This is a genomic window from Streptomyces sp. NPDC002817 (assembly GCF_053592055.1).
On record NZ_JBSFUY010000024.1, the window covers coordinates 106,058 to 162,028 of the forward strand.

Sequence of the window (55,971 nt, forward strand, 5' to 3'; positions counted from 1 at the left end):
GCTTCGGCACGGCCGCCGTCGTCTGCGGATGGTTCGGCTGCTGGAGCATCTTCACCGCGGAGATCTTGTCGCCCTCGAAGGTCACCTGCACCTGCACAGGGCCCTTCTCGGTGGTGACCGTCGTGCCCTTGACGACGGTGCCCGACGACGAACCCGACCCCGATGACGAGGAGGACGCCGACGGCGTCGAGGCCGCCTCCGTGGTGGACGTGGTGCCGCCGATGGACGGCTCGTAGCGCCAGATGGGGACCAGGCCCGCGATGCTGAGGACGACTACAGGTATGGCTCGCTTCACGATCTCTTCCTCATCCCGCCAGGCTGAAGCGCTCGAAGTGGGTCTGCGCCTTGGGCACGTCCAGCGCGCGGAGGCTGCCGAGCACGGCGTTCATCATCGGGGGCGGTCCGCACAGGAAGACGTCCCGGTCGGTGATGTCGGGGACCAGCCGGAGCAGCTCGGCCGGGGCCAGCTTGTCGGGCACCGGCGGGCCGGTCACCAGGTGCAGCTCGGCGCCCTTGGCGTGGGCGAGCTCGCGCAGCTCCTCGTAGAGGACGGCGTCCCGGTCGGTGGCGACGCGGTAGATGACGACCGCGTGGCCGTGCAGCTCCTCCAGGAGGGCCCGGATCGGGGTGACGCCGACGCCGCCGGCGATGAGGACGGCCTCGGGGCGGGTGCGGTGCAGCGCGGTGAAGGCGCCGTAGGGGCCCTCGGCGAAGACGCGCGTGCCGGGCTTCAGGTGGCGCAGGGCGGCGGTGCCGTCACCGGCGACCTTCGCGGTGAGCCGCAGGGTGCGGCCGTCGGGGGCCGCCGACAGGGAGAAGGGGTTCGCCTGCCACCAGCGGTCCTTGGTCAGGAAGCGCCACAGGAAGAACTGGCCGGCCTGGGCGGGCAGCTTGTCCAGGTCACGGCCGGTGACGTAGATCGAGACGACGTTGTCGGACTCGGGGACGACGGCCTGAATACGGAACTGGTGGCGCAGGTTGCGCCACAGCGGCAGCACCATCCGGCCCAGGACCACCGAGCCGAGGGCGACGGTCCACAGTCCGTACCAGTACGTCTTCGCGGCGTTCGACGAGGTGAACGTCGTACCGACCGCGACCTGGTGGGTGAAGGCCAGCAGCACCGCGATGTAGGTGTACAGGTGGATGAAGTGCCAGGTCTCGTAGGCCAGCCGGCGGCGGGCGTAGCGGGCCGAGACACAGCCCACCACGAGGATGATCGCGAAGGCGGTGATCGCGCGGAGCACGCCCTCGGTGGTCTCGGCGAGGTCGACGACCGTGCCGATCGGGCCCACCTCGGTGCCCTCGGCGTAGCCGAAGGCGATGAAGACGAGGTGCGCGAGCAGCGTCCACAGGATGCCGAAGCCGGTCCAGCGGTGCCAGGAGGTCAGCCGGTCCATGCCGATACGGCGGTCGAGCCAGGGCAGCCGGGCCACCAGGAGCAGCTGGAAGGCCATGAACAGGGCGCCGTAGAGACCGGCGAGCCGGCCGATCACGATCAGTGCGTTGGAGGCGAAGCCGGCCTGGGCGAAGAAGAGGGCGACCACGGCCACGTTCGCGGCGATCACGGCGTACAGGCCCGTGCGGGCCACCACTTTGGGCCGTATCGCCGTGGGGGGCGCGGTGGGCGGTTTGACGGTCGTCGTCACGGACGGAGCTCCTTGATCGGGGCCTGGGTAATCGAGCTTCGCTTGAGTGACCTGTCGATTTACTGTCGTACAACTTTCAAGTGGTTATCGATCTGGCCGCGAGGCGGCATCGGCTCTGGAGTCCGGGCCCGCGTGACGCACTATGAACGGGTGGAAAAAGTACGCCTCCTCGTCGTGGACGACGACCCGCCCATCGCCGACCTCGTGGCGACCGTCGCCCGTTACGAGGGCTGGGACGCGGTGACGGCGAACTCCGGAGAGGAGGCGCTGAGCCGTGCCGCGTCGTTCCGTCCGGACATCGTGGTCCTCGATCTCATGCTGCCCGACATCGACGGCTTCGGCGTCCTGGAGCGGCTTCGCAGCTCGGGCACGATGGTGCCCGTGGTGTTCCTCACCGCCCGGGACGCGGTCGCCGACCGGGTGGCGGGGCTGACCCGGGGCGGCGACGACTACCTGGTGAAGCCGTTCGCGGTGGAGGAGCTGATGGCCCGGCTGCGGACCGTGCTGCGGCGCTCCGCGGGGCCCGGCTTCCAGCGGTCGGTGCTGCGGGTGGCCGATCTGACGATGGACGAGGACACCCGCGAGGTGCGCCGCGGCGACAAACTGCTCACGCTCACCCCGACCGAGTACGAGGTGCTGCGCTATCTCATGCGCAAGTCACCGACCGTGCTCACCAAGGCGCAGATCCTCGACCATGTGTGGGAGTACGGCTTCGGCGGCCGTTCCAACGTCGTCGAGCTGGTCGTCAGCCGGCTGCGCCGCAAGCTGGACGACACGGGTGATCCGCTGATCCACACCGTCCGGGGCTTCGGCTATGTGATCCGGCAGGCGGCCGAGTGATCCGGCGGTTCCGCCAGGCGTATCGCAGGCTCCGGCTCGGCACCCGGCTGGCGCTGGGCCTGGGCGTGCTGGCGCTGCTGGTGTTCGGTGTCGTGGGCACCGCGCTGACCACGTACATGCGGGACTATCTGTCGGCCCAGCTCAACGAGCAGCTCCAGATCGCCCAGGTCGCCCAGTCCAAGAGCATCGTGGACAACGGCTCGCTGGCGGGCAAGAAGTACTACCGCTGGTACTACGCCGTGTACGACGTGAAGGACGGCACCGCCGAGCTCCGTACCCCCGAGGACGCCACCGACCTGCCGAAGGACGTCGACGACTTCACGTCCCTGGCGCAGGCGCAGACCGCCTCCGGCACCGAGGTGGTGAGCACCGAGCACCTCAGGGGCGCGGGCGACTACCGGCTGCGCGCGTGTGAGGTCGAGCCCGGTGTGGTCCTGGTCAGCGCGGCGCCCATGGACGAGATCGACGAGACCGTGGGGCAGCTGATCACGATCCAGGTCGTCACGTTCGGTCTCGCGCTGCTGGCGCTGGTGCTGTTCGGACGGAAGGTGCTGCGCAAGGGTCTGAAGCCGCTGAGCGACATGGCGCACACCGCGCACGGCATCTCCTCGCACAACCTCACCGACCCGGAGGCCCGGCTGCCGCTGCGCGCGGACCGCAAGGGCGGCGGCCCGGAGGTCGAGGAGCTGCGCACCGCGTTCAACACGATGCTGGAGCACATCGACGACTCGCTCGCGGTGCGCGCGGAGGCCGAGCAGCGGCTGCGCCGGTTCGTCGCGGACGCCTCGCACGAGCTCCGTACGCCTTTGATGTCCGTACGGGGCTATGCGGACCTCTTCCAGTACGCCGCCGCGAACGCGCCCGAGGAACGGGACCGGCATCTGGCGAGGCTGCGCGCGGAGGCGGCCCGGATGGGTGTCCTGCTGGACGACCTGCTGATGCTCGCCCGTCTCGACGCCGCCGAGGTGGACACCCCGCTGCGGCCCAGGGACACAAACCTGGTGGACCTGGTCCACGACGCGGCCGACGCCTTCCGCGCCGCGCACCCGGACCGCCCGTTGACGCTGACGGAGGGCCCGGAGTCATTGGTGCTGCGGCTGGACCCGCACCGCATCCGCCAGGTCCTGGACAACCTCCTCACCAACGCGGCCGTGCACACCCCGGCCGGCACCCCGGTGTCGGTGGCGGTCACGGTCGTCTCCGCCCGGGCCCTGGTCCGTGTGACGGACGCGGGCCCCGGCATTCCGCCCGCCGACCAGGAGAAGGTCTTCGACCGCTTCTACCGCGTCGACAAGGCCCGCAGTCGCGACCGCGGCGGCAGTGGCCTGGGTCTGGCGGTGGCCCGCGCCCTGGTGTGGGCCCACGGCGGCACGGTGGAGGTGGGCAGCGAGCCGGGCCGGACGGTGTTCACGGTGTCGCTGCCGCTGGGGCGGGGCGGCCCGGCGGACGGCTGAACGGACAGGGCCGGGCCCGCGGGCGGTGAAATGTCACCGGACGGGCAAGTCGCGTTTGCGGAAGCCAAGTTGGCAGGCCCGGCTCTCCATGAACGGCTGGACAGATCTTCCGGGCTCCCCCAGGATGGCAGTCGCCGGACTGTGGAGTCCGTGCCCTGGGAGGCAACCCCCGTGGTCACCTGCGCGGAGAGGCGATGCGGTCCGATCCCCAACGTTTGCTTGCCATGGCAGTTCGTCGCATCGCCCGCGCCGAGGACCGTGCGGAGGTCGTCCACGAACTCTGTGCGGTGGGCGTGGAGCACTTCGCGGACGCGGTTCTCGTCTACCTCGCGCCCTGCCCCGACCCCTCGTACGAGCCGGAAACGGTCCCCGACCAACTCCATCTGACCGCAAGCCGGTTCCTGGAAGGCGGACAGGACCTGGCCGGCGCGATCGGCGCTCCGGTGCCGGCTCTGGCCGCGGTGGCGCACTCCGGTGTCCTGGCCGAAGTCCTGCGTGCGGGTGAGACGTTGAGCCGGACCTCCCCCGCGATCGACCCGGCACTGCGCGAACTGCTGGGCCCGACTCCCGGTCTGCCGGAGGGGCATCGCGTCCTCCTCTCCCCCCTGTCCGACGCGCGGGGCGTGCTCGGCGCGGCCGTGTTCCTCCGCCGCCCCGAGCGCGAGGCCTTCGACACCGACGACGTCCTGACGGTCGGCCGGCTCTCGGCGCAGGTCGCACTCGGCGTGAGCGAGGCTCCGGCCGACCCACCCCCGACGGCCGCCTCACCACCCCCCGCCGCCCGGACGCACAAGCCGCTCCCCTCGTCCCCGACCTCCACGACCACCCCCACGCCCATGCGCCGCGAGGGCGACCGGCTCCGCTTCGCCGGTGCGGCGACCCGCCGGATCGCGCGCGGCATCGACCTGGACGAGATCGTGATCGGGCTGTGCCGGGCCAGCGTGCCGACCTTCTCGGACGCGATCCTGGTCTACCTGCGCGAACCGCTGCCGGTCGGCGACGAACGTCCCGTCGAACCGCTCGTCCTGCGACTGCACCGGACCGACCGGATCCCGCACGAAGAAGACGGTCTGCGGTCCGTGGACGAACCGCGGCCGAAGCCACCCGCGCTGGACGAGCTCGTCGCCGAGCGCTGCACCGTGCCGGGCGGTGGCGCGCTCGCCGAGGTGCTGCGAGGCGTACGCCCCGTCTTCACGGACTCTCCGGCGGCCCAGGCCGCCCTGCCCGAACTCCTCGGCAAGGGCAGCGAGTCGATCGCCCCCGACGGACAGCACGCCATCCTCGCTCCCCTGCGCGGCCGCCGCCGCGTCATCGGCGCCGCCCTCTTCCTGCGCAGCCCCGAACGCCCCGCCTTCGAACAGGACGACCTCCTGCTCGCCGCCCAGCTCGCCACCCACAGCGCCCTCGGCATCGACAAGGCGGCCCTGTACGGCCGTGAGGCCTACATCGCCGACGAACTCCAGCGCGCCATGCTCCCCGAGACCCTGCCCCGCCCGACCGGCGTCCGGCTGGCGTCCCGCTACCTCCCGGCCGCCGAGACCGCCCGCGTCGGCGGCGACTGGTACGACGCGATCCCCCTGCCGGGCAGCCGCGTGGCGCTGGTCGTCGGCGATGTCATGGGGCACTCCATGACGTCGGCCGCGGTCATGGGCCAGCTGCGCACGACGGCCCAGACGCTCGCCGGTCTCGACATGCCGCCGCAGGAAGTGCTGCACCACCTCGACGAACAGGCCCAGCGGCTGGGCGCCGACCGCATGGCGACCTGCCTCTACGCCGTCTACGATCCCGTCGCGCACCGCATCACCATCGCCAACGCCGGCCACCCCCCGCCCATCCTGGTGCACCTGGGCGGCCGCACCGAGGTGCTGCGGGTGCCTCCGGGCGCCCCCATCGGAGTCGGCGGCGTCGCCTTCGAAGCCGTGGAGCTGGACGCACCGGCCGACGCCACCCTGCTCCTCTACACGGACGGGCTCGTCGAGTCACGCCTGCGGGACGTGTGGACCGGTATCGAGCAGCTGCGCGAGAAGCTCGCCGCGACCGCGCGGCTGACCGGCCCCGAGCGTCCGCCGCCGCTGGAGGAGCTGTGCGACGAGGTGCTCGACATGCTCGGGCCGGGCGACCGGGACGACGACATCGCGCTGCTCGCCGCCCGCTTCGAGGGGATCGCGCCGAGCGACGTGGCGTACTGGTTCCTGGAACCGTCGGAGGCGACACCCGGCCGGGCCCGCCGGCTGGTCCGGCGCACCCTGTCCCGCTGGGGGCTGGAGGAGCTGAGCGACTCCGCGGAACTGCTGGTCAGCGAGGTCGTGACCAATGCCGTGCGGTACGCGTCCCGGCCCATCACCGTGCGGCTGCTGCGCACCCACGTCCTGCGCTGCGAGGTCACCGACGACGAGCCCCGGCTCCCGGTGCTCGGGCAGGCTCGGGCCACGGACGAGGGCGGGCGGGGCCTGTACCTGGTGAACAGGGTGGCCCGGCGCTGGGGAGCGTCCCGGCTGAGCACCGGCAAGGTCGTCTGGTTCGAGCTCGACCGGCCGTGACCGGGTCCGTCACGGCAACGGCAGCTCCGTCCAGATGATCTTCCCCTCGGGGGTGTACCGCGTCCCCCACCGCTCGGTGAGCTGGGCGACGAGGAACAGGCCGCGGCCGCCCTCGTCCTCGTTCTTCGCACGGCGCAGTCGCGGGGAGGTGCTGCTGCCGTCGGAGACCTCGCAGATCAGGGCGCGGTCGCGGAGCAGCCGGAGCTGGACCGGGCCGGTGGCGTGCCGGATGGCGTTGGTGACCAGTTCGCTGGCGACGAGTTCGACGGTGAACGACAGCTCCTCCAGGCCCCAGGCGGCGAGCTGTTCGGTGACCGCCGCGCGGAAGCGGGAGACGGCCGCCGGGTCGCTGGGCACGTCCCACTGGGCGACCCGGTCGGAGTCCAGGGCATGCGTACGGGCCACCAGCAGGGCCACGTCGTCGCTCGGCCGGGCCGGCAGCAGCGCGTCCAGGACCGCCTCGCAGGTCTCCTCCGGCGGCCGCCCGGCCTGGGCGAGGACGGCGCCCAGCCGCTTCAGGCCGGCGTCGATGTCCCGGTGCCGGTCCTCGATCAACCCGTCGGTGTAGAGCACCAGTTGGCTGCCCTCCGCCAGCTCCAGCTCGACGGTCTCGAAGGGCATCCCGCCGAGTCCGAGCGGCGGGGCGGACGGCAGGTCGACGAAGGTCACCGTGCCGTCGGGGTCGACGACCGCGGGCAGCGGGTGCCCGGCGCGAGCCAGGGTGCAGCGCCGGGACACCGGGTCGTAGACGGCGTAGAGACAGGTCGCCCCGACGATCCCGGAGTCCGGACTGTTCTCCGCCGCCCAGCCCTCGCCCCGGTCGAGGCGGCCGACGAGGTCGTCGAGGTGGGTGAGGAGGTCGTCGGGCGGCAGGTCGAGGGAGCAGAAGTTGTGGACGGCGGTGCGCAGCCGGCCCATCGTGGCGGCCGCGTGCAGTCCATGGCCCACGACGTCCCCGACCACGAGCGCGACCCGCGCGCCGGAGAGCGGGATGACGTCGAACCAGTCGCCTCCGACGCCGGCCTGGGCCGGCAGATAGCGGTAGGCGACCTCGACGGCGCTCTGCTCTGACCGGCCCCGCGGCAGCAGGCTGCGCTGTAGGGCGAGCGCGGTGTTGTGCTCGCGGGTGTAGCGGCGGGCGTTGTCGATGCAGATCGCCGCGCGGCCGGCCAGTTCCTGGGCGAGGGAGAGGTCGTCGTCCTCGAAGGGGGCGGCCTTCTCGGCGCGGTAGAAGCTGACCAGGCCGAGGGTCTCGCCGCGGGCCCGCAGCGGCACCGTGACCAGGGAGTGGATGCCGGCCGCGAGGATCCGCTCGCCCCTGGCCGGATCGTGGGCGAGCCAGCCCCCGGCGGCGGCCAGCACGGGTTCGAGCATCGACTGCCGGGCCTCCAGACCGCGGGCCTGCGGTGCGGACGGGGCGTACCGCACGAGGTCGCCGACCGGGTGCAGATGCGATTCCTCATGTACGGCGCCCAGGGCGACCCGCCGCAGCGGGGTGTCCGCGCCGAGCGGCCCCGGCTCCTCGCCGAGCAGCACCCCGTCCGGCAGGTCCACGGCGACGAAGTCGGCGAACCGGGGGACGGTCACCTCCGCGAGTTCCTCCGCGGTACGGGTGACGTCGAGGGTGGTACCGATCCGCACGCCCGCGTCGTGCAGGAACTCCAGCCGCCGGCGCGCGAGCAGGGCCAGCCGTCCGACACCGGGCTCACCGAGGAGAAGGAGCCGGGCGTCGATACCCGGAGCGTCCGTACCGGCGGCGTCGCTACCGCGCTCGGTGCCGACGGGCGTCCCGGGCCGGACAGGCGTCCGGGCAGCGACGCCCACGGCCGCGTCCGGCTCCACGCCGACAACCGAGTCCGTCGCGGCGGACGCCCTGGTCTCCACCACGGCAGGTGTCGGTACGACCGTCCGCAGCCCGGCGGATCTCACCGCGGGTCGGGCCGGTGCCGGGGAGGGGGCCGGCGCCGGCCCGGGTGGAACGATCGCCTGCGGGAGGGCCCGGGTCGGGGTGACCGGGGCGGCCGGTGCGCTGAGGCAGACCTGGCGCACGTGCGGGCTGCCCACGATGCGGGCCTCGACGACGACGCCCGTCTCGCCCGCTGCGCCTTGGACCTGACGGCGCAGCAGGGTGGCGGTGCGGCCGCCGGAGAGGGTCACCTCGTCGAGGGTGCGGTGCGGGGAGGCGAGGAGTTCCTCGGCCTTCTCGCGCAGCACGGCCCGGTCGACGGGGCCGAGTTCGTCCCCGTCCGGGCGCCCCGGCTGCTGCCACTGTGTCGACGCCCGGGCGGTGGCCCGCCGGTACGCGGCGAGGAGCGCCCGCTCGCGTTCCGTGGCCACCTCCAGCATCCGCGCCTCGATGGCGTGGGCGGCCTCACGGACCAGCCGCAGCATGGCGGGGTCGCCCTCGTCGCGCAGACAGGTGAGGTCGAGGACGGCCTCGATGCGTCCGCTGAGCGGGTTGCGGACGGGCGCGCCGGCGCAGGCGAAAGGCTGGAGACAGTCGGCGAAGTGCTCACGGCCGACGACGTAGACGGGGTTGCGTTCGGCGAGCGCGGTGCCGACGCCGTTGGTGCCCACGAACCGTTCGGACGCGTCGAAGCCGGGGGCGAAGTTCACCTCGTCGAGGCGGTCGCACAGCTGTCGTCCGCCGCCGAGCCGCTGGACCATGCGGCCTTCTCCGTCGCACAGCGCGATGGTCATGCCGGCCTCGGAGAGCGAGGTGGCGAGGTTCTTCAGGACCGGCTCGGCCGCGTGCAGGAACGGGTCGTCCAGGGTGAGGTCCGGCGCGTAGGGGACCTGGAGGCGGTCCGGTTCCAGCCCTACGGACCTGCACCGTTTCCAGGAGTCGAGCACGGAGCCCCGGACGTCCGCGTCCACTCGGGCACCGGCCAGAAATCGTTCGTGGGCATCGACGAGCCCACCGATGTCGTCCCAGGCGACGGACAACAGGATCACTTCCCTACCCGGAGACGGGCCCGGTGGCGCGCCGCCGTTCGGCTCGCCCCCCGGCGCGGAGTCCTCCCAGTCGTTTGTCACCCTAGACCCTTTGTGATACCGATCACAACAAAGTCCCGAAGTGCCCCGGAGGCACCTTTCATCCACATGTTCGACCGCGCCCCTTCGCGTTCGATCAGAGGCGGGACTCGACCCCCCATCGGGTCGTCGCCTCCACGAGATCGACGGTGAAGGGGTGCCGCGGTTCGGCCAGGACCCGCCGGGCCGAACCCTGTTCGACGAGCGCCCCCGCGTCCAGGACGGCGATGCGGTCGGCGAGGCGCGCGGTGTCCAGGTCATGGGTGATGAGGACGAGGGAGAGGTCGTCGTCGCCGCCGTCCCGGACGAGGCCCACGAGAAGGTCCAGGAGGCCACGGCGGCTGACCGTGTCGAGCCCGGAGGTGATCTCGTCGCAGATCAGCACCCGGGGCCGTGCGAGAAGGGCGCGCGCCAAGGCCGCGCGCTGGAGTTCGCCTCCGGAGAGCTCGCCGGGGCGCCGACCCGCGAGTCCTTCCGGGAGCCCGAGGTCCACGAGAGCCCGAAGAGCCTCCTCCCGCGCCTCCCGTTCGCCGCTGCCCCGCAGCCGGACGGCGGTGCGGGCTACCTGGTCCAGCACGGGCCGGTGCTCGTCGAAGGCGGCACGGGCGTCCTGGAAGACGTACTGCACGGCCGCCAACTGCCCCCGGCCACGGCGGCGCAGGCTGCGCGGCAGGGCCGAACCGTCGAGCAGTACCTCGCCCGCGAAGTCGCGGTGCAGGCCCGCCAGACAGCGGGCGAGGGTGGTCTTGCCGCTGCCGGAACGGCCCACGACGGCAAGGCACTCGCCCGCACGCAGCGTGAGCTCCGGGGCGCGCAGCACCGTGGTGGTGCCGTGTACGGCGGTGAGGTCCCGGACCTCCAGGACGGGCCGCCCGTCCACGGCGTCCCGGACGGGGACCCGTCGCTCGTCGAGGAGCCGCCGCGTCCACGCGTGCCGGGGAGCGCGCCACAGTCGCTCGACGGGCCCCGACTCCACGACCCGGCCCTCACGCATGACGAGGACCTCGTCGGCGAGGGCGCGCACGACGTCGAGGTCATGGCTGAGCAGCACGACCGCGACACCGCGCGCGGCGACCGCCGCGAGCTGCTCGACGACACGGCTCTTGGTGAGGGCGTCCTGCCCGGTGGTGGGTTCGTCGGCGACGACGACCCGGGCGCCCAGGAGCAGGGCCTGGGCGAGGACGACCCGCTGCTGCTGACCGCCGGAGAGCTGATGCGGATGCCGCCGCAAGAGGGCTTCCGGGTCCGGGAGTTGGGCGTCGGACAGCGCCCGCAGGACGCGCTCGCGGGCCGCCGGGCGGCGTTCGGCCCTGGGCAGGTGCCGGACCTGGGCGCGGGCGATGTCGTACAGCAGCGCGCCGACGCGGCGGGCGGGGTTGAGGACGGCCGCGGGATGCTGCGGAACGTATCCCACCGGGCCGTCCGCGGTCAGCCGTACGTCGCCCGAGACGCGTGCTCCGGCCGGATACTCCCCCAGCAGCGCCAGCCCGGTCGTGGTCTTGCCGCTGCCGGAGGCGCCGACGAGCGCGGTGACCTTCCCGGGCCGCACCCGCAGGTTCACCCCGTCGACGACGGCGCGGCCGTCGATCTCGACGCGCAGCTCACGGATCTCGGCGACGATGTCGCTCACGAACGCCTGCCCTTCTTCTCCAGCGCGGCGTCGAAGAGCAGGTTGACGCCCGTCGTCAGGGCCACGATCAGCAGCGCGGGCACGACCACGGCCCACGGCTGCACGAACAGGCCGGTGCGGTTGCGGTCGACCATGACCGCCCAGTCGGCGGCGTCCGGCGCGACGCCGACACCGAGGAACGCGGCCGTGGACACCAGGTAGAGCACGCCGGTCAGCCGGATCCCGGCGTCGGCGGCGAGGGTGCGCAGGGCGGAGCGGCCGACGTACCCGACGGCGATGCGCCACCACGTCTCCCCCTGCATCCGCAGCGCCTCGACCGCGGGCCGCGCCGCCGCCTCCCCCGCCGCGGCCCGCACGATCCGCGCCGCGTCGGGCACGTTGACGAGCGCGACGAGCAGCGCGAGTCCGACGGCACCGGGCGAGAACACCGAGGCCACGAGCAGGATCAGCAGCAGCGACGGTACGGCGAGCAGCACGTCCAGCGGCCGCATCAGCAGCTCCTCCAGCCGGCGGAGGTGGGTGAGCGCGCTGACGAGTCCGACCGGTACGGCGACCAGATAGGCGAGCGCGGTCGCGGCGAGGGCGGTGACGACGACCGTGCGTCCGCCGTGCAGCACCTGCTGCCACACGTCCCGTCCCACGAAGTCGGTGCCGAGCCAGTGGCCGTCGCCGAGGGTGAAGGAGGGGGCGCGGGGTCCGGGGTCGCCGACGAAGAGGGGGCCGAGCAGGGCGAGTACGAGGGGTACGGCGAGGATCGCCAGGCCCAGTGCGAAGCGACCGCGTCTCACGCCGCCACCGCCGCTCTCGGGGTGAGCCGATGGGCCACCAGATCGGCCCCCAGATTGAGTACGACCGTCAGCACCCCGAACACCACCGCCAGCCCCTGCACAACCGGCACATCGCGCTCGGCGACGGCGTTCAGCAGGACCGTCCCGAGTCCCGGGATCACGAAGAGCGCCTCGACCACGATCACCCCGCACAGCAACCAGTCGACGGTACGGGCGAGTTGCTGGACCGCCGGGGCCGACGCGTTGGGCAGGGCGTGGAGATAGCGGACGCGGGCGCCGGAGACGCCGTAGCGGCGGGCGTGGGCGGCGTAGGGGGAGGCGAGGGCGTCGACCATGCCGGCCCGCACCAGGCGGGACAGGGAACACACCGGGCGGGAGAGGAGGACGAGGACCGGGAGGACCAGCGCGGCCGGATGGGCGAGCAGGTCGGTGCCGTAGCCCAGCGCGGTCGGCGGCAGCCAGGCCAGCTTCAGCGCGAGGACCGTCACCAGGAGGACCCCGAGGGCGAACTCGGGGACGGCGTACACCGCGAGGGTCACCGAGCTGACCAGCCGGTCGACGAGCCGTCCCTCGTGGTGGGCGGCGAGGACGCCGAGGCCGAAGCCGACCGGGACGAGGAGGGCGAGCGTGAGCGCGGCCAGCAGCAGGGTCGGGCCGAAGCCGTCGCCGATGTACTGCGTGACCGGGCGGCCGGAGGCCAGGGAGACACCGAAGTCGCCGTGCAGCAGGCCCGTAGCCCAGTCCGCCAGACGTTCGTACGCCGGCCGGTCCAGGTCCATCGCCTCGCGGATGGCGGCGATGCGCGCCGGGTCGGGCTGGTCGCCCGCGAGGGCCACCGCCGCGTCGCCCGGCAGCGCCTCGGTGAGCGCGAAGACCAGCAGCACGACGGCCACGGTCTGCGCCACGCCGAGCAGCAGCCGCCGGGCGACGAAGGAACGGAGTCCCGTCACGCGAGCCACACCTTGTCGAAGCGCGCCCAGTCGAGGGTGTTGGCGGGCGCCTTGGTCTCCACTCCCTTCACCGTGCGGCCCGTTCCGATGATCCAGTCGGCGAACCCCCAGATGAGGAAGCCGCCCTCGGTGTACAGCCGGCGCTGCATCCGCTCGTAGACGGCGGCCCGTTCGGCCTTGTCGCGGGTGGACTGCGCCTGCTCGTACAGCGCGTCGAAGTCCTTGTGCCGCCACTTGGTGGCGTTGGTGGTGGAGTCCGTGAGCAGCCGCTGCGAGATGTGGGCCTCGATGGGCATCGCGCCGGAGCGGTAGCAGGACAGGGTGCCGGAGTCGAGGATGTCGCTCCAGTAGGAGTCCTTGCTGCCCATCTTCACGTCGACGGTGACGCCCGCCTTGGCGGCCTGGTCACGGAAGATGCTGGCGGCCTCGGTGAACCCGGCGGCGACGGCCGAGGTGTCGAGGCTGACCTTGAGCTTCTCGGCGCCGGCCTTCTTCAGCAGGGCGCGGGCCTTGTCGAGGTCCTGCTCGCGCTGGGGCAGATCGGCGGCGTAGTACTCGTAGCCCTTGCCGAACAGGTCGTTGCCGACCACGCCCGCTCCCGACAGTGCGCCGTCGACGAGTTCCTTGCGGTCGGCGATGAGGAAGAACGCCTCGCGCACCCGCTTGTCGTCGAAGGGCGCCCGGTCGGTCTTCATGCAGAACGCCTGCATGGCGCTGTTGCGCAGCCGCACGATCTCGATCTGGCCCTTGCCCTCGTGGGCGCGGGCGGTGGTGGGGTTGAGCTCGTGGGCGTACTCGACCTGGCCGCCGAGCAGGGCGTTGACGCGGGCGGACTCCTCGTTGGCGACGACGAACTCGAGCTCGTCGAGGTGCGGGGCGCCGTCCCAGTAGCCGTCGTGGCGGCGGAAGACGGCGGAGCGGCCCGGGGCGAAGGAGACGAAGCGGAAGGGGCCGGAGCCGACCGGCTTCGTGTCGAAGTCGGTGGCGTTCTCGGGGACGATGTACGCGCCGAACGCGGCCAGGATGTTGGGGAATTCGGCGGTGGGCCGCTTGAGCACGAACTCGACGCCGCGCTCCGACGTGGCGCGGCTCGCGTCGAGGTCGATGGGTTCCAGGGACGCCTTGGCGCGGAAGGTCTGCTTCGGGTCGGCTATGCGGCGGTAGCTGTGGAGGACGTCCTTGGCGGTGACCGGGCTGCCGTCGTGGAAGGTGGCTTCGCGGAGGGTGACCTGCCAGCGGTCCAGGGTCTTGTTGGACTCCCACTCGGTGGCGAGGCGGGGTCGGGCGGAGAGGTCGGCGCCGTAGTCGGCGAGCTTGTCGTAGAGAGCCTTGGCGCGGGCGACGTCGGCGAACAGATTGGCCAGGTGCGGGTCGAGGGTCTCGCTCGCACCCCCGCCGGCGAACGCGGCGCGCAGTCGTCCGCCGCGTCTGGGCGTGCCTCCGCTGCCGCTGTCCGTCTTGTCGTCGGCGCCGCTTCCGCAGCCCACGAGGGCGAGGGCGGCGGCGCCCGAGGTGGCGGCGAGGAAGCCGCGTCGGCGCAGGCCGGGAAAACGTTCGTCGTACATGACTGTCCTTCAGATGTGGTGTCAGCGGATGGTGTCGAGCGGGGAGCGGCCGGTCACGCGTTGCTCTTCTCCCGCTCGGGCGCCGCGGGGGCCGGCAGTGTCCCGCGCCGGTTCAGCCACGCCAGCCCGCCCGCCGAGGTCAGTCCGAACAGAGCGCAGCACGCCCACGGCAGCCAGGCGTGGCCGCCGCGCTCCCCGGCGTCCATGGCCCAGCCGACGGCGGTGTTGCCGAGGGCGGCGGCGACGCCCGAGACGACGTAGAAGATCCCGAAGTACGTACCGGTCAGCTCGGGTCGGCCGAAGCGGGGGATCAGCTCCATCACGAACGGGGAGGCGATCATGAGCCCGAGAGAGAGCAGCAGCGCGCCTGCCAGGACGGACCCGAGACCCGGCATGACAGCCTGCGGCAGGAATGCCAGCCCCGTCACGGCGAGCCCGGCCGCGATCCAACGTCCTCTGGAGCCACGGGACTTGAGGGTCCGCGTGATCCGCAGTTGCAGTGCGAGACCGGCCAGGGTGCCGACGAGGAGGACGAGGCCCGCCGCGCCGTCCCAGCCGGTCGCCGCACGCGCCCCGGCGGGCAGCAGCAGATAGAGCTGGTTCTCCAGGGTGAACATGCCGACCATGGCGAAGGCGAAGGCCAGGAAGGCCCGGTTGCCGACGACTTCACGCCAGTCCGCGAGTACGCTGCCGCCCGCCGGTTCGACCTTCCGCGCGGGCAGGACGGCGGCCTGTGCCACGGTGAGCACGGCGAAGATGCCGGCGGCGGTGAGCGCGGACGCACGGAAGCCGACCAGCAGCAGCACGCTGCCCAGCAGCGGACCGATCAGCGCACCGGTGGTCGCGAAGACGTTGAACAGCGCGAACGTCTCCGCCTTCCGCTCCCCTGCCTCGTGCGCGAGATACGCCCGCACCGCCGGGTTGAACAGCGCCCCCGCGACCCCGCTGAGCACGGACGCCGCGAGCAGCACCGCCAGCCCGTCGCCGAGCGCGAACAGCGCGAACCCGACCGTCCGCAGGGCGCAGCCGGCGATGATCACGCCGCGTGCGCCGAGCCGGTCGGAGGCCGAGCCGCCGATGAGGAACAGGCCCTGCTGGCTGAGGTTGCGCACCCCGAGGACGACGCCGACGACGGCCGCCGACATGCCCAGGTTCTCGCCGAGGTGGGTGGCGAGGTAGGGGACGAGGAGGTAGAAACCGGTGTTGACACCGAGCTGGTTGACCAGCAGGAGCCGCACCGCGAACGGAAGACTCCGTACCTCATGCCACGTCTTCAATCGGTCCCGCCCCCTCGATGACCACCGGCTCGACGCGACACACGCTATCGATACTCATTTTCATATGCCAGTCACAAAATGACCACGCGCAAGGAAAGGAGAGACAAGAAGGAGGGAGAGACGGGGTGGAGGCGGGCGGTCAGCCCCGCGGCGGCCGACCGCAGCTCTGGCGGACGATGACGTCGACGGGGATCAGCGGCTCGACCCGCTCCTCGGTCCGCCCGTCGATCCGGTCCAGCAGGAGCCGCAGCGACCGCCTGCCGATCGCGGCGAAGTCGGTGCGCACCGTGGTGAGCGGCGGCAGCAGATGGGCCGCCTCGGGGATGTCGTCGTACCCGACGACGCTCACGTCCTCGGGGACCCGGCGCCCCGCCTCGTGGAGGGCGTGCAGCAGACCGAGGGCCATCTGGTCGTTGGAGGCGAACACGGCGGTGACGTCCGGGCGCCGGGCCAGCCGTCGGCCCAGTTCGTAGCCGGACTCCGCGCTCCAGTCGCCGATGAGCAGTTCGGGGACCTCGGCGCCCGCCGCCCTCAGGGTGTCCTGCCAGCTGATGAGGCGCTGGTCGGCGGAGGTCCAGCCGGTGGGCCCGGCGATGTGCCACACGGTGGGGTGTCCGAGGCGCAGCAGGTGCTCGACGGCCTTGCGGGCGCCGTTGCGGGAGTCGGCGGTGACCAGCTGGGTGCCGCCCCTGGTCTCGTTCTCCAGGACCACCAGCGGGGTGTCGAGGTGGGTGTCGGCCAGTGCCTGCCCCACCCGGTGCTGCGGCGCGATGGCGATGACGCCGTCCGCCCCCTCGGCCGACAGCCGGTCCACGGCCTCGGCGACCGTGGCGTGATCGGCGGTGTCGTCCAGGGCCATGGAGCTGAGCAGGTACCCGGCCTTCTGGGCGGCGGTGTTGATGGCGGTCAGGGTGCTGGCCGGCCCGTAGCGGGCGGCGTCGAAGGAGATGACCCCGAGCATCCGCGTCCGCCCGCTGGCCAATGACCGCGCACTGCGGCTTGGCCGGTACCCGAGACTCCGCATGGCGGCCTGCACGGCCTCACGCGTCTCGGGCCGGACGGCCGGGTTGTCGTTCAGCACCCGCGAAACGGTCTGCTTGGACACCCCGGCCAGCCGCGCCACGTCATCCATGACCGGCCGCGAGCCCGCGAAGTTGCGACGACTGCGCCCCTTGGGGGCGGGAGCGTCGGCGGCGCGAGGGCTCATCGCGGGTGCTTCCTCAGCATCTCTTCGGGGGCTGGGTGGGCCCCAGCATAGGTCGCGGGCCCAACCCGACGCCGCCAGGGGCGCGGGGCTGTATCAATTCGCGGCTCCGCCGCGTGGGCGCGACCAGCCCCCACGCACCCGCAGCCGACACGTCACCCCACAGCCCTACGGCGAACGGTCACCAGCTCCACCCGCTCGATGTCCGCCCTCCCCCAGCCGTCCCCGGCCTCCGGCGGAACGTACACATCGGCGCCCTCGAATCCAGGAAGCACCCGCAGCCGCAGCGCCCCCGCCGGGATCCGGTCCAGCCCGATGTCCCACACCCGCCCCGAGAAGAACTGGTCGGCGACAAGGGTGTCCCCCACGTAGGCGCGCCCCACGTCCCCGGTCCAGTGGATACGCAGCAGCGTCCCCGGCGGCAGATCCTCCGGCAGGTCGACCCGGTACTCGGCGGCTGCCGTGTCGAAGTACTTGTCGGCCGGCGCACTGGCCCGCCCCTGCACCCCCGTGGCGGGCTCGGGCGCGGGACCCGCGGGCCTGAGGAGCGTGACCGACGCTTCACCGGCACCGGTGCCGTTCGGCGGCAAGGTGTACCGGGTGAACACCCCGTCCGGCACCCCCTTCCGGACGGGCGGCGCGGGGAACACCGCGAACGAGGGCCGCTCCACGGTGCTGTGCAGCCGTACCTCACCCCGGTCGAAGACCACACCGCCGTCGGCCAGCACCAGCCGCTCGGCACCCCACACCTCCCCCCGGTAGGCGGTCCGTGCCGTGGCCGCGTCCAGCACCAGCAGCCCGACGCGGCCACCGGCCGCCGTCTCCACCTCGACCAGGGCATCGGTGCCGGGCCGCAGCCCGGTGACCAGTACCCGGCCGCCGGTGTACGCGACCTCCCCGGACGGCGTGCTCAGCGAGCCCACGGCGCCCTCGTCCAGGGCCAGTTCGGGTGCGATCCCCGCCACCGCGGCGAGCACCAGCACGGTCCGACCGCCGTCCTGGACCGTGCACACCGGCTGCGCCGTCGCCCACTCCACGCGCAGCCCGGCCACGTCGAGCCGCAGCGGCCAGCAGAAGGTGGCCCCCGACGGGACGGTCACGGGAGCGCTCGGGAGGCTCACCGAGCCGCCCTCGGAGAACTCCACCGTGAAGGACGTTCCCGGATGATCCGGCAACGGTTCGTGGGGCTGGTGGTTGTTGACGAACAGGAATCCCGAACCGCCGTCACCGCGCACGGCCCAGCGCAAGGTGTCCCGGTCGTCCTGCCCCCGCGGCCGCGTCGAGGGCAGCACCGACTCCATCGGCGCGACCAGATGCCCGAAGTCGGCCAACAGCAGGTGCTGTAGCCGGAGTTCGTCGTACGTGGCCCGGTACTGCCCGTACTCGCCGAGCGGTGCCTGGAAGTCGTACGTCAGGAGGGGCAGGTCGTTCGGGTAGCCGGTGGCGTGGGACTCCTGGAGGGAGGTCAGTTCGCCCGCGGGATTCGTGCCGCCGTGGAACATGTAGTAGCCCTGCCACACCGAGCCGCACCCGATCTTGGTGAGCCCGAGCGCGGCGATGTCGGCGGCGTCCACGCGCGGGCGCCGGTGGTAGGAGACGGCCATGCCGCCGCCCAACTCGCAGGTGGCCCAGGGGAATCGGTCCGCACTGGCGTCCGGGGCACTGCCGCGGACGTGCACCGGGCGCAGGTCGGATCCGATGCCCTCGTCATCGCGCTGGTGGGTGAAGAAGAAGTGCTTGCGGCAGGTGTCGGGCCAGCCGCCGCCGGCCTCGGTCCAGAAGGTCTCGGTGTAGCCGCCGTACAGCGGAAGCAGTTCGTCGGGCGGGAGTTGGACGCCTCCCCAGGCGGTCGACGTCCACAGCGGGGCACTCAGGCCGGCCTCCTGGGCCATGCGCTTGAGGGTGAGCAGATGGCCGGGCTGGTCGTAGAGCTCGTTCTCGATCTGGACGGCGACGATCGGGCCGCCGTTCGCCCGGTCGAGACCCCGCAGCTGCTCGGCGACGGCCTGGAACCAAGCGCCCACCGCCTCCAGATAGACCGGGTCGTCGGTACGCGGCACGCAGTCGCGGGCCGACACCCAGTCCGGCAGGCCGCCGTTGCGGACCTCGGCGTGCACCCAGGGGCCGATACGGGGGATGAAGTCCAGGCCGTGGCGGGCGCAGAGTTCGGCGAAGCGGCGCAGGTCGCGGTCGCCGTCGAAGCGGACGCGGCCCTCGATCTCCTCGTGGTGGATCCAGATGACGTAGCCGGCGACGACGGTGACACCGCCGGCCTTCATCTTGAGGAGTTCCTCCTCCCACTCCCCGGCCGGGTAGCGGGTGTGGTGGAACTCTCCGGAGACCGGGAACCAGGGACGGCCGCCGCGGGTGAGGTAGCGGCTGGTGACCGCGATCGGGTCGGGCACGCCCGGCGCGTCGGCGAAGGGGAGATGCCCGGTGAGCGGGGGCCCGGAGGGAGCGGGAACGCGCAGGCGGTGCGGCATCAGAAGTTCTCCGGGCCGAGGTCGGGGGTGTCGGTGAGACGGGCGGTCGTGCCGGTGGTGGCGTGCAGTTCGAACAGGACCAGTTCGTTGGTGCCGGGGCGCAGGACCGGGGCGGGCACGTACAGGGTGTGCTGGGGACCGCGGTTCCAGTAGCGGCCGAGGTGGAAGCCGTTGACCCAGGCCTGGCCCTTGGTCCAGCCGGGCAGGGCGAGGAAGGCGTCGGCCGGGTCCGTCACCTCGAAAGTGCCGCGGTGGAAGGCGGGTACGGCGTCCGTGGTGGCGTCCGACGCGGTGAAGGGCACGGCCGTGAGGTCGGTCAGGGGCAGCGGGTGGTTGTCCCAGGCGCGCAGGACGGTGCCGTTGAAGGAGACCGGACCGAGCAGGCCCTTGGGGGCGCCGATGCGGGGGCCGTAGTTGACGCCGCCCATGTTCTCCACGAGCACGTCCAGCGTGGCGCCGGGGCGGGGCACGACGACGGGCAGGGCCTCGTCGTGGTGGCGGCGTTCGAGTACGCCGACGGGGGCGCCGTCCAGGAAGACCTGAGCGCGGTCGCCGACGCCGCCCGCGAAGTGCAGCAGGCCCTGGCCGGCCGTGGGGACGGTGGTCCGGTAGAGCGCGTATCCGGAGCTGAGGCCCAACTCGTCCATCATCGCGGGGTCTTCGGTGCGCAGCGGGGCGGCGAGGGTGCCGGCGTGCGGGAGCAGTGCGGCGCTACGGGTCAACTCGACGGTGGTGGGCGGGAGTTTGGCGCCGGGGGCCGGGACCGGTTCGTCGGGGACGGGTGCGTGGCGGGCGATGACCTCGCGGAAGGCGTGGTACTTGGGGCCGGGGTCGCCGGACTCGGTGAGCGGGGCGTCGTAGTCGTAGGACGTGACGGTGGGCTCGTAGGCGTGCTTGTGGTTGGCGCCGTTGCTGAAGCCGAAGTTGGTGCCGCCGTGGAACATGTAGATGTTGACGGAGGCGCCCGCGGAGAGCAGCCGGTCCAGGTCGGCGGCGGCGTCGGCCGCGTCCCGGGTGTGGTGCGGGCCGCCCCAGTGGTCGAACCAGCCGATCCAGAACTCCGCGCACATCAGCGGGTCTTCGGGCCGGTGCGCACGGTACTGGTCCAGCGCCGCGTCGATCCGCCCGCCGAAGGTGCCGGCGGCCAGGACCCCGGGGAGGCTGCCGGCGGCCAGGTGCTCGGGGTCGGCCTGGTCGCAGGTGAAGAGGAACTCCTCGACACCCCTGTTCCGGAAGGCCTGTTCGAGGTGTTTCAGGTAGGCGCTGTCGTCGCCGTAGGCGCCGTACTCGTTCTCCACCTGCACGGCGATGACGGGACCGCCCGCCTCGGCCATGTGGGGCAGCAGCGGAGGCAGCAGCAGGTCGAGGTAGCGGTCGACGGCACCGGTGAAGCGGGGGTCGGAGCTGCGCAGCCGGATGTCCGGGTCCGAGGTGAGCCAGCCGGGCAGACCGCCGCCGTCCCACTCGGCGCAGATGAACGGGCCGGGGCGGAGCAGGACGTGCAGCCCCTCGGCCTTGGCGAGACTCAGATAGCGGGGCAGGTCGAGGAGGCCGTCCAGGACCAGCTCGCCCTCCGGATCGGGCTGGTGGAAGTTCCACGGCACATAGGTCTCGACGGTGTTGAGGCCCATCAGCCGGGCCTTGCGCAGCCGGTCGGCCCACTGGTCGGGGTGGACGCGGAAGTAGTGCATGGCGCCGGAGAGGATGCGGAACGGCTTGCCGTGGAGCTGGAAACCGTCGGACGTCGTCGTCAGTGCGGGCATGCGGGTGTTCCCCTTCAGTGCGAGCGGGATGGAGTACTGCGGATCAGCCAGAGGGTCGCGGCCAGGCACAGCGCCGAGACCCCTCCGAGTAGCAGCGGTACGGCCTTGATGTCGGACCACTCGATGACCTTGCCGAGTGCCGGTCCGGCCACCACTCCGCCGGCCATCGAGGCCGCGATGACCAGGGCTCCGGCCCGCCGGGCCTGCGGGGCGGCCTTGTGGAGCCAGGGCAGTCCGGTGGGGAAGATCGGCGCGATGAACAGACCGACGCCGGCATAGGCGTAGGGCGCCAACTCGCTGATGGACGCGAGCAGGAGACAGACCGTCATTCCGGCGCACGAGACCGTGATGATCGTCTGCGCCGAGAAGCGCAGTGCGAGGGGCGCGACCAGGAACCGGCCCACGGTCATCATCAGCCAGTACACGGAGGTGGCGGTGGCGGCGACCCCGGCGCCGTAGCCGACGGTCTCCAGGTGGGTGGGCTCCCAGCCGCCGACGCCGGCCTCGATGCCGACGTGCAGGACGTACAGCGCGACGAACACGGCGAGCACCGAGCCGAGGCTGCGGCCGAGGACCCCACCGGATTCGGGGACCGTGTCGGACGGCTGCGGCGCCTTGTCCCGTACGCCCTTCAGGCACCACAGCAGCGGCAGGTCGACCAGCGCGAAGGCGAGGAAGACGGCCGGGTAGTGCTCGGCGCCGACCGCGCCGATCACGGCCGGGCCGAGGATCGCGCCGATACCGAAGTGGGCGTTGAGGATGTTGAGCATCGCCGTCGATCGATGCCCGAAGCCGACGGCGAACAGCTGGTTGAGCCCGTAGTCGATACCGCCGAAGCCGAGCCCGGCCAGCAGGGCGGCGGCGAGCGCGATCGGCCAGTCGGGGGCGAGTGCGAAGCCCGCCGCGCCGACGGCCATCAGGAGGTACGAGGCGCCGAGGATCCGCCGGTTGCCGATCCGCCCGAACCACCGGTCGAAGAGCAGCACCCCGGCCACCCCACCCACGAAGTGCGCGCTCAGCCCCAGCCCGGCGGCCGACGGGGACAGCCCGAACTCCTCACGGAAGGCGGGGATGGCGGGCCCGTAGAGAGCCTGGAGCGCACCGATCAGAACGAAGCCGACGCACGAGGCGACGACGGCGGCCGGGCTGAACACCGGGGCTTCGACTACACGGGTTTCTCGGAGCACGACAGGAAATGTTACCGGTAACATCCCGCCCGTCAAGATTGCCGACAGCGGCACCATTGAATGATTCAATCAGCATCAATAGACTCCGCCGGTGGATGAATTCACCTTGCGTTCGAGACTCTCCAGGAGATCGGCGGGGGTGGCCGCCGTGCTGCTGATGGCCGCCGGTCTCACCACCCCGTCCCTGTCACCGGCGTCGGCCGCACCCCGGCAGCACACCCCCGAGGTCTGGCCGAAACCCCAGAGCATGCGGACCGGCCCCGACCGGTTCACGGTCCCCGACCGGGTCGTGGAGGTCGTCGGCCCGGACACGGACGCCTCGGCCCGCAGGGTCGTCGAGTCCGCCCTGCGCGAGGCCGGCGCCGACCGGATCGTGACGGTCGACAAGCCGCCCGCGTCGGCCGCCTTCACGGTCTACCTCGACGGCCCCGGCACCGCCGCCGCACTGAAACGCCTGGGCGCCCGGTCCCCGGCCGGCCTCCCTTCCGGCGGCTACGCCCTGGCGTCCGGGCGCCGGGACGGCCGTACCCTTCTCGCCCTCTCCGGATCCGACGCGACCGGCACCTTCTACGCCGCCCAGACCCTGCGCCAGCTCCTCGGCACCTCGGGCAAGTTGCCCGGGACCAGGATCCGCGACTGGCCCACCACCGCGCTGCGCGGAGTCATCGAGGGCTTCTACGGCACTCCCTGGACGCATGCCGAGCGCCTGAGCCAGCTCGACTTCTACGGCCGCACCAAGCAGAACGTGTACGTCTACTCCCCCAAGGACGACCCCTATCTGCGCGCCCGGTGGCGGGACGAGTACCCGTCCGCGGAACTGGCCCGGCTCAAGGAACTGGTCGACCGCGCCGCCGCCAACCACGTCCGCTTCACCTACGCGCTCTCCCCCGGCCTGTCCGTCTGCTACTCGTCCGAGTCCGACATCGCGGCCCTCACCCACAAGTTCGACTCGCTGTACGCGATCGGTGTGCGGTCCTTCGCGGTCCCGCTGGACGACATCAGCTACACCGAGTGGAACTGCGCCGCCGACGAGCAGGAGTTCGGAACGGGCGGAGGAGCGGCGGGCACGGCCCAGGCGCATCTCCTCAACAAGGTGTGGGAGTCCTTCTCGGCCGGCCACACCGGCCTCGACCCCCTGGAAATGGTCCCCACCGAGTACTCAGACCTCGCCGACTCCCCCTACAAGACGGCCCTGCGCGAGAAGCTGGACCCGTCCGTGGTCGTCGAGTGGACCGGCGTGGGAGTGATCGCGCCGACCATCACCGCCGCGCAGGTCGCCCAGGCCCGTGAGGTGTTCGGCCATCCGATCCTGATCTGGGACAACTACCCGGTCAACGACTACGTCACCAGCCGCCTCCTGCTCGGCCCGTACACGGGACGGGAGGCCGGCGTGGCCGAGGCGGCGACCGGCGTCACCGCCAACCCGATGGTCCAGGGCGAGGCGAGCAGGCTCGCGCTGTTCACCTCGGCCGCCTACCTCTGGAACCCGGACTCCTACGACCCCCGGGCCGCCTTCCTCGCCTCGGTCCGCGACCTCGCGGGTCCCGGCGCCGCCACATGGCTGCGGATCTTCGCCGAGAACAACTACTCCTCCCAGCTCGACCCGACCGAATCCCCCACCCTGACCGAACTCATCGCCGACTTCCGCACGGCGTACGAGCAGGACCGCGGGCTCGACCGGGCCGCCGCCGCGCTGCGCTCGTACTTCACCGACATGGCCGCCACACCCGCCGAGCTGCGCGCCCGCCTCGACAATCCGGGGTTCCTCGACGAGACGTCCGCCTGGCTGGACAAGCTCGGCCGGTACGGGAGCGCGGGGCGGACGGCCGTGGACCTGCTGCTCGCCCACAAGCGGGGCGACGCGGAGGCGGTGTCGAAGTACTGGGCCGGACTGCGGGACGCCCGCAAGGAGTTGGACGCCATACCCGAGCAGGTCTCGCCGGGTGTGATGGACCAGTTCCTCTATACGACGATGTTGGAGAACGCCCCCGACCCGGGCGTCGACGCCGCCTTCTCCCCGCGCTCGCTCTCCCTGAAGCCGGGCGCCTCCGAGACGGTGACGCTCGACCTCTCGGACAAGGAAGCCCGCACGGTCACCTGGAAACTGGACGTTCCGGACGGCGTCACCGCCTCGCCGGCCGAGGGCACTGTGACGGTCCCGGCCGGGGGCAGCGCCTCGGCCACCGTCACGCTGACCGGAGTCACCGAGGGCGTCCACTCGGTCGTGGTGTCGGGTACGGGCATCCTCGACCGGGCGATCCCGGTGCAGGTCACCGAGAAGACCGGTCCGCTGACGGCCCTGACCGCCAACTTCAGTGGCGCGTCCGTGAGTTCCATCGATCTGGGTTCCGGTGCGACCAAGGACATCGCCGTGGGCGCCAACCCCGGCGAGGTCGTGGTGAGCGCCGACGGCCGTACCGCCTACGCCGCCAACCAAGGCTCGAACACCGTCAGCGTCATCGACGTGGCGAACGGCTCGGTCACCGGCACGGTCGCCGTGGGCCGCGTTCCCGCCGGGCTCGCGCTCACGCCGGACGGCGGGACGCTGTGGGTGGCCAACTACACGGACGGGACGGTCCAGCCGGTGAACACCTCGACCCTGGTGGCGGGTACGCCGGTCGCGGTGGGCGACGGTCCCGAGAACATGGCGATCACCCCGGACGGCACGACCCTGTACGTGGCCAACATCCACGACAACACGGTCAGCCCGGTCGACCTCGCCACCGCGAAGGCGGGTACCGCGATCCCCGTGGGCCCGAGGCCCTTCAACGTCGTCGCCGCACCCGACGGCAGGACGGTCTACGTGTCCAACTCCGGCGGCTCGACGGTGACCCCGATCGACACGGCGACGAACGACACCGAGCCGACCCTCCTGGTCACCGGCCAGGCGTACGGGCTCGGCCTGTCTCCGGACGGCCGGACGCTGTGGGTCAGCCCCAGCACCGGGGACTACGTCACGCCCGTCGACACGGTGACCGGCGCCCCGGGCACCAAGGTCACGGTCGGCAGGTCGGCCTTCGACGTGGGCCTGGACTGGAGCGGCAGCACGGCGTACGTCACGACGGCCGACGGAAACAAACTGGTGCCGGTCGACACAGCAACCGGGGCCCCGGGGGCACCACTCACGACCGGCGCATATCCGCTGGCCGTGACCCTGACTCCGGTACCGGCGAAGTAGCGGCTCGCTTCCCCACCCAGGGGCGCGGGGGAACTGCGCGACCAGCCCTCACCGGCCCGCAGTTCCCCCGCGACCTTCTTCAGCTCGCCGTACGCCGGATTCGCCCCGCATACCGCTTCTCCAGCTCCAGGTTCCCCTCGAAGCCCCCCGGCACATTGGCCGAGACATACACCGGCGGCCGCTCACCGGCGGCAAGCAGCACAGCCGACGCCTCCGCCACCGCCATCTGCACCAGCATCACCCCGGTGAGCGTCGACAACGCGCACACCGCACCCCCGCCCGGCAGCTCCAGCAGCGCGTCCCCTCGCGGGGCCGCGTTGTCGAGGGCCACGTCGGCGAGGTCGACCAGCTTCTTGCCGCTGGAGTGGCCGGCCGGGACGGCATGGGTGTGGGAGAGGGAGGTGATGGCCAGCAGCTTGTGGCCCTGCTGCTTGGCGTGGAGGGCCATCTCGACGATGACGTTGTTCACGCCGGAGTTGGAGATGATCACGAAGAGGTCCTGGGGGCGGGGGGCCGCGAGGTCGTACAGCCGCGCTGCCACGCCCGGCTGCCGCTCCAGGAGCGGGTCGTCGAGGACGGACGGGGCGTCACCGCCGTACAGGACGAGGTCGGCGATGCTCAGTCGGTTCGTGGGCACCAACCCGCCCGCCCGGCCCGCGACTTCGAGGACCATGGCCTGGGAGTGGCCGGTACCGAAGGCCTGGATGACGCCGTCGGCGCGTACGCAGTCGGCGATCAGTTCCGCGGCGCGGGCCACGTCGGCGCGGGCGGACTCGGTGATCTGCTGAAGGACGGCCAGGCTCTGCTGCGCGAAGCCCTGGGCGCTGACGGACTCGACGGACACGCGGCACTCACTCCCCACTGATGGATTGAACCACCCTATACATCTCCATCGGTGAATCAATAAACCATAGGATGGCCACTGCATTCAATCGCCCCGCACATCGGGCCCGGCCTCGCCCGTGCCTCACCCGTGATTCCGGTCCTGGTATTCACCCAGTGGCCTGAACGGTGGCTGATACCTTCTTCTCATGCCTCCGACGGACGTCACGACACTGATCCGCACCGAGCTGCCCCGGCTGGCCGGCTCCCTGCGCAAGGTCGGCGAGCTGATCCTGGAGGATCCGGCCGCCGTCACCCACTGCTCGGCCGCCGAGCTGGGCCGCCGCACCGGAACCTCGCAGGCCACGGTGACCCGCTTCTGCCGGGCCATCGGCCTGGACTCCTATCAGCATCTGCTGATCGAGCTGGCCAAGGAGCACGGCCGCGGCGAGGTCTCCGACTGGGGCACCGCCGAGATCGGCCCGGACATCTCCCCGGACGACAGCCTGGAGCGGGTCGTGCAGGTCGTGGGCAACGCCGACCTGCGGGCCGTCCAGCAGACCATCGAGCGGATCGACCTCGACGCGATCGAGCGCGCCGCCCAGTCCATGGCCCGGGCCCGCCGCATCGACCTCTACGGCACCGGCGGCAGCGGGGCCGTGGCGCTGGAGACCGAGACCCGGCTGTTCCGTATCGGCTGCTCGGTGCGCGGCTGGACCGAGGTGCACGGCGCGGTCACGTCCGCGGCCCTGCTCACCCCGGCGGACGTCGCCGTGGGCATCTCGCACTCGGGGGCCACCCGGGAGACCATCGAGCCGTTCGAGCTGGCCAAGGAGCGCGGCGCCACCACGGTGGCGATCACCTCCGACCCTCGCTCACCGCTCGCCAAGGCCGCCGACATCCGGCTCGTCTCGTCCGCCTCGGAGACCAACTTCCTCACCGGCATCGGCGGCCGCCACTCCGTCCTGGTGCTGCTCGACTGCCTCTACGTCCGGGTCGCGCAGCTCTCCTACCAGCGCGCGAGCGCCTCCCTGGCGCTGACCGACCACATCGTGCCGCAGCACTCGGCGAAGGGTCGGCGCACCCGCTGACGGCAGTGATATTGCATAGATGATTCACCGAGAACACGCGTAGATGGTTGTTTGAACCATCCCTGCGGTGCCAGGATGGTGCTCCGCCGAGCATCCTCGTAGGAGACCCATGCGCGTCACCTCTGTCGAGTCGACCGAGCTTTTCGTCGGAACCGTCGAGCAGCCGTACCAAGTGGTGGTCGCCGAGATCAGCCACGTCCCCGGCCGCACGGTCCGTCTCACGGCCGAGGGCCCGGGCGGTCTCCGCGGTGTCGGAGAGACGCTGGTCACCACGGCTGACGACGGCACCGCACGCGCCGAGATACCCGTGACCGGCGAGGGCGACGAGATCACGGTCGTCGCCGTCGACGGTGAGCACAGCGACCGGCACACCGCCCCGTTCACGGCCGCCGAGCCCGGCTGGACCATGTTCATGGTCAGCCACTTCCACTACGACCCCGTCTGGTGGAACACCCAGGCCGCCTACACCGAGACCTGGGACGTCGCCGACGACCCGGCCTCCTCCGGCCTGCCGGCCCGCACCTTCGACTCGCGCGGCCAGTCCGGGATGAGCCTGGTGCGCGCCCACTGCGACCTCGCGCGACGCGACCCGGCGTACACCTTCGTGCTCGCGGAGGTCGACTACCTCAAGCCGTACTGGGACGCCTTCCCGGAGGAGCGCGCCTTCCTGCGCCAGCTGATCCGCTCCGGCCGCGTCGAGATCATGGGCGGCACCTACAACGAGCCCAACACCAACCTCACCGGCGCCGAGGCCACCGTACGGAACGCGCTGTACGGCGACGGATACCAGCGCGGGATCATGGGGGCGTCGCCCGAGACCGCCTGGCAGCTGGACGCGTTCGGGCACGATCCGCAGTTCCCCGGGCTGATGGCGGACGCCGGGGTCACCTCCAGTTCCTGGGCGCGCGGGCCGTTCCACCAGTGGGGGCCGACACTCTCCGTGTTCGGTGAGGAGCCCCGGGATCCCCAACGGATGCAGTTCCCGGCCGAGTTCGACTGGATCGCCCCCTCGGGGCGCGGCATCCTCACCGCGTACATGGTCAACCACTACGGCGCGGGCTGGGCGATCGACAACGCGCCCACCCTGCCGGCGGCCGAACAGGCCGCGCTCAAGCTGTTCAAGGGCCTGAAGAAGGTCGCGCTCACGCGCAACGTCCTGCTGCCCGTCGGCGGGGACTACGCGCCGCCCTGCCGCTGGGTGATGGGCATCCACCGTGACTGGAACGCCCGTTACGTCTGGCCGCGGTTCATCAGCGGGATACCCCGGGACTTCTTCGCCGCCGTTCGGGCGGAGTTGGCGGCGGAGGGCCGCAAGGCCTCCCCGCAGACCCGGGACATGAACCCGGTCTACACCGGCAAGGACGTCTCCTACATCGACACCAAGCAGGCCCAGCGGTACGGCGAGAGCCTCCTCGCCGACGCGGAGGCCTGGGCGACACTCGCCTCCCTCACCGCCGGGCACCCCTACCCGGACGCGGCGCTCGACAAGGCGTGGCGGCAGCTCGTCTACGGCGCCCACCACGACGCCATCACCGGTTCGGAGTCGGACCAGGTCTACATCGATCTCCTCACCGGCTGGCGGGAGTTGTACGACCTCGCCGAGACCGTTCACGCCGACGCGACGCAGGCCCTCGCGGACCGGGTCGTCCCGCTGCCGGGCGACGGCGCCGACCTGGTGGTCTTCAACTCCGCGACCTGGACGCGCAAGGACGTGCTGAGCGTCCGGGACGAGGGGCTCCTGCCGGTCGACGAGAGCACCGGGCTCCCCCTGCCCGCCGTGCGCGAGGAGGACGGCCGGCTGAGCGTCGTCGTACCGGACGTGCCCGGACTGGGCCTGAAGGCCGTCCCGCTCGCCGAGGGCACCGTCTCCGCGTGGACGCCGGCCGAAGGGGCCACGATCCGCAACGAGTTCTACGAGCTGACCGTCGACCCCGCGCGCGGCGGCGGCGTCAGCAGCCTGCGGGCCCTTCAGGAAGGGGCCCGGGAACTGCTGCGCGCCGGCGACATCGGCAACGAGCTCGTCGTGCAGGAGGAGTACTCGAGACACCCGCGCTTCGGCGAGGGCCCCTGGCACCTCACGCCGACCGGCACAACTGCCGCTCGCAGCAGGGACGTCAGGGCCGACATCGATGTCGAGCACTCCCCCGCCGGACAGCGCGTCACGGTCCGCGCCGACCTCGGCCTCTTCACCTGCACACAGCGGCTGACCCTCTGGAAGGGCGTCGACCGTCTCGACGTCTCCACGACCGTCGACGGGTACGACGGTGCCGACCGGCTCATCCGGGTGCGCTGGCCGTCCGACGTGCGCGGCGGGCTGCCGGTGCACGAGGTGGCGGACGCGGTGATCGGGCGCGGGTTCGGGTTCGTGGAGGTGGACAGCGAGCAGTTCCCGTGGACGCTGGACAACCCGGCCAACACCTGGTTCGGGCTGGGGTCGACCGCGCGGGTCGCCGTGCACGACGGCTCCGGCGCGCTCCTCGGGCACCGCTCGATCGGGGTCGCCGAACTGATCTACCCCGACTGGGACGTGGCCGGTGAGCTGGGCGCCGGGCTCGCCGCCGCCCTCGTCCGCGCCGGGGTCACCGCGACCTCGACCATCGCGGGCGGGCCCCGCTACGGCGACCTGGAGGTCGACTCCAACCTCCCCGACATCCGGATCGCCGTCGGCGGCCCCGACCGCAACTCCGTGGTCGCCGAGGCCCTCGGCTGGGACCCGGCCGCCGGCCGCGAACTCCGACGGCAGCTCGCCGAGAGGGACGTGGCGGTCGTGTGGGTCGCACCGCGCGCCTCGCTGCGGGAGGAGTGGGTGCCGGGAGCCGATCTGCGGGACCTGGAGCGGCTGCCGCTGCTCGTCGTGGCGGGCGGTGCGAACGACGCCAAGGCGGTCGACGCCCTCGTCGCCGACCTGGACGACTTCACCGTCACGGCCACCGCGGCGGGCAGCGGCGAGGCCCTGCCGCCCGGCGACGCCTGGGACGGCCGGAGTTTCTCGGTCCTGAACCGGGGCACGCCCGGCTGTGTGGTCACCTCGTCCGGCGACCTCCACATGTCCCTCATGCGCTCCTGCACCGGCTGGCCCTCCGGCATCTGGGTCGACCCCCCGCGCCGCACGGCCCCCGACGGGTCCGCCTTCCAGCTCCAGCGCTGGTCGCACACCTTCGAGTACGCGGTCGTCGCGGGCGAGGGCGACTGGCGGGAGGGGCAACTGCCCAAGCGCGGCCACGAGTTCAACCGCCCCCTCACCGCTCGGCTACGGACCAGGCCCGAGGAGGCGTTCCTGCCCCGGAACAGCTCCCTGTTCCAACTGGAGCCCGCGGGCGAGGTGTTGCTGGACGCCCTCAAGCCGACCGGCTCCCCGCTCGCCCGGGGCGGCACGGCACAGCCGGACCCGGGCAGCGGTGTCGTCGTCCGTGTGCACGAGGCGAACGGCCGTCCGGTGCGGGCGCGTCTGTCGCGGCCCCGCGGGTGGACGGAGGGCGCCCGGGCAAACGTGCTGGAGGCGCCCGGAGAGTCCCTCACGCCGGGTACGGACGGGATGCTGGAGCTCGACCTGGCCGGCTTCGAGGTGGCGACCGTCCTCGCCACACCCGCAGACGCCCTGGAGACTCCGCCGGACCCCGGAGTCGCCGCCGCCGAACCCGCCCAGCCGGTCCACACCCGCTACTGGCTCCACAACTCCGGCCCCGCCCCGCGCGGCAACATGCCGGTCGCCGTGTACGTCTCCCCCACCGCCCTCACCGTCTCCGGCCCCGTCACGGCGACCGTCCGGATCGGCTCGGAGCTCACCGACGCGCCGGTGTCGGGCACGGTGACCTTCGAGGTGCCTCCCGGCTGGTCCACCGAGCCCACCGAACTGCCGTACACGCTCGGCCCCGGCGGCTTCAGCCTCACCGAGGTCACGGTGACACCGCCACCCGAACCCGAACCCGGCCGACACTGGCTGGCCGCGCGGCTGTCGTACGGCGGGCAGATGTACGAGGACGTGGTGGCGCTCGACGTGCCGGACGGACACACAGGTCCAACGCTGGTGTCGCATCTGGGAGTCGACCGAATCGTCGTACGGCGAGACGAACACGCCCGCGTCCCCGTGACCCTGCGCAACACCACCCGGGGCCCCGTCAGCGGCACCCTCTGGGCGGTGTCCTCCTGGGGCACATGGCCCGGGATCGGACCGGGCGTCCAGGGCTTCACCGTGGCCGGCGGGGCGGAGACCGAGTGCGTGATCGACGTGGACGGCTCGGCGGTGCCACCGGGTTCGTACTGGCTGATGGCAAAAGTGGGCTGGCACGGCTGCGTGGCGTACACGGAGGCCGTGGAACTGGAGGTGAAACCGTGACAGAGGAATACGCGGCACAGGTACTCGGCAGACCGGTCCCCAAGGACCGCGTGGACGCCATTCTGGAGATTGTCCCGGCCCGCGACCGAGCGACCCGGCCAGATGCCCTGGCTCGGGCCGAGCGACAACGAAGGCGGTGGGCAACACAAGTCGTGGTGATAGACGAACTCGCCCAAAGGGCCTGCGCGCAGCGCAGCCCTAGGGGTGCGGGGCTGTATCCATCAGCGGCTCCGCCGCGGGGCGCGACCAGCCACGACGCCGCCGCACCCGAAAGACGACCCATCACGGCCCTCCCCGAGGAGCGCGACGTCGCCGACCTGGGCAGCATCGTCGCAGTCGCCCTGGCCCACTCCCAGGCCGCCCGCACCCTCCTCGAACAACTGGAACGCGAGCAGCAGATCCCCGAGGAGGCGGCGTACGACTACTACGACCGCAACCGCGACCGCTTCCTCACCCCCGCGGAGCTGACCCGCGGCGCCGACCCCTTCCACGAGACGTCGGACCTCCTCCCGTACGCCCAGGCCCGCGAGGGCATCATCCTCGAACTGCGCCGCGCGGCGGGTCGTCGCGCCTTCTTCGACTGGCTGGACCGAGCACGGGCCGACGTCGTGTACGCACCGGGGTACGAGCACCCCGGCGACCCCTCGCACCCGGACCACGAGCACCGGCACTGATCGGGTTGCTGACGCCGCACGGAACCACCACGGAACCGAAAAGCAACACGGCAAAGCATTGACCTCCGATGAATTCTGGTCCACCTTTTCATCAATCGGAGTCAAAGTTGGTTGATTGAACCAGCCACATCCCTGACTCGCCCGGTCGCAGGAGGGCCCATCACATGCGTGCAAAGAGACTGACCCGCACCTTGACCTGTCTCGCCGTTCTGTCGCTGACCGCCGCCGGCTGCGGCCTGTCGGGCGGCGGTTCGGACGACGGGGACGCCACGGCCGGCGGCTGCAAGGTCGACAAGGGCAACGTCGGGTCGGGCAAGCTGACCGGGGACGTCAACGGCACGATCACCTTCCAGACGACGAACCTGAAGAAAGACTTCGGGGACTTCTTCAACGGAGTGATCGCCGACTTCGAGAAGGCCCACCCCGGCGCCAAGGTCAAGTGGATCGACGACCCGGGCGACAACACCTTCACCAGCCGCACGGTCGCCGACGCCCAGGCCTGCACGCTGGCGGACGTCATCAACGTCAACGCGCCGACGGCCACGGCCCTCACCAAGGCCGGCTACCTGCTCAACGTCGGCACCAAGGACCCCGACGCGTCCAAGCCCTTCGTCCCGTCGTTCTGGAAGTCCAGTACTTTCAACGACGCCGACGGCAAGGCGATCCACACCACGCTGCCCTGGTACACCGGCGGTGTCCTCCTGACGTACAACAAGGACCTGCTGGAGAAGGCGGGCATCGACCCGGCGAAGCCGCCGACGAGCATCTTCGGGCTCTTCGCCGACTACGAGAAGATCGCCAAGGCCTCCGACGGCAAGTACTTCGCGACGATGGCCAACCCCATCTGGCGCATCCCCGCCGACTTCGACCAGATGGGCATCAAGGTCCTCTCCACCGACGGCAAGTCCGCCGTCTTCGCCGACGACCCGCGCACCACCCAGTGGGTCGCGTGGATGGCGAAGCTCTACAAGGCGGGCGCGATGCCGAAGGACTCGCTGTCCTCCAGCAACGACCCGTCCACGCTCTACAGCCAGGGCAAGGTGGCCTACGGTTCGACGAACCCGAGTTTCGTGCGGTTCGTGAAACAGAACAGCCCGTCGGTCTACGACAAGACGGCCGTCGGCCAGCAGCCCTACGACGCGCTCGGCCGCGCCTCCGCCGGCGCCCCGCAGTACATCTCGGTCGCCGCGACCAGCAAGCACGCGGCCACGGCACTGTCGTTCGCGGAGTTCCTCACCAACGCCGAGAACCAGACGGCCTGGTGCAAGGACCCGGCCGTGGTGATCTTCCCGACCACCACGGAGTCGCTGAGCGACCCGTTCTTCCAGAACGCCACCGGCAGCGACCCGTTCTCCCAGGCCCGCAAGCTCGTCGCCGACCAGCTCAAGACGGCCGACACCAACCAGACCAACCTCTCCCCGGCCGTGCAGAACGCGATCGTCTCCCAGGTGCAGCTGGCCATGCAGGGCAAGAAGAGCGCGGCGGACGCGGTGAAGGACGCCCAGGAGAAGGCCGACGAGCTGCTGAAGCAGGCGGGCTGACCGTGACGGCTCAGATCACGAAGCCGGTGTCCGTGTCCGGCGCGGAGCGCACCCCCTCCGCTCCGGGCGCGAAACCCTCCCGACTCCGGGCCCTGCTGCCGGGCCCGGTGGCCGGCGCCAACGGGGCGGCGATGTACCGCCGTTGGTGGCTGCCCTGGCTGTGGACGGCCCCCGCGATCGTCTGCGCGGTGGTGTTCGGCGTGTTCCCGTTCCTCAACACGCTCCTGCTGTCGTTCACCGACGCCAAGCCACTCGGCGGCGCCGCGAGTTTCGTCGGGCTCGACAACTACACGCGGATGCTGGACGACTCCGACTTCTGGCTGGCAACGCGCAACAGCATCCTGTACGCCGTGATCGTCGTCCCGCTGATGGTCCTGCTGCCGCTGCTTCTGGCGGTCCTGGTGGAGAAGAACCTCCCCGGCATCGGCTTCTTCCGCTCGGCCTTCTACACACCGGTGCTGGCCTCCAGCGTGGTCGTCGGTCTGAGCTGGCAGTGGCTGCTCGCCGACGACGGACTGGTCAACACCTGGCTCGAGAAAGCCCACTTGATCCGGTCGGCGATCCCGTTCCTGTCCGACCCGTGGCTGATCCTGCTGTCCGCGATGGGCCTGACGCTGTGGAAGGGCCTCGGCTGGTACATGGTCTTCTACCTGGCCGCGCTCGGGAACGTACCGAAGGAACTGCACGAGGCGGCGGCCATGGACGGCGCCGGCTCGGTCCGCCGCTTCTGGCACATCACCGTGCCCGGCGTACGGCAGGCCATGATGCTCGTCGGCACGCTCACCGGTATCGGATCGCTCAGGGTGTTCACCGAGATCTACATGCTCGGCAGCTCCACCGGCGGCCCCGGCGGCGCCGACCGCACCCTGCCGTTCTACATCCGGGACGTCGGCCTGGACCCCATCACCGGCAACGCCGGTTACGGCTCCGCCGTCAGCGTGGCCCTGTTCCTGCTGACGCTGGGGCTGACCCTGCTGGCGCAGCGCCTGACGAAGGAGGACGAGTCGTGACGACCGCTGTTCCGGCCACGCGCCGGCGCCTGCTGCCACGCTGGCGGGACTACGGCCGCCCGCGCGAACTGGTCGTCCGCTATCTGCTGTTGTTCCTCGTGCTCGGCCTCACCGTGGGCCCGTTGGTCTGGCAGCTGCTGGCCTCCCTGAAGAGCACGAGCGAGGACGTCTTCGGCGCCGACGCCACCCTCCTGCCGCACGACCCGACCCTGCGCGCCTACCGCACGGTCTTCGAACAGGTCCCGGTGGCCTCGTACATCAAGAACAGCCTGATCGTGGTCGCCCTGTCGGTCACCAGCCAGCTGGTCTTCTCCACGACGGCCGGCTACATGCTCTCCAAGCCGGGCTGGAAGGGCCGCAAGGCGGTCTGGGTGGTGCTGATCGCCTCCATGATGTTCCCGTTCGAGTCGATCATGGTGTCGCTGTTCCTGAGCATCCGCGACCTCGGCCTGGTCGACAGCCTGGCCGGCGTCTGGCTGCCCGGCTTCGTCGGCGCCATCAACGTCCTGCTCATGCGCGCCGCGTTCCTCGCCGTCCCGCGTGAGATCGAGGACTCGGCCATGCTCGACGGCGCGAACGAGTGGCAGCGCTTCCGGCACCTGTATCTGCCGTCCGCGTGGGGCGCGATCCTGGTGGTGGTCATCAACACCTTCATCAGCGCCTGGGACGACTTCCTCTGGCCGCTGATCGTGCTGCGCTCGGAAAGCAACATGACGCTGACGCTGGGGCTCTCGCGTCTGCAGAGTTCGTCGTTCGGCTACGACCAGCGGATGGTCATGGCCGGATCCGTCATCTCGGTGATCCCGGTGCTGGTGCTGTTCGTGATCACCCAGCGGTGGTTCTACAAGGGCGTCTCGTCCGGGGCCGTCAAGCTCTGACGCCCCGCATGTCCAGCACGATCGGCACGGCACGCAGAGCCGCCCGGGCCGACTCCGCGACACGGATCTCGGCGGAGTCGGTCCGGGCTTCCCCCATCGACAGCGGCAGAACGACCGTACGGCGCTCGCCCGGTGCCAGGCCGACCCCCTGGAACGCGCACAGTTCGAGGGTGCGCGGCCAGGTGGACGTGATCAGACGCCTGAGATAGACCTGCACGACCGAACGCCCGTACCGCTCCCCCGTGTTGGTGACGTCGACCGTCACGGTCCCGTCGGCGATCCGGGGTGTGCCGTACGCGAAGCTCGTGTACGACAGTCCGTGCCCGAAGGAGTGGTGCGGCTCCGCGCTCTCGTCGACGTAGCCGCCGTACTCGGTGTCCTTGTGGTTGTAGTAGACGGGGAGTTGGGCGGCGGAGCGCGGGACGGAGACGGGGAGCCTGCCGGTGGGTTCCGCGAGTCCGAGCAGCACCTCGGCGATCGCCTCGCCGCCCCACGGCCCCGGGTACCAGGCCGTGAGCAGCGCACCGGCCGCGTCGGGGACGACATGCGGGCGGCCCTGGATCAGAACGACCGCCGTGGGCGTGCCCGTTGCGACGACCGCGTCCAGCAGCCGGTACTGGGCGGGGCCCAGCCGCAGATCGGCCAGGTCGACGCCCTCGCCGCAGGTCATCTCCGAAACCGCCCTGCGCGCCGCCCCGTTGGCGTCGAACTCGGTGTCGGGGGTGCGTGCGCTGCTGCCGCCAAGGACCAGCACGGCCACGTCGGAGGCGGCGGCCGCGGCGACGGCCTCGGGGATGCCGGCGAGGTCGTCGCCGGTGAGAGCGCAGCCGCGGGCGTGCCGGATGTCCACGCCGGGCGGGGCGAGCCGGCGGAGTCCGTCGAGGACGCTGCTGCCGGTGCCGGGGCGCTGTGGGGCGGTGTAGTCGCCCGACTGGTGGGCGGTGGTGGCGGCTTGGGGCCCGATCACGGCGATACGGGAGACGGTGGCCGGGATCGGCAGCATCCCTTTGTTGTCGAGGAGTGTGACGGCCGCCCGGGCGAGATCCATGCTGATCTCCCTGCCTCCGGTCGGCGGAGGGGGTGTGGTGCGCTGTCCGTCGAACAGTCCCAGCCGGAACTTGAGCCGCAGGACGCGGGCGACGGCGACGTCGAGCACCGACTCCTCGACCAGCCCCCGCTCGACGGCCTCCTCCAGATGTGTGAAGCCCTCGTCCCAGAGGCTCAGGTCGATACCGGAGTTGAGGGCGAGGGCGCCCGCGGAGATCTTGTCCCCGGTGATGCGGGCCAGCCGGTCCACGGCGAGGCCGTCCGCCATGACCAGTCCGTCGAACTCCCAGTCGTCCCGCAGGAGTTCGGTCAGCAGGGTGCGATTCCCCGAGCACGGCATGCCGTCGACCTCGTTGTACGCGGCCATGACCGCGGCCGCTCCGGCCCGGACGCCGGCACGGGCGGCGGGGAGGTGGATCTCGTGCAGTTCCCGCAGGCCGAGTTCGGACTCCGCGGAGTTGCGGCCGCCGACGGTGGCACCCTGTCCGGCGAAGTGCTTGAGGACGACGGGGGCCTTGTCGGCGGCGAAGTACTCGCGCCCGTCGCCCTGCATGCCCCGCACGAGCGCCTCGGTGAGCCGTGCCGCGAGGTGGGGATCCTCGCCGAAGCACTCTTCTGTACGGCCCCAGCGGGGGTCGCGGGCGATGTCGAGGGCCGAGACGAGGGCGACATGGCCGCCCCTGGCGCGGAGTTCGGCGGCGGCGTGCGCGGCGGCCCGCTCGTACAGCTCGGGATCCCAGGTGGCGCCGACGGCCAGGTTGACAGGCAGGACCGTGCCGTCGAGGGCCATGAGCCCGTGCGGCACCTCCTCGACGAACAGCACGGGGATACCGAGCCGGCTCCGCTCGACGACATGCCGCTGCACCAGCTCGGCGAGGGCCGCAGCGTCCTCGGCGCCGGGCCCGTTCCCGTGGTCCACGCCGGACCAGGCGTCGGCGCGCTGGAGCCCGTAGAGCGCACCGAGTCCGGCGAAGCGCTCGGTCTCCGCGTACAGGGCGTCGGTGAGTTCGTAACTTCCGTCGGGGGTACGGCGATAGGCGTCCCAGCCGTACATGCGCTGGTTGAGCTGGCCGACCTTCTCGGGGAGGGTCATGCGGGCGAGGAGGTCATGGACGCGGGCGTCGAGGAGGGCGGTGGGGTCGCGGTAGAGGGGCTCACTCATCGACTGCCTCCGCCGTGCGCGGGGCGGCCGAGGGCAGCAGGGGGCTGAGGCTGGTTCATCGCCCACCCCCACCTTGCACGGAGCCGGCAAGAGCACCAGGCCACTGAGACCGATTCAACGCCCACCCCCACCTTGCACGGAGCCGGCAAGAGCACCAGGCCACTGAGACCGATTCAACGCCCACCCCCACCTTGCACGGAGCCGGCGAGAGCACCAGGCCACTGAGACCGATTCAACGCCCACCCCCACCTTGCACGGAGCCGGCGAGAGCATCGCGAGGCGAGAGGGCCCCTCATCGTCCACCGCCCCCGTGTGCGAGCCGGGCCAGGGCCACGGCGCCCCGACAGCCGTCGGCCACCCAGTCGAGGGTCAGGCCGAGGGCGTGCAGGCGGATGGTCAGAGGTTCGGTGAGGGGGCCCTCCGGGCCGAGCAGACCGCCGGTGGCGACGAGCGGTTCGCCCGCGCGGGGCACCAAGGCCCGTACGGTATCCGTCAGTTGGTCGGCCGCCTCGTCGAGGATGCCCACCGCCACGGCGTCCTTCTTGCGGGCCGCCTCGACGACCAGCGGGGCCAGGCGGGCCAGCCGGATCGGGGGATCGGTCATGACGGCGGGGAGCAGATGCGCGCGGTAGGCCTCGCGATGGACGAGGGGCCAGTCCGGTACGCCGGGGCCGCCACCGTCGTACGACGCCACCCCGCCGCCCGCCGAGAGGCCGCCCCCGCCACGCGACACCCCAGTGCCACCCGACCCCTCGGGGTCACCGAGCCCGTCCGGGATCACGCCACCGCCGGGCAGCGCCCCACCACCCGGCGCCCCACTCCCACCCGGCAGCACCCCGTCCGGCACCCCGAAAGCCCGCCCCACCAGCACCGCCAGCCCGGTCCCCGGCCCCCGCCCGTCCGCCATCCGCAGCGCCGCCCGCACCGCGCTCCGGCCGATCCAGAACCCACTGCCGTCGTCGCCCAGCAGCCAGCCGTCGCCGTCCACCGTGGTCGTGGCCCGGCGCCCGGCGATACGCATGGCGACGGCACCCGTGCCGGCGACCAGGGCGAGGCCGTCGGCCGGAGTGCCGGGCGCGGAGGCGAAGGCGGCCTCGATGTCGCTGCAGAGGGCGACCGGCCCGGGCGGGACGCCCAGCCGTCGAAGGGCCCCGGTGAGCGCGGACCGGGCGTGGACGTACCCGGGGTCGTCCTCCGACGTCCCCGTCGCGCCCGCGAATCCGCCGGCCACGGCGACGACCCGGCCCCGCTCCGGCTCCGGCACCGCCGCGGCGATCGCCTCGGTCAGATGGTCGGTGAGCTGCGGCTCCGGGACCGTCAGAGCGTTGCCCGGACCTCCCGAGCCCTCGCCCAGCAGCCGGCCGTCCGCGGCGGACGCGCACATCGCCCGGGTGCGGGTGCCGCCCGCGTCGAGACCGACGACGAGGTCGTGCCGCGCGTCGCCCGAGTCTGCCAAGTTCTGGTTCAAATCATTGCCCATCACTGACTATGGTGGTTGATACATTCGCGCAGGACAAGAGCCGACGTGCACCGAACCCGAGGAGGATCCCATCCGTACGCTCCGCTTCGGCGTCAACTACACGCCCCGCCGCGGCTGGTTCCACGCCTGGCAGGACTTCGACCCGGCGCACGCCCGCGAGGACCTGGAGCAGATAGCCGGCCTGGGGCTCGACCACGTCCGTGTCTTCCACCTCTGGCCACTGCTCCAGCCCAACCGGACCCTCGTCCGCACCACCGCCGTCGATCAGCTGGTGCGACTCGTCGATCTGGCGGGCGAGGCCGGCCTGGACGTCCTCGTCGACGGCGTTCAGGGCCATCTGTCGAGCTTCGACTTCTACCCGGAGTGGACCCGCAGCTGGCACCACCGCAACGTCTTCACCGACCCGGACGCCATCGAGGCCCAGGCGGACCTGCTCCGCACCCTCGGCCGCGCCCTGTCCGGCCGCCCCCACCTGCTCGGCCTCCAGCTCGGCAATGAGCTCAACAACCTGGTCGAGCACAACCCGGTGACCCCCGCCGAGGTGGACCACTACCTCGACACCCTCCTGGCCGCCGCCCGCGACGGACTCGGCGAGCAGGGGATGGTCACCCACTCCGCGTACGACGCCGCCTGGTACGGCGACGACCACCCCTTCACCCCCGAGGCCTCGGCCCGCAAGGGCGATCTGACCACGGTCCACCCCTGGGTGTTCTCCGGCGACTGCGCCCGCCGCTACGGCCCCCGCTCCCCGCAGGTGCGCCATCTCGCCGAGTACGGCACCGAGTTGGCGAAGGCCTACGCCGAGGATCCGACACGCCCGGTGTGGGTCCAGGAGACGGGCGCCCCCGAACCGCACATCCCGGCCGCCGACGCCCCGGAGTTCGCCCGCGCGACGGTCCGCAACTCCGCCGACTGCGAGGGACTGTGGGGCGTGACCTGGTGGTGCTCCCACGACGTGGACCGCTCCCTCGCCGACTTCCCCGAACTCGAGTACACCCTGGGCCTGTTCGACTCGGCCGGCCGCCCCAAGCCGATCGCCGAGGCGCTCGCGGAGGCGATCAAGGAGCCGCACACGCCCCGGCCCCGCGACACCGCCCTGCTGCTGGACTGCACGCCGGGCACCCGGTCCGTGTCGGGCCCGGGCGGGGAGTACTTCGAGGAGTGGATGCGGTTGCGCACGGAAGGGGTGCGCCCGGCGGTCGTCCTGGCCGAACGGGCCGAGGACGAGGGGTACTTGGCCGCGAGGGGAATCAAGGAGGTCGTACGACCGTCCTGACCGGCTTCCCACGACCGGTCCTGATCACCTTCCGGTGAGCACCTCCGCCACCGCCCGCAGGTTCACCCGTCCCCGCCCGTAGGAGCACAGCGCACCGCCCTCCGGCAGCCCGGTGTCCACCAGTACCGCGTCGGGCCGCCGGGCCAGGAGGGTGTCGCGCAGCCGGGCCTGCCAGGGGTGGAGCCCGGCGTCGCAGGTGGCGACGACGAGGGGCCGTTCGCGGGTCAGTATCCCGTCGGCCAGGGCGGCCGGGTCCTCGGGTTCACCGGCGACCGCCGTGCCCACGGCCGTGGGGTCGAGGGCACGGACCTCGGCGAGCAGGTCCTCGCCGCCCCAGTTGAGCGCGGGGTGCGGGTGCGGGAACAGGTCGACGACATGAGCGCCGCGCACCGCGGACGGCGCTCCCTGGCCGCGCACGGCCCGGCGTGCCGCCTCCAGCCCGGCATCGGTGTCCCACGCGGCGACCTTCTCGGTCGGCGTCGCGTACCGCTCGGCGAGCCGCCGCACCCGTTCCGCCGCCTCCCACACCCGCTCCTGCGGCAGCACGCCGGAGCCCAGCGCGTCGAGGACCTCGTCCCGGCAGGCGAGCGTGACCTCCAGGTCCGGTACGGCGACGATGACCTGGTCGGCCCCGGCCGCGAGGGCGATACGCGCCCCGGCCGCCTCCCCGTACTCGTCGGCGATCGCCTTCATCTCCAGGGCGTCGCTGACCAGGACGCCGTCGAAGCCGAGGTCGTGCCGGAGCAGGTCGCCGAGGATGCGGCGGCTGAGGGTGGCGGGCCGGTTGGCGTCCAGTGCCGGGAAGACGACGTGCGCGCTCATCAGCATCGGCACCCCCGCGGCGACGGCGGCACGGAACGGTTCCAGGTCGGCGCGGAGTGCGTCGTACGGCCGTGGGTCGACCGCGATGCCGTGGTGGCTGTCGGTGTCGGTACCGCCGTGGCCCGGGAAGTGCTTGGCGCAGGAGGCGATGGAGCGCGCCTCGGTGGCGGTGATCCAGGCCCGCAGGTGCCTGGCGGCCACCTCGGGGCCGGCGCCGAAGGAGCGGGTGCGCACGATCGGGTTGCTCGGCAGGTGCTGGAGGTCGGCCACGGGGGCGTACGAGACACTGATGCCGAGGGTGGCCAGATGCCCGGCGAGTGCGTCGGCGCAGCGTGCGGTGAGGTTGGGGTCGTCGGCGACGCCGAGGGCGTAGGAGCCGGGCACCTCGGGCGCGCCCGCGCCCACCAGGTGTCCGATGCCGCCGCCCTCGTTGTCGATGGCCACCAGCAGATCCGGCCGTATCGCCCGCAGCGCGTCGGTGAGCTCGCGGACCTGCTCCGCGTCCCGCACGTTGCGGGTGAACAGGATGACTCCGCCCAGACCTCGGTCGACCAGCCGTTTCAGGGTGTCGGGGAACGTGGTCGTGCCGTCGAACCCGGCGACGAGACAGCGGTGCGCCGCCTCGTCCAGGTCGGACGGGAGGACGGGACCGGAGGCCGGGAGCGCTGAAGGGGTCACATCCGGATTCTTCTGGCTGATTCAGCCGGAAGTCAACATCATGATGGATAGTTTGATTCACCACACATCGCGTGGCCCGTGGGGCGGGGCCGCCCGCCCGGACCCGCCTCAGCCGGCGATCCGCTCCTTCTCGGGCGCCGACCGCGTCGGTGCCGTGCGGCCCGCCTCGCGCATCCGGCCGTAGGCGTAGACGCAGCCGGCCAGGGCGAGGTCGGACAGGAGCATGAAGCCGATGGAGTAGGAGTCCTTGGCGCTGTAGACCGCGCCCATGACCAGCGGGGGGACGAAGCCACCGAGGCCGCCGACCGCGCCGACGATGCCGGTCACACTGCCGACCTGCGGCTGCGGGGTGACCCGGGCGACCAGGGCGAACACCGCGCCGCTGGTGGCACCGAGGGCGGCCGCCATCACCAGGAGACAGATCGTGGCGCCCGGCATCAGGGCCGGGTCGAAGGCCTGGACGACACCGAGGACCGCCACCGCGCCCAGCGCCCAGGCGGTGACCACGGCCGGGTGGATCCGGTCCGAAAGCCACCCGCCGATCGGCCGGAACACCACCGCGACCAGGGCGAATCCGGCGGCCCTGGTGCCCGCGTCGGTGGCGTCGAGCTCGTACCAGGTCTTCAGATACGTGGGCAGATAGACGCCGAACGCGACGATGCCGCCGAACCCGATCGCGTACAGGGCGGACAGCTCCCAGGTCACCCGCAGCCGGCCGGCCTGGCCGAGGCGCGTGGTGAGCGGGGTGGACGGGATGGGCCGGTCGGGGCGGTCGTTGATGAGGAAGTAGGCGAGCACGGCGTAGACGGCGAGGGCGATCGCCAGGACGACGAAGGGCAGGTTCTCGCTGTGCCGGTACATGCGGGGCGTGAAGTAGCCGGACAGGGCGACGCCGCCCATTCCCATGCCGAAGACGCCGAGCGCCGCGCCCCGCTGCTTGGGCGGGAACCAGGAGTTGACGAGCGGGACGCCGATGGCGAACGTCGTGCCGCCGAGGCCGAGCACGAAGCCGACGGCGATCAGGGCCAGGTAGGAGTCATGGGCCGGGACGAGCAGCAGCACCGGCACGATCGTCAGGGCGCTGACCAGGGGGAACATCACCCGCGCCCCGTAGCGGTCGGTGAGCGCGCCGACCGGCACCCGTCCGAGGGAACCGACCAGCACGGGGATGGCGACCAGTTCGGACTGCGCGAACGACGACATGTGCAGTTCGTCGTCGAATTCTGCGGCCAGCGGGGCGATCAGGTTCCACGCCCAGAAGGTGAGCGTGAACCCGACGGTGGCCACCACGAGGTTGCGCCAGGCGGCGGCGGTAGGACGGTCGTCGCCGGACATCGCCACGTCGGTCATACGTGCTCCCAGACTCCGTGATCCCCCGTCCATGACGGCACGACTCGGGACGCCGGGCAACTTTTCGGGGGAGCTCTTTACCCCGCTCGATCTTGAGCGCTACGACGGATTCCGGGTCGAATGGAACGATGGACACCACATTCACCGACGCCTTCCAGGACCTTCCCCCCACCACCCTCGCCGACCTGCTGGGCCGTGCCCAGGTCATGGACATCGGCATCCGCCCGCTGTGGGACGCGCCGCGCGTCGCGGGCCCCGCGTACACGGTGCGCTGCGAGCCGGGCGACAACCTGATGCTGCACGCCGCCATCCATCGCGCCGAGCCCGGTTCGGTCGTCGTCGTCGAGTCGGGCGACCTGGACTACGCCCTGGCCGGCGGCAACGTCTGTGCCGTGGCCCGGCGCCGGGGCATCGCCGCCTTCGTGGTCGACGGCCTCGTCCGCGACCTCGCCGAGGTCCGCGAGGCCGCCTTCCCGGTCTTCGCCCGCGGAGTCATCCCGATCCCCGGCACCAAGAAGAAGCTCGGCACCCTCGGCGAACCGGTCCACGTCGGCGGCGTCCTGATCCACCCCGGCGACATCGTGGTCGCCGACGAGGAGGGCGTCGTCGTCACACCCGCGGCCCGCCGGGAGGAGATCCTCACGGCGGCGCGGGCGAAGCTCGCCCAGGAGGCGGAGGAATCACTGGACACCTGGGAGGCGAATCACCGGGCACGTATCGACAAGTCGCTGCGCGAGCTGGGCTTCACCGGCTGACGTCCCTGGACTCCCTGGACTCCCTGGTCCTTCCCTGGTTCTTCCCTACTCCTTCGCGGACTCGGGCTCCTCCGTGAACGTCACCGCCAGGGTGGCCTCGAATCCGGTGCCCTTGATCGGGAAGCGCCACGTGCCGTCCAGCCCCGATCCGGCGGCCCGGACCACGCCCTCCGATTCGACGCGGGTGGCGGCCTCCAACTCCTCCCTGGTGTCCGCGAGGCGTCCTTCGCCCGTGTGCAGATACAGCGCGGGCTCGTCGCCGTCGTCCGTCAGCAGCTGGAGGTAGTACTGCTTGCGGAAGACGACGTTGTCCGAGAATCCGATCCCGAACGAGTCCCGTTCACCGAGGTACACGTCGAGGCGGAACACCAGGCCCGTTGCCCCGTCCGCGGTCGCGGGCCGAACGGTCCGGTCGACCCAGCCCTCCCAGATCAGCCGGCCGGGCCCGGCCCAGCCGGTGGTCCGGTCTCCCGCCGCCGACAGCGACTCGTTCAACTCCGCTTCCAGAGGGGGCGGTCCATCGGTGAGGCGGTCCGAGTGGAACGGGCCGTAGCAGTTCTCCGCCTCGGGACTCTGATGGAACAGATCGAAGTCGACTCCCCTCGGTTTCACAGAGACCCCGAAGTAGAACTCGCTGCGGCCGAAGAAATCCTTCCCGCGCAGCACTTCCGCCGATTCGAGGTGCAGCCGCACATGGTGGGTGCCGTGGAAGAACCTCATGGCGATCTCGAACGCCTCGCGCGAGGTGATGAGGGAGTCCGGCCCGCCGTGGCACTTGTGCACGAACGTCCTTGGCGCGCCCGGTAGTTGGGCCGCCGCCTGCTTCACCAGTCCGTCACTGCGGTTGTGGACCAGGGTGCCTTCGTCGGTCAGACTCACGATCCGGTTCGCCACCGAGGCGATAGCGACCCCGAAACTGCGGTGGTCCGTCCCCACCACGGTCAGGACGCGCTCGACGGGGAACCAGTCGTTCCAGCGCCTGAACTCCGTGCTCCCCGGATCGAACGCCGCGAGTTCGTCCGCCGCCTCGGCCACCCCGGGCACGTGTTCCACGAGTGCGCGCGGCAGCACCTGGAAGGCGATGCCCCGGTGCGGGGTACCGAGCGTCACGATCCGGTGGACCAGTTCCCCCGGGCGCGGTTCCCCCGCCGGGGCGGCGCTCATCTGCCGGAGCGCGGCCCGTACGACGAGCCCTCCCATGCTGTGCGCCACGATGTCGACACCCGGGAACGGTTCCCCGCCACCGCCGTTCCGGGCGGCGGCGCGCCGAATGATGTCGATCAGGCGTACCAGCCCCGCCCCGTATCCCTCGATCGTCCTCGGTTCGAGGTCGTAGTAGCGGTAGATCCACAGCGTTCCGTCCACGCCGTCGCGCAGCACACGCTCCGCCATGCCCGGATCGAGGACCACGCTCCCGGACAGGAGATCGTCGTCCCAGCCCCACTCACCCGGCGGTGCGGGCAGCGGTCGGGTGTAGTAGCCGACGACGTTGGTGGCGTCCCGGTAGGGATGCTCCAGATACTTCAACGCCCGCAGCACGAAGCCCTCGTAGATGAAGTTCTCGCCGCGACGACTGGGATACACGGTCCCTTCGTTGAAGCCCTGGTAGGCATTGCGCCGAACACCACCGACATCCGGTCCGCCGAAGCCTCGCACCAGAATCATGGGCCGTACGAAAGCGGTCATCGCGCCCTCCCCCGATCGTGAACCTGGGCACCTCCGCAGTCCCGCCCTACCAGAGCCCCGGCCGCGTGACCACACCCCCGTCAAGCAACTACGCCCCGAACCAGGCCCGTTCAGCGCCCCATGCGCAGAGACCGTGCGCCCGACGGCGTACCAGTCACCGGACCGGGAAGCCTCGCGAAGTCAACACCCGGGGCACGCTCGTAGGCCTCGATCGAACTCGACGACGGCTCGCTGCTGCGCGTGGAACCGCCACGCCGTCCGCCCCTCGGCATGCGCCCGCCGACGCGTCCGGTGCCGCGCAGGCCCGACCGGATCACCTTGGAGTTCGGGGTGAAGGTGACCGCCGAGGCCGGTGTGGCGCTTGCCAGGACCGTCGCGGAGGCGCACTTCACCGTGGGCGTGGAAGGGGACACGACGGGTGGACGGGACGGATCCGGTGAGGTCTGACGGTCTTCCCCCTCCCGAGGCCCGCTACGAACGGGGCGCCGCGCGGGTGTTCGACCCGGACGGGGCGGTCGCGGGAGCGGGTTTCCTCGTCGGCGAACGGCTGGTGTGCACCTGCGCCCACGTCGTCCAGGAAGGCGACGGCAGCCGCCCGGACCGACCGGTCACCGTCGCGTCCCTGAGCCGAGCGGTCCCGTTACGGGCCCCGATGACGCCCGAAGCGCTCACCTCGTACGCCGACGAAGCCCTCACCGCATGCCTTGCGCGGAGCGACGTCCCGGAGAGGCTGCCGCCCGCACGACACCCTCTGCTCCACGGCACCCGGCCCCTACAGCCCCGCCCAGCGCACGGCCCCGCGCCTGCGTCTCGCCCGGGACACGTCACCGTGCCCGGGCGACTGACGCCGCGACGCCGTCGGATCAGCCCTCGTCCGGCGTCAGCCGCAACGAGATGCTGTTGATGCAGTACCGCTGATCCGTCGGGGTGGCATACCCCTCCCCCTCGAACACATGTCCAAGATGCGACCCGCACCGAGCACACCGCACCTCGGTCCGCACCATCCCGTGGGACCGGTCGGACACCAGTTCCACGGCGTCGGTGTCCTTCGGGTCGTAGAAGGAGGGCCAGCCGCAGTGGGACTCGAACTTCGTGGTGGAGGTGAAGAGTTCGGCGCCGCAGGCGCGGCAGGAGTAGACGCCCGTCGTCTTGGTGTCGGTGTACTCACCGGTGAAGGCGGGCTCCGTGGCGGCCTGGCGCAGAACGGTGTACTCGGCCGGGTTCAACTCCGCACGCCACTGCTCGTCCGGCTTTTCGACGTCGTACGACATGTTGCTCAGCCCCTATCCACTACGCGAGACGGTCCAGGATGCGCGGGCCGAGGTCCGTGACGTCGCCCGCGCCCATGGTGAGAACGAGATCGCCGGGCTTCGTCATTCCCGCGACCACCGCGGGGACGTCCGCCTTGTCGTGGACCGGTGTCACGTCGGCGCCCGCGGCGCGCGCCGCGTCGATGATGAGGTCGCTGGTGACGCCGGGGATCGGGTCCTCGCGGGCCGGGTAGATGTCCAGGACCAGCGAGGCGTCCGCGAGGGACAGCGACTGGCCCATCTCCTTGCCCAGCTCCTGGGTGCGGGAGAAGAGGTGGGGCTGGAAGACCACCAGGATGCGGGCGTCGCCGACGGCCCCGCGCATCGCCTCCAGGTCGGCCGTCATCTCGGTCGGGTGGTGGGCGTAGGAGTCGATGACCTGGACACCGGCCACCTCGCCCTTGAGCTGGAGGCGCCGCTTCACGCCCGTGTACGCGGCCAGGGCGGGAGCGAGGTCCGTCGCGGGGATGCCGAGCGCGACGCCCGCCGCGAGGGCGGCGACCGCGTTGTGCGCGTAGTGGCGGCCGGGGACGGAGACCGTGAAGGTGAGCGGCGTGCCGTCCAGCTCGACCGTGACCTCGCTCTTCAGACCCTGGGCCACCACCGACAGCACTCGTACGTCGGCGTCCTCCGCCTCTCCGTACGTCACCGTCCGCACCGAAGGAGCCACCCGTCGCGTCAGCTCCCGCGCGCCCTCGTGGTCGGAGGAGATCACCAGCGTGCCGCCAGGGACGATCTTTCCGGTGAACGTCTCGAAGGACTCGTAGATCTCGTCCATGGAAGCGTAGTTCGCGTGGTGGTCGAGCTCGACGTTGAGGACGATCGCGACCTCGGGGGCGTACTTGTGGAAGCTTCGGTCCGATTCGTCCGCCTCGGCGACGAAGATCTCGCCGTCGCCGTGCAGCGCGTTGGAGCCGGGGGCGTCCAGGTCGCCGCCGATCGCGTACGACGGCCGCAGGCCGAGTTCCGACAGCGAGACCGCCAGCATCGAGGTGGTCGTGGTCTTGCCGTGGGTGCCCGCCACCGCGATCGGGCGCAGGCCCTCCATCAGGGCGGCCAGCGCGTCGGAACGGTGCACCACCGGGATGCCCAGCTCGGCCGCGCGGGCCAGCTCGGGGTTGTCCCGGCGGATCGCGGACGACACGACCACACAGCTCGCGTCGTCCGCGAGATGCTCCGCCGCGTGCCCGATGTGCACGGTGGCGCCCAGCGCACGCAGCGCCTCGGCGGTCGCCGACTCCTTGGCATCACTGCCCGCCACCTTCGCCCCACGCTGCGCGAGGATCTTCGCGATCCCCGACATCCCGGCGCCGCCGATGCCGATGAAGTGCGGTCGGTCCATGGCGGTGGGAAGGGTGCCGGGTGCCACGTGATGTCTCCCTGTGCATACAGATACGGCGGACGTTCAGCGCCCCAGCCTATTCGTTGCGATGACGGAGCAGGACCCGCACCCGACGAGCTACGCCTTGCTGTGCGAGAACAATTTCAGCACCGGCACCCCCACCTTGTGCCGAGCCCGCGAAGCCCAGTCCCGGTGGAAGAACTCCTCCACATAGTGCGGATCGGTCAGCACGATCACCTCGTCCGCCCCGACCTCCTCCACCAGCCCCTTCAACGCGTCCAGCGGATGATCCTCGATCAACCGCCCCTCCGCCGCGTTCCCGGAGCCCCGCAGCGCCTGCAGGGACACCTCCAGCGCCCGCTCCCCGAAGGGCCTCGCGGCATCGCCCTCGGGTACCTCACGCTCCTTCGCCGCCTCGTCCAGTTCGCCCAGTGCGACGTCGTCGATGGCCCGCAGCAGGCGGTCCGCCTGGTCGCCGCGCGGCTGGAGCAGTACATGGAAGGAGACCTGCTCGTCGCCGTGCAAGGTGGTGACGAACTCCACGTCGGCGGACGTCAGGGCCTTTTCGATCATCAGTACGCTTGTGAACACCGAGCGCCCCTTCTGCGGAAACCATCCTGCCCCGTGATCTCACGGGGCTGCGAGATTCAGTGTGCCCGTCGGAAGCTAAACGGAACGGTAGATTCCGCCGATTTCGGGACCGGCGGTACCGCTGAACGATTTTCAAGTGCGCTGGTAGCGGCCGAAGAGAAACCCCTCCTCCTCCAGCAGGGACACCAGTGCGAACCGATGCGGAACCGCGACGGACGGTCCCCCGGCGATGCGCTGGGCATCGCCCGCGGTGAGCATCGGGGCGACGGTCAGGCAGAGCTCGTCGAGCACGCCGGCGGCCACGAACTGACCGAGCAGCCGCGGGCCGCCCTCGGTCAGCAGCCGGGTGAATCCGAGGTCCGCGAGAGCCCGTACGGCACGGGCGGGCTCCACGCCGACACCGTCACCGGCGATCACGACCCGGGCGCCCGCCTTCTCCGCGGTCGCGATCCGGTCGGGGGCGGCCGCCGCGCCGGTCAGGATCAGGGTGGGGACGAGGGGGGAGGTGAACAGCGGAAGGGAGAAGTCCAGCTCCAGACCGGCGCTGACCACCGCGATCGCCGGCGCGGGTCCCTGTCCGGCCGCCTCTCTGCGCTCGGCGAACTCCGCACGCGCGCGTGCGGGCCGGTAACCCTCCTGCCGTACCGTTTCCGCGCCGACGACGACCACGTCCGCCAGCCCCCTGAGCGTGCCGAAGATCCGCATGTCGGCCGCGATGGAGATGGGCTGCGACTTCCCGTCGTGCTGGGCGGCACCGTCCAGCGTCGACACCATGTTCGCCCGCAACCAGGCCACCGGCGCCCCGCCGGCCACGGGCTCGGGATAGGCGTAGGCCTCGGCCAGCTCGCCGAGACTCCACTCCCGGTCGACGAGATCGGCACCGGGCACAGCACCCGCCCCGGAGTCGGCGCGCGAGAAAGGACCGGCGCCGGACCCACCCGGAGCACGCACCGCTCCACCCCCCTCTCCGACAGCACCGGACCCGTCCGCCCCGGGTACCCCACCGAAGCCTTCCGTCACAGCACCGCCGGTACCGCCGCCCGCACCGCCGGGCACAACGACCGCACCCCCGGCCTCGGCACCCCCGGAGCCCTCGACCGCACCCCCCGTCCCCACACCCCCGGCCCCACCGCCGGAGGCCCTCGTCGCTGTCTGGTCGGTCACAGGGAACAGGCGTCGCATGTCGTGCAGTGTGGCACGGCGCTTAGCATGGGGAACCGTGTCGTCCTCCACCGCCGCCTCCGGGATCAGCCCGATAGCAGACGCGGCCCCGATGTCCCTGTGCTCCCGTGAGCCGCACGTCCCCGCGGACCGGCTCGTCGCCGAGATGGTGCCGCCGCCGCGGTTCGACTCGGTGCGGTTCGGCACGTACATCCCGGACCCGAACCAGCCCAGCCAGTTCGAGGCCGTCCGGGTACTGGAAGGCTTCGCCGGTGGACTCGGCGGGGCGCATGCCGTCGGCGGCGGGAAACGCGGGCTTTTCGGGTTCGGGAAGGCCAAGGCGCCCAAGGTGCCGGCCGGCCCCCGCGGCGTCTATCTCGACGGCGGCTACGGCGTCGGCAAGACCCATCTGCTCGCCTCCCTCTGGCACGCCACCCCGGCGGAGCCCCCGCTCAAGGCGTTCGGCACCTTCGTCGAGCTGACCAACCTCGTGGGCGCCCTGGGCTTCCAGAAGACGGTCCAGACGCTCTCCGGCCACCGTCTCCTCTGCATCGACGAGTTCGAGCTCGACGACCCGGGCGACACCGTCCTGGTCTCCACCCTGCTCGGCAAGCTCGTCGACGCGGGTGTCGCCCTCGCCGCCACCTCCAACACACTCCCCGGCAAGCTCGGCGAGGGCCGCTTCGCCGCGGTCGACTTCCTGCGCGAGATCCAGGGGCTCAGCGCCCACTTCCGGCCACTGCGCATCGACGGCGAGGACTACCGCCACCGCGGTCTGCCCGCGGCACCGGCCCCCTACTCCGAGGAACAGGTCACCAAGGCGGCGTACGCGACCGAGGGCTCCTCGCTGGACGACTTCCCGCAACTCCTCGACCACCTCGCCCGCGTCCACCCCAGCCGGTACGGCGCGCTGACCGATGGCCTGAAGGTGGTGTGTCTCACCGACGTACAGCCGATTCCGGACCAGTCCACCGCGCTGCGTCTCGTCGTGCTCGCGGACCGGCTGTACGACCGCGAGGTCCCGGTCCTCACGTCCGGACAGCCGTTCGACCAGCTGTTCAGCGAGGAGATGCTCAAGGGCGGGTACCGCAAGAAGTACTTCCGGGCCATCTCCCGGCTCACCGCGCTGGCCCGCGACGGCAAGGGACTCGTCGAGCCCGCCTAACCGGTGAACTCCCGCAGGTCAAGGGCTGGTTCCCGCCACCCGACCTATGAGTTTCAGGCTCTCTTCAGCTCGAAACGTTAAGTTAACCCTGCAAACAACTTTGCAGGGTTAACGTGTTTCTTGACCAGGCATTGACCATGTCTTGGCAAGCGCGTGAGCCGTGAACCATAGGGAGGGGGACGCATGTTGCGAGACAAACCGACACGGACCGGGCTCTCAACCCCTGCCGTGAGTCCACTCCCCCTCACCTTCTTCGCTGTCACGGCATCGTTCGCAACCGCGCACACAGCTAGTGAGGCTTCGACCAGAGCTCTGCCTCACAGATAACGGCAGTACCCCCCACCTGTCATGTACGTCCGACGCGCCGCTGCAGGCGCGCCAGGAGGAGTCACCACATGCAGCCCCTCATCGACAACGCCCGTCTGTTCGGACAGCGCCCTGAGGAGTTCGCCAAGCTCGCAGAAGGCCAGTCCCCTCAGGTCCTGTTCATCACCTGCTCCGACTCCAGGGTCGTCCCGGCCCTGATCACAGGCGCCGGCCCCGGCGAGCTCTTCGAGCTGCGCACCGCCGGCAACATCGTCCCGCCGTACACCTCCGAGCACCCCACCAGCGAGGCGGCCACCATCGAGTACGCCGTCGAAGTGCTCGGCGTCAGCGACATCGTGGTCTGCGGCCACTCGCACTGCGGCGCCGTCGGCGCCCTGGTGCGCGGCGACGACCTGACCGCCGTACCCGCCGTGCGTGACTGGCTCACGCACGCCGCGCCGCGCCCCACGGGGGCGCCAGAGGATCCGGCCGTGGCCGAGGGCGTGCAGAGCCACGTCCTGACGCAGCTGCTGCGGCTGCGCTCCTACCCGTTCATCGAAGAGAAGTTGACGGCTCGTCAACTCACCCTCCGCGCCTGGTACTACGAGGTGCACACCGGTGCTGTGCGGGAACACCGCGCGGACACCGACACGTTCGAGGCGCTGTGATCGCGATGATGACCAAATACCCTCATCTGCGGCAGGACTTCGCCGCCTCTCTGGTCGTCTTCCTGGTCGCGCTCCCGCTGTGCGTCGGTGTGGCCGTCGCCTCCGGCGTACCGGCCGAACTCGGTCTGGTCACCGGCATCGTGGGCGGCATCGTCACCGGTCTCATGCGCGGCAGCAGCCTGCAGGTCTCCGGACCGGCGGCGGGTCTGACCGTGCTGGTCTTCGAGGCGGTCCAGGAGTTCGGGCTGCCCGTGCTCGGTGTGATCGTGCTGGCCACGGGCGTGCTCCAGATCCTCATGGGCGCCCTGAAGCTGGGCCGTTGGTTCCGGGCCATCTCGGTCTCCGTCGTCGAGGGCATGCTCGCCGGCATCGGCCTCGTACTGATCGCCGGACAGCTGTACGCGATGGCCGACACCAAGGCCCCCGCCTCGGGCCTCGGGAAGATAGCCGGACTGCCCGGCGCGCTCGCGGACGCCGTCGGGAACGCCGGGGCGCTGGCCTCGCTCGGACTCGGGGTCGGCACCATCGCCGTCCTCGTGCTGTGGAAGCGCATGCCGGCGAAGGTGCGCACCGTGCCCGGTCCGCTCGCCGCGGTCGGTCTGGCCACGCTCGCCGGTCTGGCGTTCTCCATGCCGGTGGCGACCGTCGAGGTGCAGGGGCTGCTGGGTTCCATCCAGCCGCCGTCCTTCACCGCCTTCGGTGAGCTCGCGAACATCGGCGTGCTCGCCACGATCGTCGCGTTCACCCTGATCGCGTCCGCCGAGTCGCTGTTCAGCGCGGCGGCCGTGGACCGGCTGCACGACGGGCCGCGCACCGCGTACGACAAGGAACTGGTCGCGCAGGGCGCGGGCAACGCCCTCTGCGGTGTGCTCGGCGCGCTGCCGATGACCGCGGTGATCGTGCGCAGTGCGGCGAACGTCCAGGCGGGCGCGAAGACCAAGGCGTCCCGGGTCATGCACGGCGTATGGCTGCTGCTGTTCGCGGCGCTGCTTCCGGGCGTCCTCGCCTACATCCCGATCCCGGCGCTCGCCGGCATCCTGGTCTACTCCGGCGCCAAGCTGATCCCGGTACGGGAGATCGTGTCGCTGTGGCGCGAGCACCGCGGTGAGGCGCTGATCCTGGTGGTCACGGCCGTGTCGATCGTCGCGGTCAGCATGTTCGAGGGCGTCCTCATCGGCCTCGCGCTGGCCGTCGCCAAGACCGCCTGGGAGGCCTCGCACCTGAAGCTGGAGGTCGTGGACAAGGGCGCCGGACCCGTCCAGGCGTATCTGTCGGGCAACGCGACCTTCCTCAGGCTGCCGAAGATCCTCGACAACCTGGAGTCCCTGCCGCAGGACCGCCCGGTGGAGCTGGACCTCTCCGGTCTGCACCACCTGGACCACGCCTGCCGTACGGCGCTGGAGAACTGGGCCGAGCGGCACAGCGCGGTCGGCACGGAGCCGGTGCGGGTCACCGCGCAGTAGGGCGCACCACGCGATCCACACCCGGTACCTGGTCCGTAGCCTCGGACCAGGTACCGGGCATATCGTTGCAGGAGCGGACAAACAGGCCTCTCAGTGAGGGGGTCGTCATGCTCCAGGAGCTCCTGACCGTGGCCGCGGCAGCCGGTTCCGCCTGCGTGGTCTATGTCGCCGCCGGGGCGCGGGTCGTCAAGCAGTACGAGCGCGGGGTGATCTTCCGGCTCGGGCGGCTGATGGACGACGTGCGGGCGCCCGGGTTCACGATGGTGATCCCGTTCGTGGACCGGATGTACAAGGTCAACATGCAGATCGTCACGCTGCCGATCCCGGCCCAGGAGGGCATCACCCGGGACAACGTGACGGTGCGTGTGGACGCGGTCGTCTACTTCCGGGTGATCGACGCGGCGAGCGCGCTCGTGAAGGTCGAGGACTACAAGTTCGCGGTCTCCCAGATGGCGCAGACGTCCCTGCGCTCGATCATCGGCAAGAGCGAGCTGGACGACCTGCTCTCCAACCGCGAGAAGCTCAATGAGGGCCTGGAGCTGATGATCGACAGCCCGGCCGTCGGCTGGGGCGTGCAGGTCGACCGCGTCGAGATCAAGGACGTATCGCTGCCGGACGCGATGAAGCGCTCCATGGCCCGGCAGGCGGAGGCCGACCGCGAGCGCCGCGCCCGGATCATCAACGCGGACGCCGAACTCCAGGCGTCGAAGAAACTCGCCGAGGCCGCGAAGGAGATGTCCGAGCAGCCGGCCGCGCTCCAGCTGCGGTTGCTCCAGACGGTGGTGGCGGTGGCCGCCGAGAAGAACTCCACCCTGGTCCTCCCCTTCCCGGTGGAGCTGCTGCGCTTCCTGGAGAGGGCCCAGGAGCACCCCACCGACAGGTGACACCTCTACGCGCGTGGTTCCCGGAGCCCGCGCCAGGTGATAGACACAGCGGCGTCACATCCTGTCCGCCAGCAGGAAGGTTGCTGCTCCATGTCCGCAACACGACGTCAGGTGCTCGCCCGCTCCGGCGCCTTGGGGGCGGGTATCGCCTTCACCGGCGCCCTCTCCGAGCTCTTCACGGGCACCGCCGCCGCACAGAACCTCGGCCACACCGGCTACGGCCCGCTCGTCCCCGACCCGAACGGCCTGCTCGATCTGCCGGAAGGTTTCCGCTACAAGGTCCTCTCCCGTGAGGGCGGCAAGCTCTCCTACGACCAGGGGCTCGTCCCCTCCAACCACGACGGCATGGCCGCCTTCGCCGGCAGACACGGCCGCGTCCACCTGGTCCGCAACCACGAGAACCGCAACACCGGCAGGATCCCCGTCCCGACGATCGACGGCCTCACCTACGACCCCATGGGCAAGGGCGGCTGTACGGCCCTGACGCTCGACGGCCGCAACAAGGTCCTGTCCGAGCAGGTCGCCATCGCCGGCACCGCCGTCAACTGCGCGGGCGGGCCCACCCCTTGGGGCACCTGGCTGACCTGCGAGGAGACCGAGGACAAAGCCGGCACCAACGGCTACACCAAGGACCACGGCTTCATCTTCGAGGTCGACGGCGCCGACCCGCGCCGCTCCGGGGCGGTCCCGCTGACCGCGATGGGCCGCTTCCAGCACGAGGCGATCGCCGTCGATCCCAAGCGCGGCATCGTCTACGAGACCGAGGACGCGTTCCTCAAGCCGTTCGGCCTCTTCTACCGCTTCCTGCCGAACAAGCCGCTGGGCGGTCTGGGTTCCCTGCGCGCGGGCGGAAGGCTCCAGGCGATGCGCGTGCCCGGCGTACCGGACCTGTCCTCGATCCAGGAGACGGGCGCGTGCTTCGAGGGCGTCGAGTG

At 71.5% G+C, this 55,971-nt stretch carries 39 protein-coding genes and 1 pseudogene; 18 read left to right on the forward strand and 22 right to left on the reverse strand.

Going from position 1 to position 55,971, the window contains the following annotated elements:
- Both ACWD3I_RS34400 and ACWD3I_RS34405 read right to left on the reverse strand, forming a co-directional pair.
- The coding region (locus ACWD3I_RS34400; RefSeq protein WP_451084260.1) for an FMN-binding protein at positions 1-295 on the reverse strand (295 nt) is incomplete at its 3' end.
- A 10-nt stretch (positions 296-305) separates the two neighbouring features.
- Complete coding sequence (locus ACWD3I_RS34405; protein WP_365404051.1) at positions 306-1,646, reverse strand: ferredoxin reductase family protein; 1,341 nt, start codon at positions 1,644-1,646, stop codon at positions 306-308.
- 150 nt (positions 1,647-1,796) lie between these two features.
- On the opposite strand from ACWD3I_RS34405, the gene ACWD3I_RS34410 reads away from it, so the two are divergent.
- The 3 genes from ACWD3I_RS34410 to ACWD3I_RS34420 all read left to right on the forward strand — a co-directional run bounded on the left by ACWD3I_RS34410 (position 1,797) and on the right by ACWD3I_RS34420 (position 6,480).
- Positions 1,797-2,486: a response regulator transcription factor gene (locus ACWD3I_RS34410; RefSeq protein WP_307024620.1), complete on the forward strand. Its 690-nt coding sequence runs from the start codon at positions 1,797-1,799 to the stop codon at positions 2,484-2,486.
- Positions 2,483-3,940 carry a sensor histidine kinase gene (locus ACWD3I_RS34415; RefSeq protein ID WP_365404047.1) on the forward strand — a complete coding sequence of 486 codons (1,458 nt, stop codon included), beginning with the start codon at positions 2,483-2,485 and terminating at the stop codon, positions 3,938-3,940. Before ACWD3I_RS34410 ends, ACWD3I_RS34415 begins: the two co-directional genes overlap by 4 nt.
- A 224-nt stretch (positions 3,941-4,164) precedes the next feature.
- Positions 4,165-6,480: an ATP-binding SpoIIE family protein phosphatase gene (locus ACWD3I_RS34420; protein WP_365404044.1), complete on the forward strand. Its 2,316-nt coding sequence runs from the start codon at positions 4,165-4,167 to the stop codon at positions 6,478-6,480.
- Between the two features lie 9 nt (positions 6,481-6,489).
- On the opposite strand, the gene ACWD3I_RS34425 is transcribed toward ACWD3I_RS34420, so the two are convergent.
- From ACWD3I_RS34425 to ACWD3I_RS34470, 10 genes are all read right to left on the reverse strand, one after another.
- Complete coding sequence (locus tag ACWD3I_RS34425) at positions 6,490-9,435, reverse strand: SpoIIE family protein phosphatase (protein WP_365404041.1); 2,946 nt, start codon at positions 9,433-9,435, stop codon at positions 6,490-6,492.
- 175 nt (positions 9,436-9,610) lie between these two features.
- Positions 9,611-11,143: an ABC transporter ATP-binding protein gene (locus ACWD3I_RS34430; protein ID WP_365404038.1), complete on the reverse strand. Its 1,533-nt coding sequence runs from the start codon at positions 11,141-11,143 to the stop codon at positions 9,611-9,613.
- Positions 11,140-11,931 (reverse strand): ABC transporter permease, encoded by a 792-nt coding sequence (locus tag ACWD3I_RS34435; RefSeq protein WP_266886771.1) that lies wholly within the window; start codon positions 11,929-11,931, stop codon positions 11,140-11,142. Before ACWD3I_RS34435 ends, ACWD3I_RS34430 begins: the two co-directional genes overlap by 4 nt.
- Positions 11,928-12,881, reverse strand: a complete 954-nt coding sequence (locus ACWD3I_RS34440; protein ID WP_365404035.1) for an ABC transporter permease — start codon at positions 12,879-12,881, stop codon at positions 11,928-11,930. The genes ACWD3I_RS34435 and ACWD3I_RS34440 overlap by 4 nt, the downstream gene beginning before the upstream one ends.
- A complete protein-coding gene (locus ACWD3I_RS34445; protein ID WP_365404032.1) occupies positions 12,878-14,446 on the reverse strand; it encodes an ABC transporter substrate-binding protein in 1,569 nt (522 codons plus the stop codon). Before ACWD3I_RS34445 ends, ACWD3I_RS34440 begins: the two co-directional genes overlap by 4 nt.
- 53 nt (positions 14,447-14,499) lie before the next feature.
- Complete coding sequence (locus ACWD3I_RS34450) at positions 14,500-15,723, reverse strand: MFS transporter (protein WP_365404029.1); 1,224 nt, start codon at positions 15,721-15,723, stop codon at positions 14,500-14,502.
- A 139-nt stretch (positions 15,724-15,862) separates the two neighbouring features.
- Positions 15,863-16,930: a LacI family DNA-binding transcriptional regulator gene (locus ACWD3I_RS34455; RefSeq protein ID WP_365404026.1), complete on the reverse strand. Its 1,068-nt coding sequence runs from the start codon at positions 16,928-16,930 to the stop codon at positions 15,863-15,865.
- Between the two features lie 152 nt (positions 16,931-17,082).
- On the reverse strand, positions 17,083-19,410 hold the full coding sequence (locus ACWD3I_RS34460) for a beta-galactosidase (RefSeq protein WP_365404023.1): 2,328 nt from the start codon (positions 19,408-19,410) through the stop codon (positions 17,083-17,085).
- Positions 19,410-21,173, reverse strand: coding sequence for a glycoside hydrolase family 35 protein (locus ACWD3I_RS34465; protein ID WP_365404020.1), 1,764 nt, complete (start codon positions 21,171-21,173; stop codon positions 19,410-19,412). The genes ACWD3I_RS34460 and ACWD3I_RS34465 overlap by 1 nt, the downstream gene beginning before the upstream one ends.
- A gap of 14 nt (positions 21,174-21,187) precedes the next feature.
- Positions 21,188-22,384, reverse strand: a complete 1,197-nt coding sequence (locus ACWD3I_RS34470; protein WP_451084261.1) for an MFS transporter — start codon at positions 22,382-22,384, stop codon at positions 21,188-21,190.
- Positions 22,385-22,451: 67 nt separating this feature from the next.
- Here ACWD3I_RS34470 and ACWD3I_RS34475 point away from each other — a divergent pair, with 67 nt between their 5' ends.
- Positions 22,452-25,538 (forward strand): beta-N-acetylglucosaminidase domain-containing protein, encoded by a 3,087-nt coding sequence (locus ACWD3I_RS34475; RefSeq protein WP_451084262.1) that lies wholly within the window; start codon positions 22,452-22,454, stop codon positions 25,536-25,538.
- A gap of 79 nt (positions 25,539-25,617) precedes the next feature.
- On the opposite strand, the gene ACWD3I_RS34480 is transcribed toward ACWD3I_RS34475, so the two are convergent.
- Positions 25,618-26,382 (reverse strand): SIS domain-containing protein, encoded by a 765-nt coding sequence (locus tag ACWD3I_RS34480; protein ID WP_365404014.1) that lies wholly within the window; start codon positions 26,380-26,382, stop codon positions 25,618-25,620.
- 187 nt (positions 26,383-26,569) lie between these two features.
- Here ACWD3I_RS34480 and ACWD3I_RS34485 point away from each other — a divergent pair, with 187 nt between their 5' ends.
- From ACWD3I_RS34485 to ACWD3I_RS34510, 6 genes are all read left to right on the forward strand, one after another.
- Positions 26,570-27,451, forward strand: coding sequence for a MurR/RpiR family transcriptional regulator (locus ACWD3I_RS34485; RefSeq protein WP_365404012.1), 882 nt, complete (start codon positions 26,570-26,572; stop codon positions 27,449-27,451).
- Between the two features lie 109 nt (positions 27,452-27,560).
- On the forward strand, positions 27,561-31,787 hold the full coding sequence (locus ACWD3I_RS34490; protein ID WP_365404009.1) for a glycoside hydrolase family 38 N-terminal domain-containing protein: 4,227 nt from the start codon (positions 27,561-27,563) through the stop codon (positions 31,785-31,787).
- Positions 31,784-32,461, forward strand: coding sequence for a peptidyl-prolyl cis-trans isomerase (locus ACWD3I_RS34495; protein WP_365404006.1), 678 nt, complete (start codon positions 31,784-31,786; stop codon positions 32,459-32,461). The genes ACWD3I_RS34490 and ACWD3I_RS34495 overlap by 4 nt, the downstream gene beginning before the upstream one ends.
- 164 nt (positions 32,462-32,625) lie before the next feature.
- A complete protein-coding gene (locus tag ACWD3I_RS34500) occupies positions 32,626-34,002 on the forward strand; it encodes an extracellular solute-binding protein (RefSeq protein WP_365404003.1) in 1,377 nt (458 codons plus the stop codon).
- Positions 34,003-34,004: 2 nt separating this feature from the next.
- Positions 34,005-35,012, forward strand: a complete 1,008-nt coding sequence (locus ACWD3I_RS34505; RefSeq protein WP_365404000.1) for a carbohydrate ABC transporter permease — start codon at positions 34,005-34,007, stop codon at positions 35,010-35,012.
- Positions 35,009-35,890 (forward strand): carbohydrate ABC transporter permease, encoded by an 882-nt coding sequence (locus ACWD3I_RS34510; protein WP_361548026.1) that lies wholly within the window; start codon positions 35,009-35,011, stop codon positions 35,888-35,890. Before ACWD3I_RS34505 ends, ACWD3I_RS34510 begins: the two co-directional genes overlap by 4 nt.
- Here ACWD3I_RS34510 and ACWD3I_RS34515 read toward each other — a convergent pair.
- Both ACWD3I_RS34515 and ACWD3I_RS34520 read right to left on the reverse strand, forming a co-directional pair.
- Positions 35,880-38,099, reverse strand: coding sequence for a glycoside hydrolase family 3 N-terminal domain-containing protein (locus tag ACWD3I_RS34515; protein WP_365403997.1), 2,220 nt, complete (start codon positions 38,097-38,099; stop codon positions 35,880-35,882). The two genes, ACWD3I_RS34510 and ACWD3I_RS34515, sit on opposite strands and share 11 nt — an antisense overlap.
- A 292-nt stretch (positions 38,100-38,391) precedes the next feature.
- Positions 38,392-39,579, reverse strand: coding sequence for an N-acetylglucosamine kinase (locus ACWD3I_RS34520; protein WP_365403994.1), 1,188 nt, complete (start codon positions 39,577-39,579; stop codon positions 38,392-38,394).
- Between the two features lie 8 nt (positions 39,580-39,587).
- On the opposite strand from ACWD3I_RS34520, the pseudogene ACWD3I_RS34525 reads away from it, so the two are divergent.
- A pseudogene (locus ACWD3I_RS34525) lies at positions 39,588-40,855 on the forward strand (glycoside hydrolase 5 family protein).
- A gap of 24 nt (positions 40,856-40,879) precedes the next feature.
- Here the strand turns inward: ACWD3I_RS34525 and ACWD3I_RS34530 are convergent.
- Both ACWD3I_RS34530 and ACWD3I_RS34535 read right to left on the reverse strand, forming a co-directional pair.
- Positions 40,880-42,355 (reverse strand): glycoside hydrolase family 3 N-terminal domain-containing protein, encoded by a 1,476-nt coding sequence (locus ACWD3I_RS34530; protein WP_365403991.1) that lies wholly within the window; start codon positions 42,353-42,355, stop codon positions 40,880-40,882.
- Between the two features lie 108 nt (positions 42,356-42,463).
- The gene (locus ACWD3I_RS34535; RefSeq protein ID WP_365403988.1) at positions 42,464-43,705 is read right to left on the reverse strand and encodes an MFS transporter; all 1,242 of its coding nucleotides are present in this window, start codon (positions 43,703-43,705) and stop codon (positions 42,464-42,466) included.
- A gap of 128 nt (positions 43,706-43,833) precedes the next feature.
- On the opposite strand from ACWD3I_RS34535, the gene ACWD3I_RS34540 reads away from it, so the two are divergent.
- On the forward strand, positions 43,834-44,460 hold the full coding sequence (locus tag ACWD3I_RS34540) for an RraA family protein (RefSeq protein ID WP_365403985.1): 627 nt from the start codon (positions 43,834-43,836) through the stop codon (positions 44,458-44,460).
- 45 nt (positions 44,461-44,505) lie between these two features.
- On the opposite strand, the gene ACWD3I_RS34545 is transcribed toward ACWD3I_RS34540, so the two are convergent.
- The gene (locus ACWD3I_RS34545; protein WP_365403982.1) at positions 44,506-46,146 is read right to left on the reverse strand and encodes an esterase/lipase family protein; all 1,641 of its coding nucleotides are present in this window, start codon (positions 46,144-46,146) and stop codon (positions 44,506-44,508) included.
- A 270-nt stretch (positions 46,147-46,416) separates the two neighbouring features.
- Between ACWD3I_RS34545 and ACWD3I_RS34550 the strand changes: the two genes are divergently transcribed.
- Entirely contained in the window at positions 46,417-46,593 is a 177-nt protein-coding gene (locus tag ACWD3I_RS34550) for a CU044_2847 family protein (protein ID WP_451084263.1), read from the forward strand.
- A gap of 416 nt (positions 46,594-47,009) precedes the next feature.
- Here the strand turns inward: ACWD3I_RS34550 and msrB are convergent, their stop codons facing one another.
- The 4 genes from msrB to ACWD3I_RS34570 form a co-directional block, all read right to left on the reverse strand.
- Positions 47,010-47,417 (reverse strand): peptide-methionine (R)-S-oxide reductase MsrB, encoded by a 408-nt coding sequence (gene msrB / locus ACWD3I_RS34555; protein WP_365403976.1) that lies wholly within the window; start codon positions 47,415-47,417, stop codon positions 47,010-47,012.
- A 19-nt stretch (positions 47,418-47,436) separates the two neighbouring features.
- The gene (gene murC / locus ACWD3I_RS34560; protein WP_365403973.1) at positions 47,437-48,825 is read right to left on the reverse strand and encodes a UDP-N-acetylmuramate--L-alanine ligase; all 1,389 of its coding nucleotides are present in this window, start codon (positions 48,823-48,825) and stop codon (positions 47,437-47,439) included.
- Between the two features lie 90 nt (positions 48,826-48,915).
- Positions 48,916-49,389 carry a beta/alpha barrel domain-containing protein gene (locus ACWD3I_RS34565; protein WP_199924593.1) on the reverse strand — a complete coding sequence of 158 codons (474 nt, stop codon included), beginning with the start codon at positions 49,387-49,389 and terminating at the stop codon, positions 48,916-48,918.
- Positions 49,390-49,521: 132 nt separating this feature from the next.
- Positions 49,522-50,277 carry a pyrimidine reductase family protein gene (locus ACWD3I_RS34570; protein ID WP_365404062.1) on the reverse strand — a complete coding sequence of 252 codons (756 nt, stop codon included), beginning with the start codon at positions 50,275-50,277 and terminating at the stop codon, positions 49,522-49,524.
- Positions 50,278-50,608: 331 nt separating this feature from the next.
- On the opposite strand from ACWD3I_RS34570, the gene zapE reads away from it, so the two are divergent.
- The 5 genes from zapE to ACWD3I_RS34595 form a co-directional block, all read left to right on the forward strand.
- Positions 50,609-51,715 carry a cell division protein ZapE gene (gene zapE, locus ACWD3I_RS34575; RefSeq protein ID WP_365403970.1) on the forward strand — a complete coding sequence of 369 codons (1,107 nt, stop codon included), beginning with the start codon at positions 50,609-50,611 and terminating at the stop codon, positions 51,713-51,715.
- A gap of 395 nt (positions 51,716-52,110) precedes the next feature.
- A complete protein-coding gene (locus ACWD3I_RS34580; RefSeq protein WP_365403967.1) occupies positions 52,111-52,689 on the forward strand; it encodes a carbonic anhydrase in 579 nt (192 codons plus the stop codon).
- 5 nt (positions 52,690-52,694) lie between these two features.
- A complete protein-coding gene (locus ACWD3I_RS34585; RefSeq protein ID WP_365403964.1) occupies positions 52,695-54,152 on the forward strand; it encodes a SulP family inorganic anion transporter in 1,458 nt (485 codons plus the stop codon).
- A gap of 107 nt (positions 54,153-54,259) precedes the next feature.
- Positions 54,260-55,036 (forward strand): slipin family protein, encoded by a 777-nt coding sequence (locus ACWD3I_RS34590; RefSeq protein WP_365403961.1) that lies wholly within the window; start codon positions 54,260-54,262, stop codon positions 55,034-55,036.
- Positions 55,037-55,126: 90 nt separating this feature from the next.
- The coding region (locus tag ACWD3I_RS34595; RefSeq protein WP_451084264.1) for an alkaline phosphatase PhoX at positions 55,127-55,971 on the forward strand (845 nt) is incomplete at its 3' end.

What these genes read in the sequence shown, in the direction of transcription:
- ACWD3I_RS34420 (WP_365404044.1), top strand. Translation starts at nt 4,165, where the DNA reads ATGGCAGTTCGTCGCATCGCCCGCGCCGAGGACCGTGCGGAGGTCGTC.
- ACWD3I_RS34445 (WP_365404032.1), bottom strand. Translation starts at nt 14,446, where the DNA reads ATGTACGACGAACGTTTTCCCGGCCTGCGCCGACGCGGCTTCCTCGCC.
- ACWD3I_RS34455 (WP_365404026.1), bottom strand. Translation starts at nt 16,930, where the DNA reads ATGAGCCCTCGCGCCGCCGACGCTCCCGCCCCCAAGGGGCGCAGTCGT.
- ACWD3I_RS34460 (WP_365404023.1), bottom strand. Translation starts at nt 19,410, where the DNA reads ATGCCGCACCGCCTGCGCGTTCCCGCTCCCTCCGGGCCCCCGCTCACC.
- ACWD3I_RS34465 (WP_365404020.1), bottom strand. Translation starts at nt 21,173, where the DNA reads ATGCCCGCACTGACGACGACGTCCGACGGTTTCCAGCTCCACGGCAAG.
- ACWD3I_RS34470 (WP_451084261.1), bottom strand. Translation starts at nt 22,384, where the DNA reads ATGTTACCGGTAACATTTCCTGTCGTGCTCCGAGAAACCCGTGTAGTC.
- ACWD3I_RS34485 (WP_365404012.1), top strand. Translation starts at nt 26,570, where the DNA reads ATGCCTCCGACGGACGTCACGACACTGATCCGCACCGAGCTGCCCCGG.
- ACWD3I_RS34490 (WP_365404009.1), top strand. Translation starts at nt 27,561, where the DNA reads ATGCGCGTCACCTCTGTCGAGTCGACCGAGCTTTTCGTCGGAACCGTC.
- ACWD3I_RS34500 (WP_365404003.1), top strand. Translation starts at nt 32,626, where the DNA reads ATGCGTGCAAAGAGACTGACCCGCACCTTGACCTGTCTCGCCGTTCTG.
- ACWD3I_RS34515 (WP_365403997.1), bottom strand. Translation starts at nt 38,099, where the DNA reads ATGAGTGAGCCCCTCTACCGCGACCCCACCGCCCTCCTCGACGCCCGC.
- ACWD3I_RS34520 (WP_365403994.1), bottom strand. Translation starts at nt 39,579, where the DNA reads ATGGGCAATGATTTGAACCAGAACTTGGCAGACTCGGGCGACGCGCGG.
- ACWD3I_RS34535 (WP_365403988.1), bottom strand. Translation starts at nt 43,705, where the DNA reads ATGACCGACGTGGCGATGTCCGGCGACGACCGTCCTACCGCCGCCGCC.
- ACWD3I_RS34540 (WP_365403985.1), top strand. Translation starts at nt 43,834, where the DNA reads ATGGACACCACATTCACCGACGCCTTCCAGGACCTTCCCCCCACCACC.
- ACWD3I_RS34545 (WP_365403982.1), bottom strand. Translation starts at nt 46,146, where the DNA reads ATGACCGCTTTCGTACGGCCCATGATTCTGGTGCGAGGCTTCGGCGGA.
- ACWD3I_RS34550 (WP_451084263.1), top strand. Translation starts at nt 46,417, where the DNA reads ATGCGCCCGCCGACGCGTCCGGTGCCGCGCAGGCCCGACCGGATCACC.
- msrB (WP_365403976.1), bottom strand. Translation starts at nt 47,417, where the DNA reads ATGTCGTACGACGTCGAAAAGCCGGACGAGCAGTGGCGTGCGGAGTTG.
- ACWD3I_RS34580 (WP_365403967.1), top strand. Translation starts at nt 52,111, where the DNA reads ATGCAGCCCCTCATCGACAACGCCCGTCTGTTCGGACAGCGCCCTGAG.
- ACWD3I_RS34585 (WP_365403964.1), top strand. Translation starts at nt 52,695, where the DNA reads ATGATGACCAAATACCCTCATCTGCGGCAGGACTTCGCCGCCTCTCTG.
- ACWD3I_RS34590 (WP_365403961.1), top strand. Translation starts at nt 54,260, where the DNA reads ATGCTCCAGGAGCTCCTGACCGTGGCCGCGGCAGCCGGTTCCGCCTGC.